General features: G+C 68.1%; 45 protein-coding genes and 1 pseudogene. 29 read left to right on the top strand and 17 right to left on the bottom strand.

The genetic code is table 11. From position 1 onward, the window contains the following. Positions 1-239: hypothetical protein (locus C5E06_RS19525; protein WP_219820250.1), on the bottom strand; the 239-nt coding region annotated here is incomplete at its 3' end. Positions 240-376: 137 nt separating this feature from the next. On the opposite strand from C5E06_RS19525, the gene C5E06_RS18420 reads away from it, so the two are divergent. Continuing rightward, positions 377-967, top strand: coding sequence for an NTP transferase domain-containing protein (locus tag C5E06_RS18420; RefSeq protein ID WP_104307830.1), 591 nt, complete (start codon positions 377-379; stop codon positions 965-967). A gap of 817 nt (positions 968-1784) precedes the next feature. On the opposite strand, the gene C5E06_RS18415 is transcribed toward C5E06_RS18420, so the two are convergent. The 6 genes from C5E06_RS18415 to C5E06_RS18385 all read right to left on the bottom strand — a co-directional run bounded on the left by C5E06_RS18415 (position 1785) and on the right by C5E06_RS18385 (position 7890). Beyond that, complete coding sequence (locus C5E06_RS18415) at positions 1785-2117, bottom strand: L-rhamnose mutarotase (protein WP_104244631.1); 333 nt, start codon at positions 2115-2117, stop codon at positions 1785-1787. A 222-nt stretch (positions 2118-2339) separates the two neighbouring features. Continuing rightward, complete coding sequence (gene rhaS / locus C5E06_RS18405; protein ID WP_104244629.1) at positions 2340-3371, bottom strand: rhamnose ABC transporter substrate-binding protein; 1032 nt, start codon at positions 3369-3371, stop codon at positions 2340-2342. Positions 3372-3469: 98 nt separating this feature from the next. Beyond that, complete coding sequence (locus C5E06_RS18400) at positions 3470-4543, bottom strand: ABC transporter permease (RefSeq protein WP_104244627.1); 1074 nt, start codon at positions 4541-4543, stop codon at positions 3470-3472. Continuing rightward, positions 4540-5592 (bottom strand): ABC transporter permease, encoded by a 1053-nt coding sequence (locus C5E06_RS18395; RefSeq protein WP_104244625.1) that lies wholly within the window; start codon positions 5590-5592, stop codon positions 4540-4542. The genes C5E06_RS18400 and C5E06_RS18395 overlap by 4 nt, the downstream gene beginning before the upstream one ends. Beyond that, positions 5592-7100: a sugar ABC transporter ATP-binding protein gene (locus C5E06_RS18390; protein WP_104307828.1), complete on the bottom strand. Its 1509-nt coding sequence runs from the start codon at positions 7098-7100 to the stop codon at positions 5592-5594. Before C5E06_RS18390 ends, C5E06_RS18395 begins: the two co-directional genes overlap by 1 nt. 145 nt (positions 7101-7245) lie before the next feature. Further along, positions 7246-7890, bottom strand: a complete 645-nt coding sequence (locus C5E06_RS18385) for a TetR/AcrR family transcriptional regulator (protein WP_146081422.1) — start codon at positions 7888-7890, stop codon at positions 7246-7248. Positions 7891-7970: 80 nt separating this feature from the next. On the opposite strand from C5E06_RS18385, the gene C5E06_RS18380 reads away from it, so the two are divergent. From C5E06_RS18380 to C5E06_RS18370, 3 genes are all read left to right on the top strand, one after another. Further along, positions 7971-8804 (top strand): SDR family NAD(P)-dependent oxidoreductase, encoded by an 834-nt coding sequence (locus tag C5E06_RS18380; protein WP_104307826.1) that lies wholly within the window; start codon positions 7971-7973, stop codon positions 8802-8804. Further along, on the top strand, positions 8804-9586 hold the full coding sequence (locus C5E06_RS18375; RefSeq protein ID WP_104307825.1) for an SDR family NAD(P)-dependent oxidoreductase: 783 nt from the start codon (positions 8804-8806) through the stop codon (positions 9584-9586). The genes C5E06_RS18380 and C5E06_RS18375 overlap by 1 nt, the downstream gene beginning before the upstream one ends. A gap of 122 nt (positions 9587-9708) precedes the next feature. Continuing rightward, positions 9709-13341, top strand: coding sequence for a glycosyl hydrolase (locus C5E06_RS18370; RefSeq protein ID WP_104307824.1), 3633 nt, complete (start codon positions 9709-9711; stop codon positions 13339-13341). A gap of 95 nt (positions 13342-13436) precedes the next feature. Here C5E06_RS18370 and C5E06_RS18365 read toward each other — a convergent pair whose 3' ends face one another. Continuing rightward, positions 13437-14060, bottom strand: a complete 624-nt coding sequence (locus C5E06_RS18365) for a TetR/AcrR family transcriptional regulator (RefSeq protein ID WP_181063043.1) — start codon at positions 14058-14060, stop codon at positions 13437-13439. 160 nt (positions 14061-14220) lie between these two features. Here C5E06_RS18365 and C5E06_RS18360 point away from each other — a divergent pair, with 160 nt between their 5' ends. Further along, on the top strand, positions 14221-17727 hold the full coding sequence (locus C5E06_RS18360; protein WP_146081421.1) for a glycosyl hydrolase: 3507 nt from the start codon (positions 14221-14223) through the stop codon (positions 17725-17727). 143 nt (positions 17728-17870) lie between these two features. Here the strand turns inward: C5E06_RS18360 and C5E06_RS18355 are convergent, their stop codons facing one another. Then, a complete protein-coding gene (locus tag C5E06_RS18355; protein ID WP_258067774.1) occupies positions 17871-18869 on the bottom strand; it encodes a LacI family DNA-binding transcriptional regulator in 999 nt (332 codons plus the stop codon). Positions 18870-19032: 163 nt separating this feature from the next. On the opposite strand from C5E06_RS18355, the gene C5E06_RS18350 reads away from it, so the two are divergent. From C5E06_RS18350 to C5E06_RS18295, 12 genes are all read left to right on the top strand, one after another. Continuing rightward, positions 19033-20331, top strand: a complete 1299-nt coding sequence (locus C5E06_RS18350; protein WP_104244607.1) for an ABC transporter substrate-binding protein — start codon at positions 19033-19035, stop codon at positions 20329-20331. Between the two features lie 58 nt (positions 20332-20389). Continuing rightward, entirely contained in the window at positions 20390-21280 is an 891-nt protein-coding gene (locus tag C5E06_RS18345) for a carbohydrate ABC transporter permease (RefSeq protein WP_104244605.1), read from the top strand. Beyond that, positions 21277-22140 (top strand): carbohydrate ABC transporter permease, encoded by an 864-nt coding sequence (locus C5E06_RS18340; protein ID WP_104244603.1) that lies wholly within the window; start codon positions 21277-21279, stop codon positions 22138-22140. Before C5E06_RS18345 ends, C5E06_RS18340 begins: the two co-directional genes overlap by 4 nt. After that, positions 22137-24752 carry an alpha-L-rhamnosidase gene (locus C5E06_RS18335; protein ID WP_258067773.1) on the top strand — a complete coding sequence of 872 codons (2616 nt, stop codon included), beginning with the start codon at positions 22137-22139 and terminating at the stop codon, positions 24750-24752. The genes C5E06_RS18340 and C5E06_RS18335 overlap by 4 nt, the downstream gene beginning before the upstream one ends. A 16-nt stretch (positions 24753-24768) precedes the next feature. Then, positions 24769-25737 (top strand): aldo/keto reductase, encoded by a 969-nt coding sequence (locus C5E06_RS18330; protein WP_104307821.1) that lies wholly within the window; start codon positions 24769-24771, stop codon positions 25735-25737. A gap of 227 nt (positions 25738-25964) precedes the next feature. Beyond that, complete coding sequence (locus C5E06_RS18325) at positions 25965-29615, top strand: family 78 glycoside hydrolase catalytic domain (RefSeq protein WP_146081420.1); 3651 nt, start codon at positions 25965-25967, stop codon at positions 29613-29615. A gap of 247 nt (positions 29616-29862) precedes the next feature. Then, on the top strand, positions 29863-30444 hold the full coding sequence (locus C5E06_RS18320) for a GNAT family N-acetyltransferase (RefSeq protein WP_104307819.1): 582 nt from the start codon (positions 29863-29865) through the stop codon (positions 30442-30444). 38 nt (positions 30445-30482) lie between these two features. After that, a complete protein-coding gene (locus tag C5E06_RS18315) occupies positions 30483-31529 on the top strand; it encodes an NADPH:quinone oxidoreductase family protein (protein WP_258067772.1) in 1047 nt (348 codons plus the stop codon). An 81-nt stretch (positions 31530-31610) separates the two neighbouring features. Next, positions 31611-32738 (top strand): Gfo/Idh/MocA family protein, encoded by a 1128-nt coding sequence (locus C5E06_RS18310; protein WP_181063041.1) that lies wholly within the window; start codon positions 31611-31613, stop codon positions 32736-32738. A 122-nt stretch (positions 32739-32860) separates the two neighbouring features. Next, positions 32861-33685, top strand: a complete 825-nt coding sequence (locus C5E06_RS18305; RefSeq protein WP_104244591.1) for a PRD domain-containing protein — start codon at positions 32861-32863, stop codon at positions 33683-33685. A gap of 106 nt (positions 33686-33791) precedes the next feature. Next, positions 33792-35744 carry a beta-glucoside-specific PTS transporter subunit IIABC gene (locus C5E06_RS18300; RefSeq protein ID WP_104307816.1) on the top strand — a complete coding sequence of 651 codons (1953 nt, stop codon included), beginning with the start codon at positions 33792-33794 and terminating at the stop codon, positions 35742-35744. Then, entirely contained in the window at positions 35741-37288 is a 1548-nt protein-coding gene (locus C5E06_RS18295) for a glycoside hydrolase family 1 protein (RefSeq protein ID WP_104307815.1), read from the top strand. The genes C5E06_RS18300 and C5E06_RS18295 overlap by 4 nt, the downstream gene beginning before the upstream one ends. Before the next feature lie 268 nt (positions 37289-37556). Here C5E06_RS18295 and C5E06_RS18290 read toward each other — a convergent pair whose 3' ends face one another. Next, positions 37557-38195, bottom strand: a complete 639-nt coding sequence (locus C5E06_RS18290) for a recombinase family protein (RefSeq protein ID WP_104307814.1) — start codon at positions 38193-38195, stop codon at positions 37557-37559. 9 nt (positions 38196-38204) lie between these two features. Next, entirely contained in the window at positions 38205-38306 is a 102-nt protein-coding gene (locus C5E06_RS18285) for a helix-turn-helix domain-containing protein (protein ID WP_258063555.1), read from the bottom strand. Between C5E06_RS18285 and C5E06_RS18280 the strand changes: the two genes are divergently transcribed. The 5 genes and pseudogenes from C5E06_RS18280 (at position 38266) to C5E06_RS18260 (ending at position 41489) form a co-directional block, all read left to right on the top strand. After that, a complete protein-coding gene (locus tag C5E06_RS18280; protein WP_308471443.1) occupies positions 38266-38688 on the top strand; it encodes a PadR family transcriptional regulator in 423 nt (140 codons plus the stop codon). The two genes, C5E06_RS18285 and C5E06_RS18280, sit on opposite strands and share 41 nt — an antisense overlap. A 2-nt stretch (positions 38689-38690) precedes the next feature. Beyond that, positions 38691-39218: a hypothetical protein gene (locus C5E06_RS18275; RefSeq protein WP_258067771.1), complete on the top strand. Its 528-nt coding sequence runs from the start codon at positions 38691-38693 to the stop codon at positions 39216-39218. Positions 39219-39488: 270 nt separating this feature from the next. Continuing rightward, positions 39489-39830, top strand: a complete 342-nt coding sequence (locus C5E06_RS18270; RefSeq protein ID WP_146081419.1) for a hypothetical protein — start codon at positions 39489-39491, stop codon at positions 39828-39830. A gap of 216 nt (positions 39831-40046) precedes the next feature. Further along, positions 40047-40206 (top strand): annotated as a pseudogene (locus C5E06_RS18265) (IS110 family transposase); the annotation flags it as partial. A 41-nt stretch (positions 40207-40247) separates the two neighbouring features. Next, complete coding sequence (locus C5E06_RS18260; RefSeq protein ID WP_104244581.1) at positions 40248-41489, top strand: MFS transporter; 1242 nt, start codon at positions 40248-40250, stop codon at positions 41487-41489. Between the two features lie 48 nt (positions 41490-41537). Here C5E06_RS18260 and C5E06_RS18255 read toward each other — a convergent pair whose 3' ends face one another. Next, positions 41538-42467, bottom strand: a complete 930-nt coding sequence (locus C5E06_RS18255; protein WP_258063548.1) for a DMT family transporter — start codon at positions 42465-42467, stop codon at positions 41538-41540. A gap of 83 nt (positions 42468-42550) precedes the next feature. On the opposite strand from C5E06_RS18255, the gene C5E06_RS18250 reads away from it, so the two are divergent. The 3 genes from C5E06_RS18250 to C5E06_RS18240 all read left to right on the top strand — a co-directional run bounded on the left by C5E06_RS18250 (position 42551) and on the right by C5E06_RS18240 (position 44625). Next, the gene (locus C5E06_RS18250; RefSeq protein ID WP_104307812.1) at positions 42551-43297 is read left to right on the top strand and encodes a DUF429 domain-containing protein; all 747 of its coding nucleotides are present in this window, start codon (positions 42551-42553) and stop codon (positions 43295-43297) included. 80 nt (positions 43298-43377) lie between these two features. Next, positions 43378-44142, top strand: coding sequence for a class I SAM-dependent methyltransferase (locus C5E06_RS18245; protein ID WP_104307811.1), 765 nt, complete (start codon positions 43378-43380; stop codon positions 44140-44142). Between the two features lie 45 nt (positions 44143-44187). Continuing rightward, entirely contained in the window at positions 44188-44625 is a 438-nt protein-coding gene (locus C5E06_RS18240) for a VOC family protein (protein ID WP_104301535.1), read from the top strand. Positions 44626-44643: 18 nt separating this feature from the next. Here the strand turns inward: C5E06_RS18240 and C5E06_RS18235 are convergent, their stop codons facing one another. Continuing rightward, positions 44644-45495: an SDR family oxidoreductase gene (locus C5E06_RS18235; protein WP_104307810.1), complete on the bottom strand. Its 852-nt coding sequence runs from the start codon at positions 45493-45495 to the stop codon at positions 44644-44646. Beyond that, a complete protein-coding gene (locus C5E06_RS18230) occupies positions 45492-45863 on the bottom strand; it encodes a helix-turn-helix domain-containing protein (RefSeq protein ID WP_104244573.1) in 372 nt (123 codons plus the stop codon). The genes C5E06_RS18235 and C5E06_RS18230 overlap by 4 nt, the downstream gene beginning before the upstream one ends. Before the next feature lie 179 nt (positions 45864-46042). Between C5E06_RS18230 and C5E06_RS18225 the strand changes: the two genes are divergently transcribed. Further along, the gene (locus tag C5E06_RS18225; RefSeq protein ID WP_104301521.1) at positions 46043-46687 is read left to right on the top strand and encodes an NAD(P)-dependent oxidoreductase; all 645 of its coding nucleotides are present in this window, start codon (positions 46043-46045) and stop codon (positions 46685-46687) included. A gap of 173 nt (positions 46688-46860) precedes the next feature. Here C5E06_RS18225 and C5E06_RS18220 read toward each other — a convergent pair whose 3' ends face one another. The 3 genes from C5E06_RS18220 to C5E06_RS18210 form a co-directional block, all read right to left on the bottom strand. After that, positions 46861-47886 carry an NAD(P)-dependent alcohol dehydrogenase gene (locus C5E06_RS18220; protein ID WP_104307809.1) on the bottom strand — a complete coding sequence of 342 codons (1026 nt, stop codon included), beginning with the start codon at positions 47884-47886 and terminating at the stop codon, positions 46861-46863. Positions 47887-48017: 131 nt separating this feature from the next. Next, positions 48018-48680, bottom strand: a complete 663-nt coding sequence (locus C5E06_RS18215) for a GAP family protein (protein WP_104307808.1) — start codon at positions 48678-48680, stop codon at positions 48018-48020. A gap of 237 nt (positions 48681-48917) precedes the next feature. Then, positions 48918-50249 (bottom strand): aspartate aminotransferase family protein, encoded by a 1332-nt coding sequence (locus C5E06_RS18210; RefSeq protein WP_219820249.1) that lies wholly within the window; start codon positions 50247-50249, stop codon positions 48918-48920. A 235-nt stretch (positions 50250-50484) separates the two neighbouring features. Here C5E06_RS18210 and C5E06_RS18205 point away from each other — a divergent pair, with 235 nt between their 5' ends. From C5E06_RS18205 to C5E06_RS18195, 3 genes are all read left to right on the top strand, one after another. After that, positions 50485-51534 (top strand): phosphotransferase enzyme family protein, encoded by a 1050-nt coding sequence (locus C5E06_RS18205; RefSeq protein ID WP_181063039.1) that lies wholly within the window; start codon positions 50485-50487, stop codon positions 51532-51534. 157 nt (positions 51535-51691) lie between these two features. Beyond that, on the top strand, positions 51692-52945 hold the full coding sequence (locus tag C5E06_RS18200; RefSeq protein ID WP_104301531.1) for an ammonium transporter: 1254 nt from the start codon (positions 51692-51694) through the stop codon (positions 52943-52945). Between the two features lie 136 nt (positions 52946-53081). Then, the gene (locus C5E06_RS18195; protein WP_104244561.1) at positions 53082-53420 is read left to right on the top strand and encodes a P-II family nitrogen regulator; all 339 of its coding nucleotides are present in this window, start codon (positions 53082-53084) and stop codon (positions 53418-53420) included. Positions 53421-53555 lie beyond the last annotated feature (135 nt).

The following is a 53555-nucleotide window of genomic DNA, read 5'->3' as shown; positions in this document are numbered from 1 at the left end:
TGCTGGTGCTGGGGGCGAGGTTCGGAGGTCGGGCTGCGGAGTTCGGAGGTCGGGGCCAGGGGCTTGGCGGGGGTTGTGCGCAGTCCGGGTTCCTGCACCTGGGCTGGCGAATGCCGGTGGCGGAAGCACAGGTCTGCGGCGGGGGCGCGGATGGACCCTGGGCTCGTGCCTGCGGCGTGCAGCTGCGGCGAGACCCACCCAAGCGCATCCACCCCAGCCGCGCGGAAGACGGTGCGCAAATGAACGTGTGCGGAGTCGTCCTCGCGGCCGGCGCCCGTCCGCGACGCAGCGGACGCGCCAACAGACCCACGACCCAAACCCGCGGCGAGACCCACCCAAGCGCATCCGCCCCAGCCGCGCGGAAGACGGTGCGCAAATGAACGTGTGCGGAGTCGTCCTCGCGGCCGGCGCCGGGTCGCGATTCGGCGGGCCGAAGGCCCTGGCATCCCTGCCCGACGGCACACCCTGGGTTGCGCGCGCCGTGGGGACCTTGCTCAAGGCCGGATGCTCTGATGTGCTGGTCGCCCTGGGCGCCGGTCGCTCGGAGGCGGCCGCGCTCGTACCGGCGAGCGCGACGGTTGTGCCCGTGCCGGAGTGGTCTGGAGGGCTCGCCGCCTCGGTCCGCGCCGCGCTGCACGCTGCCGCCATGACCGACGCGGACGCCGTCCTGCTTGTTCCCGTCGACACGCCCGACCTGTCAGTCGCGTCCTGCCGGAGGGTCCTCAGCGCGGGTGGGGTACTCGCCCGGGCGACCTACCGCGGCGAGCCCGGGCATCCGGTGCTCATCGGGCGCACGCACTGGGCCGCCCTCGCATCGACGCTCGACGGTGACCGAGGCGCGGGCCGGTACCTGGCCGAGCAGGGCGCTGTCGTGGTGGAGTGCGGCGACCTGTGGCACGGCCGCGACATCGACGAGCCGGTCGCCCCTCCCGTCGCGGCACGCCCTCCGGGCCAGCCCCTCCGCTGATTAGGTCACTTTCACCCCGTACCGAGCGCCAAAACGGGGCGAAAGTGACCCATCGGCGGTGGATGCGGGGGATGCGACGGCGGAGCGGGATGCAAGCGCCCCATCGACGACGGAGGACCCGGTCGACGAACCCTCCACACCACGACCTCCTCTGAATGGGTCACTTTCACCCCGTATCGGGCGCCAGAACGGGGCGAAAGTGACCCATCCACGGGAGATGCGGCAGCGAAGCGGGGCGAAAGTGACCCATCGACGGGAGATGCGGCAGCGAAGCGGGGCGAGGGCACCCCATCCCGGCGGAGGCGACTGCGGAGCGGGATGCAAGCGCCCCATCGACGACGGAGGACCCGGTCCACAAACCCTCCACGCCACGACCTCCTCCAACTAGGCCATTTTCACGCCGTATCGGGCGCCGAAACGGGGCGAAAGTGACCCATCCATGGGAGACGCGGCGGCGAAGCGGGACGAAAGTGACCCATCGACGGGAGATACGGCAGCGAAGCGGGGCAGGCGCAACCCATCCCGGCGGACGCGACGGCGAAGCGGGGTGCAAGCGCCCCATCGACGGCGGAGGAGCCGGTCGACAAACCCTCCACGCCACACCCTCCGCCAATTAGGTCACTTTCACGCCGTAGCGGGCGGCGGAACGGGGCGAAAGTGACCCATTGGCGGCAGACAGGGCGGCGGAGCGGGGTGAAAGTGACCCATCGGCGATGGATGCAGCGTCGAGTGGGGCGAACGTGACCCATCGCGCGCAACGCGGACGCGACGGCGCCAGCGGCAGCGGCGCCGGCGGCAGCGCCTCGGGGACGGGCCGCTACGCGCCGAGCTGGTCTTCGAGGTTGAAGACCTCGACGAGGGGCGACGCCGCCTGGTCGGCGCGGCCCTCGAGGCCGTCGAAGAACTGCGACATGTCCGCTTCCCAGCGCGCCGCGACCGGCGAGGCTGCGAGGTAGGCGTTCGCGGCCGCCTCGTCGTCGACGTCGTAGCTGCCGAACAGGGTGCCGTCCGGAGCGAGGAACAAGGAGTAGTTGCGGCGGCCGGCCGCGGCGATCTCGGCGAGCATCTCCGGCCACACCTCCGCGTGACGGCGCACGTACTCGTCGATGTGCTGAGGTGCGACCTTCAGCTGGAATCCGATTCTTGGCATGTGGTTCTTCCTATCTGCGTTCGTGTTCCCGGAGTTCGTGACCCCGGACCATGCCGGGCAGGGCCGCGCGGACGCGGACGTGGCCGCGGCCACGACGCGCGCCGGGACTTGGGCCGGGATGCGCGAACGCCGCGCCGGGAGATGGTCCCGGCGCGGCGTCCGCAGTTCAGCTCAGCGGGGCGACTGGCCCCCCGCATCCTGCTTCGAAAAGCTCTTCAGCTCCTAGAAGCTGAAGTCGCCGATGTTGGCCTTGTCGAAGACGAAGGGGTCGCCGAGGAGGACGACGCCGTCGGCGCCGACCGTGTACTCGCCGAGCTTGCCGGCTTCGAAGGTGTCGCCCTCGGCGCCGGTGATGTCACCGGCGATGAGCGCCTGGGCGGCGAACGCCGACAGGTAGCCGAGGTCTTCCGGGTTCCAGAGCGCGAACGAGGTGACGGTGCCGTCCTCGACGAACTCGCGCATCTGGTTCGGCGTGCCGAGACCGGTCACCGCGACCTTGCCCTTGAAGTCAGAGGTCTGGATGTAGCGTGCCGCAGCCGCGATGCCGACCGTCGTGGGCGAGACGATGCCCTTGAGGTTCGGGTGCGTCTGGAGGAGCGCGGCGGTCTTGTCGAACGAGGTCTGGTCGTCGTCGTCGCCGTAGACGGTCTCGACGATGGTGATGTCGGGGTACTCGGTGCCGACGTACGCTTCCATCTTCTCGATCCAGGCGTTCTGGTTCGTGGCGTTGGCCGCGGCGGAGAGGATGGCGATCTCGCCAGATCCGCCGATCTGCTCGGCGATGAGGTCGATCTGCGCCTTCGCGATGCCGTCAGCGTCTGCCTGGTTCACGAACAGGTCGCGGCACTCGGGGTTCGTGTCGGAGTCGAAGGTGACGACCTTCGTGCCGGCTTCGCGTGCCTCGTTGAGGGCGTCGCAGATCGCTTCGGGGTCGTTGGCGGAGATGACGATGCCGCCGACGGCCTGCTGCGTGAGCGTGTTGATGTAGCTGACCTGCGCGTCGGGGGTGGCTTCCGACGGGCCGACCTCGGCGAACGTGCCGCCGAACTCGGTGGCGGCTGCCTGTCCGCCGACGGAGGACGCCTCGAAGTACGGGTTTCCGAGGTTCTTCGGGAGGAAGGTGACGGTGAGGTTGCCGGTGTCTCCGCCGCCTGCGGCGGTGTCGTCGCCGCCGGTGGTGCATCCAGTGAGCACGAGTGCAGCGCTTACTGCGAGTGCGCCTGCTGCGCTCAGCCGCTTCGTTGCGAGCTTCATGGGGGTTCCCTTCGGGTACTGAGCCGCTCGGTGTTCCGGGCGACGGTTGGGGTGTTGCGTGTTGGGTTCGAGGTGGGGCTGCAGTTCTTGGGAGGCGATCAGCCCTTGGGAACTGTCCCGCTGGTCGTGCCGACCAGCGGTTTCTCTGCCCTGGGCCGCTTGCGGCGGATCCTGGGCAGGAGGCTTGCTCCGACGACGGAGGCCACGAGGAGCACTCCGGTGATGATGTTGATGACGTCGGAGGTGACGTTCGCGAGGCGCAGGGCGCTAGCGAGGACGCCGATGAGGAGGACTGCCGCGACGACTCCGTAGAGCTTGCCGCGTCCGCCGAAGACGGACACGCCACCGAGGACGACGGCTGCGATGACCTGCAGTTCGAGGCCGGTCGCGTTGTCGCCTCGCGCTGAGCCGTAGCGCAGCGTGAAGTAGATGCCGGCGAGGGCGGCGAGGCCGCCTGCGAGCACGAAGAGGACGAACTTCGTGCGACCGACGGGCACTCCCGAGAAGTGGGCGGCTTCCTTCGAGAGGCCGATGGCGTAGACGCCGCGGCCGAAGGGCGTGTAGTGGAGCACGATGATGAAGATCGCGAGCAGGATGAGGAACGGGATCATGATGGCCGGGATGGGCGTGCCCACGATCTTGGCCTTCGCGATGTCCGTCCAGAACTCGGGGAACGAGGTGACCGCGGCGGTGCCGAGCACGCCGACCGCGATGCCGCGGAAGAGGGCGAGGGTACCGATCGTGACGGCGAGCGACGGCAGGCCGACCTTCGTGACGAGGAAGCCGTTGAAGGCTCCGCCGACGACGCCGACGATGAGGGCGGCGAGGGCGGCGATTTCGAACGGCACACCAGCCTGGTAGAGGGCACCCGTGGTGACGCTCGAGAGGCCGACCATGGAGCCGACCGACAGGTCGATCTCGCCCGTGATCATGATGAGCGTCATCGGCAGGGCGATGATGAGCACCGCGGCGACGTCCATGAGCAGGTACGTGATGGTGATGGGCTGCGAGAAGCCCTTGACCGCGGACATCGAGACGACGCACACCACGACGAGGAGGGCGACGATCGCCATCTCGCGGGTGAACAGCATCCGACGCCAGGCTGGCTGCGAGTAGTTCTCGATGGTGCGCTGCGTTGCAGCGGACGACGTTGGGGTCGTGAGAGCGGTCATGATTCCTCCCTCGCTTCGACGAGCTTGCGGGATTGGCGGATGGCGAGGACGCGGTCGAGCACGATCGCGGCGAGGATGAGCACACCGACGACGGCGCGCTGCCAGAAGTCCGGGATACCGACGAGCGGGAGTACTCGGTTGATGGTCATGAGGAGCATCGCGCCGATGGCGGCGCCCCACAGGGTTCCGACGCCGCCGGTGATGGCGACGCCTCCGATGACGGCAGCGCCCACCGCATCCAGTTCCCAACCGGCACCGGCCTGCGAGCTGACCGTGCCGTAGCGGGCGGCGTAGAAGACACCGGCGAGGCCGGCGAGTGCGCCCGAGAGCACGAACGCGGTGAGCACGCGGCGCACGTCGGGGAGGCCGTAGAGCTTCGCGGCGTCCGGGTCTGAGCCGATGGCGTAGAACTCGCGGCCCGCTCGCGTGTTCTTCATGACCCAGGCGGCGATGGCGAGCACGATGACGGCGATGATCGTGAGGATCGGGATGGTCAGGATCTGACCCGTGCCGAGTGCGAGGAAGTCGCGGGGCATGTCGCTTGCGTTGATGCGGCTCGAGCCGGCCCACATGACGTTGATGCCGCGGTAGGCGTAGAGCGTGCCCAGCGTGATCACCATGGCCGGCACTCGCACGTAGGCGACGAGTGCGCCGTTGACGAAGCCGAGGATCGCGCCGAACAGCACTGCCGCGACGACGACGACGGGGATCGGGATGCCCGGGTAGTCGATGAACAGGCGGCCCGTGAGGAAGGCGGTGAGGCCGATCACGGAGCCGACCGACAGGTCGACGTTGCGGGTGATGAGCACGATCGCCTGGCCGACTGCGACGAGCAGCAGGATGGACGGCGTGAGGAACAGGTCTCTCCAGCCGTCGGGGCTGAAGAGGAAGTTCGGGTTGGCGATGGTCGCGACGATGAGGACGACCGCGAGGGCGAGGAGGATGCCGAGCTCGCGGGCCTTGCCGAAGTTGCCGAAGCGGATGGCCTTCTTGGGCGGCATGGGCGCGCCGGCGGTGGGGTGCGGCCCCTGGGTGGTGGTCGTGGTCATCAGAGCACCACCGTCACTGCGCCGGTCGCGGCGCGCATGACGCTTTCGCTGGTCGCCTGGCTGCGGTCGATTTCCTGGGCGATGCGGCCTTCGTGCATGACGAGCACGCGGTCTGCCATGCCGAGGACCTCTGGGAGCTCCGAGGAGATCATGAGGATTCCCATTCCGGTGCCCGCGAGCTCGGAGAGCAGGCGGTGCACTTCTGACTTGGTGCCGACGTCGATTCCTCGTGTCGGCTCATCGATGATGAGGAGCTTGGGGTTCGTCGCGAGCCACTTGGCGATGACGACCTTCTGCTGGTTGCCGCCCGAGAGGGTGCCGGCGATCGTGTCGAGCGCCTGCGCCTTCACTTCGAGCTTGGTCGCCCAGGTGCGGGCGTCGTCGTGCTGCTTGCGGCCGCTGATGACGCCGAGCTTCGTGAGCTGGTTCAGGATGACGCTCGTGATGTTCTCGCCGACTCCGGAGTCGACGACGAGGCCCTGCTTGCGGCGGTCTTCTGGGATGAGCGCGAGGCCGGCCTGCATGGCGGCGACGGGCGAGCCCGGCTTGACGACCTTGCCCTCGACGCTGACGCGACCCGACTTGTACTTGTCGACCCCGAACACGGCGCGGGCGACCTCGCTGCGGCCTGCGCCGACGAGGCCGGCGAGGCCGACGATCTCGCCGGAGCGGACGGTGAAGTTGATGTCGTGGAAGACGCCGGGGCTCTCGAGGTCCTCGACGACGAGCACTGGCTCGCCGATGACGGCTTCCTGCTTCGGGAACAGCTCGGTGACCTCGCGGCCGACCATCTGCTGCACGAGCGCATCCACGGTCGTCTCGCTGATGAGGTTCGTCGCGATGTAGCTGCCGTCGCGCATGACGGTGACCTTGTCGCAGAGGGCGAAGACCTCGTCGAAGCGGTGGGAGATGAACATGAGCCCTCGGCCCTCGTCGCGGAGGCTGCGGGCGATGGCGAAGAGCCGGTCGACCTCGACGCCGGAGAGGGCTGCGGTCGGCTCGTCCATGATGAGCACCCGCGCGTTGAGCGAGACTGCCTTGGCGATCTCGATGACCTGCTGGTCGGCGATGGAGAGGCCTTCGGCGGGGCGGTCGGGGTCGATGTTCACGCCGAGTCTGGCGAACAGCGCCTTCGCCTCGTCGCGCATCGCCGAGCGGTTGATGCGGCCGAAGCGGTTCGTGGGCTGGCGGCCCATGAAGATGTTCTCGGTGACCGAGAGGTCGGGGAAGAGCGTCGGCTCCTGGTAGATGACCGCGACGCCCGCGGCCTTCGACTGGGCCGTGGATGTGAAGTTGACGTCTTCGCCGCCGAGCTGGAAGGTGCCGGCGTCGCGCTGGTAGAGGCCAGCGACGATCTTGACGAGCGTGGACTTGCCGGCGCCGTTCTCACCCACGAGTGCGTGGATGGAACCGGACTCGACGGCGATCGTGCCGGATCGGAGTGCGACGACGGATCCGAATGACTTCTGCACATCGCGCAGCTCGAGTACGACTTGCGAACTCGTCACGGTGGCTCCGTTCTCTTCGTTGAGTATTGCGGGGGTGTTGAGGGGTGCTCGGTGGTGAGCGGCGTGAGCCTGCCTGCTGTTTCAAGGACTTTGTGAATCGTTTCAAGCGACTGGATGCGACACTACGCGACGCTCGCAGAAAACGTCAAGCGGGGGATGCAGAGTTGTTATCGGAGGGCGTGTCGCGCTCCTCGGAAGCTGACCCCAACAGCCCCTCCAACCCCTGGAAGGCTCGCGCGACGGCAGTGTGGGCAGCCTCATCTGCGCCCGCCTCGGTCGCCCACCAGGAGAGCGCCTCGGCCATGGCGGCCTGCACGGCGGCACTCGCGGCACGCGCAACAAGGCCGTCCGGATGCAGTCCGGCCCTGCGCGCCAGGAACACGGCGACCTCTTGCCGCCAGCCGAGATAGGCATCCGGGCGCGACGACAGCTCTGGAGGCATCGCGGCGATGGCGCGGAGCCGGAGGCGCGCGGTCGGCTCCTCCTCGACCTCGAGGTCGAAGACCCTGCCGACAGCGACGGCGATCGCCTGGAGGGGCGCCAGCCCCTGGTCGACCGCGTCGAGCTCACGCCTGAGCGCTTCGTGCCCACCCTCGGCACCCAACCAGACGATGTCGCCCTTGGCCGGAAAGTACCGATGCAGGGTGCGCAGGCTGATGCCCGCCTCGGCGGCGAGCTGCGCCATGGTGACATGCTCATACCCCTCGCGGAGGATGATCTCCAGCATCTGCACGCGGAGCTGGCGCGGATCTGCAGACGCGGGTCGCCCGGGCCGACGTGTCTCACTCATGTCCACATTGTTGCTCCTTGCCGGGTTCGGAGTATTGACATACTCTGCCAATACTCGCCTGAACTCAACGTGGAGGTCTCATGCCGCATCCGCTCCCCGACGTCTCGAACGCCCCGATCTCGGACCTCGTCTCGCTCAGAGGACGGCGCGCCGTCGTGACCGGAGGCACCCAGGGCCTGGGGCGGGCCATCTGCGAACGACTCGCCGAAGCCGGTGCAGATCTGCTCATCGTCGACCTCGACGCGACTCGCGCGACAGCCGCAGCTGACGAGATCGCCGCCAAGCACGGCACCCGCGCCATGGGCGCCGCCGCAGACGTGAGCGTCGCCGACTCCATCTCCGCCGCAGCCGCCCGCGCCGCCGCTGAGCTCGGCGGAATCGATATCTGGGTCAACAACGCGGGCATCTTCCCGAACGCCCCCGTCCTCGACATGCCGGTCGAGATGTGGGACCAGGTCTTCGCGGTGAACGCCCGTGGCACCTTCCTCGGCTCCCGCGAGGCGGCGAAGCACATGAGCGGGAACACCTCCGGCGGCGTGATCGTCAACGTCATCTCGACAGCGGGGTTCACGGTCGGATTCCCCGGCATGGCCGCCTACGCAAGTTCGAAGCACGCGGCACGCGGACTCACGAAGTCGCTCGCGCTCGATCTCGCTCCCATGGGGATCCGCGTCCTCGGGGTCGCCCCGAGCTACGTGCCGACCGAGGGCAATATCGCCGCTGCCGCCGCCGGCATGGAAGCCGCGAAGGCCGCCGGCGTGGAACTGCCGGAGCTCGACGTCATGAACCACAGCTTGATCGGCCGCACCGGCACTCCGGATGACATCGCGCGCGTCGTGCTGTTCGCCGCCAGTGATCTGTCGATGATCATGACCGGCAGCACGCTCCTCGCCGACGCCGGGGAGACGATCTGATGTCGGCGCAGCACCAGGGGCGCCTGCACGGCAGGGTCGTCATGATGACGGGCGTCAGCAAGGGGCTCGGCAAGCAGAACGCGATCGAGCTGGCGAAGGCCGGAGCGAAGCTCTCGATCTCAGCACGGAGCGAGACCGCACTGCGCGAGACCGTGGCGCTCTGCGAAGCCGAAGGGGCAGAGGTTCTCGGCGTGGTCTGCGACGTGACCGACGTGGAGCACCTCGAGCGCTATGTCGCGCGAACCGTCGAGCGCTTCGGCCGCATCGACGTGCTGGTCAACAACGCCAACTTCGAAGCTGAGCTCACGCCGTTCCTGGAGCAGGACGTGTCGTCGCTTCGCACCGCGTTCGAGGTCGGCGTGGTCGCCGTGTGGCGCCTCATGCAGCTCTGCCATCCGCACATGTCCAGGACGGAGGGGACAGCTTCCATCATCAATCTGGTCTCCGGCGTGTACGAGACCGGGATGGAGGGCTACGCGTCCTACATTCCCGACAAGGCGGCGATCCGAGGCCTCTCCATGGTGGCTGCCCGAGAGCTCGGGGCGAGTGGCATCCGCGTGAACACGCTCGCGCCGGTTGCACTCACTGACACGATCCTGCACGGCCTCGCGCCCGAGTACTCGGAGTTCGTGAAGCAGCAGATGTCGGTGAACCCGCTTGGCAGGTTCGGCGACCCAGCGACGGACATCGCCCCGGTCCTGATCTTCCTCGCCAGCGACGACAGCCGCTGGATCACCGGCCAGAACTTCAACGCCGACGGCGGAGCCGTCATCCAAGCCTGAGTCCGTCACCCCCGCTTCCTCGAGCAGTCGAGGGAGCGGGGTTCTTCCGGCCTAGTTGTGAATCGTTTCACCTTCCGATCGAACCACTCGAATCCTGCCGAGCGCAGGGAGAGGAACACTCCGTGACCCAACCAAGACGAGGTCGAAGGCGGCGCACCGTCGCCATCGCCACGGCAGCGAGCCTGTCCGTCCTCCTCAGCCCACTGCTCGCCACTCCCGCAACGGCCGACCCGACGCCTCCCACGGCCGCGGTCCCCGTCATCGACACCGCCGCCTTCGCTGACCCGCCCTCAGCCGTTCGCCCGATGTTCCGGTGGTGGATGCCATTGGCCTACACGGAGGACAGCGTGCTGCGCGAGCAGCTCGACCAGATCGCCGCCTCCGGCGCCGGCGGTGTCGAGGTCGCTCCCTTCATCGTCGCCGGCGAAGGCAACCAGAGCAACGCGTTCCTGGCCGAGTACGGCTGGGGCACCCCCGCGTGGGCACACAAGATGGAGGTCATCACCGAGAAGGCCGCCGAGCTGGGCCTCATCGTCGACCAGAACCTCGGGCCGCACTACCCGCCGACCGTGCCGACGCTGAACAGCTTCAACCAGCCGGAGGCAGAGCAGCAGCTCATCTTCGGCTGGTCAGCTCACGCAGCAGGCGAGACCGTCACCGGCGCCCTCCCCTCGCCCCTGACAGCACCACCCTCGGTCGCGACGAAGCTCGCCGAGGGAGCGACCGCAGGCCAGACGGCCCTGACCGTCGCGAGTCTCGGTGGCTTCGCGATCGGCGACGTCGTGACGCTCGGGGCAGAGGGAACGTCCGAAACCGTCACCGTCACTGCCGACGGCGACCGCCTCGGCGCAACCGGAACACTCACCGTGACGCCGATCTCCGGCGATCACGCTGTCGACGCGCCCCTCGTGAACGTCGCAGAGACCACGCGCCTCCGCACCGTGATCGCACAGTGCGAAGCCGAATGCGCCCCCGGCAGCGAAGGGCCCGCCGCACTCGTGCCGGGATCGATCGTCAACGTGACCGACAAGGTCGTCGATGGCCAGCTCGACTACACGTTCCCAGCCGACGGCGCACGCTGGGTGATCATCGACTTCCAGCAGACCGCATCCGGTCTGGTCGGACAGCGCGGAGGCTACACGGCGACACAGCCCAACTACGTGGTGGATCACCTCGGCAGGGGCGGCGTCGACATCCAGGCCGACTTCTGGGACGAGAACATCCTCACCGACGCCGTGAAGGCGAACCTCGACAAGGTCGGAGGCGGCGCCATCTTCGAGGACTCCCTCGAGCTCGGCGAGTCGCAGAAGTGGACCTGGAGCTTCCTCGACCAGTTCGAAGAGCGACGCGGCTACGACGCCACGGAGGTGCTGCCCGCACTCGCAGGTATCGGCATCCAGGGCTCGCATGAGGCAGCATTCGAGATCGGAGAGGTCGGCGAGAAGGCCCGCGAGGACTACCGCGAGACCGTCAGCGACCTGTTCGTCGACGAGTACGTGACCCCCATGCAGTCCTGGGCCCAGACGCATGGCCTCGACTTCCGAGTCCAGGCGTACGGCCTGCCCACCTCCACGTCGCACGCGTCCTCCGCATCAGGCATCCCCGAGGGCGAGTCGCTGAACTTCGGCAGCCCGAACCCGCTCGGCGCCGAGCAGAACTACCGCGTCGTCAGCGGCGGCGCCCACCTCGCCGGCAAGGACACCGTCTCGGTCGAGTGCTGCGCCGTGTTCTTCGGCGGCTACCGCTCCGGCATGGCCGGCCCGAACATCGGTGGTCAGTTCTCCGACAGCGGCGAGGGCTCGGTGCTCGGCGGCAAGTACTCGCAGGGTCTCCTCGACAGCGTCTACAAGAGCTACGCGGGTGGTGTGAATCAGCTGGTCTGGCACGGCTTCGCCTACCCGGATGCACCTGCAGGTGTGGGCACAGCGGGCCGCGATGGCGGCACCTGGCCCGGCTACCAGCCGTGGGATATCTTCGGCGCGCTCAACGTGAACGATGTCTTCGGACCCCGCCAGGCCAACTGGGAGGACATGACGGGAGTCAACGACGCCCTCGCCCGCACGCAGTACGTGCTGCGTGAAGGCCAGGCGAAGCTCGACCTCGGCGTTTACTACGAGGACCTGGGCCTCAAGGGCTCGTCGGTGAGCGGACAGCAGGCAGAGCAGCACATGCTCGGCACCGACTCCGCGACCTCATCGGCCGGGTACACCTACGACTACTTCGCGCCCCAGTTCCTCGCGGAAGAAGGACTGGCACCGGATGCGGACGGCGGCCTGTTCGGCGACCGTTCCGGCTACAAGGCGGTTGTCCTCAACGAGCAGCGCACGATCTCCCTCGACGGGGCACGCTCACTGCGTGACCTCGCGAAGCAGGGGCTCCGCGTGTATGTCGTCGGCCAGGCGCCGAGCGAGCTGACGGGCGCTGAGCCGGGAGCTGAGGAGCTGGCGACGGTCGTCTCGGAGCTCCTCGCGCAGCCGAGCGTCACGCAGCTCGGCACCGAGGCGGAGTTGCCCTCTGCCCTCAGCGGCGACTCGATCGCGCCCGCCGTGTCCCCGAGCGACCAGGGCTCAGCACTCGGCTTCGTCCGTCGCGCGGCGGAAGGCGTCACGTACGACTTCGTGTACAACCGGTCCGGTGAGGCTGTCCAGCAGTCGCTGACCCTCGCGGGCACCGGCCGCCCCTACCAGCTCGACCCCTGGTCTGGAGAGGTGACGCCGGTCGGCGAGTTCACGCAGGATGGTGACAGCGTCACGGTCTCCGTCGACGTCGCCGCTCACGACACGGCGATCTTCGCCCTCGTCGACGACGACGGATCCGCCGTGCACGCGGTGTCCAGCGATGCTGATGTGCTGGCACCGGCAGCCGACGGCAGCATCTCGGTGCGCGCGACCGGCGATGGCACGTTCGGGACGGAGTTCAGCGACGGCTCGTCGACGACGACCGACGTGACCGGCCTGGCGGCTCCGCAGGGCCTGAGCACCTGGTCGCTCGCCGCCCAGACGTGGGGCCCGGCGCCCGATGCGACGGGAATGACCGCATCCAAGACCGAGAAGGTCGACCAGCCAGCCATCGACATCACGGCAGACGCCGACGGGAAGCTGCCGTCGTGGCGAGAGGTGACCGGCGAGGTCGACCTGAGCAACGCATCCGGGCTCGGCACGTACTCGACGACGGTCACGCTTCCGGAGGCCTGGGCGGAATCGGATGGCGCCTACCTCAGCCTCGGTGACGTGCTCGATACGGCCCAGGTCTGGGTGAACGGCGTGCAGGTCGTCGTGAACCAGGCCGACCGAGCACGCATCGACCTCGGCCACCACCTGGAGCCGGGCGAGAACCGCATCGAGGTTCGGGTTGCCACGACGATGTTCAATGCCGTCAAAGCGACCGGCGACTCGAACTACCAGACCGCGGAGCAGCAGCGGACCGGCCTCATGGGCCCGGTCACGTTGACGCCGTACCGCGACACGGTCGCGTTCGAGGCACCGACGGCGACGGCCACCCCGCAGCCGACCGGCGAGCCGCAGCCGACGTCGACTGACGGCACCGGGACCACGGCGCCGACCTCGGCACCGGGCAACGGTGGCAACGGTTCGAGCAACGGCGACTCGGATGCTGGTGGCCAGGACGGCGACCTCGCCACGACGGGCGTCGACGGCAGCCTCGCGGGCCTCCTCGCGCTCCTCGGGGTCGTGCTCGCCGGCACCGGAGCCGCGTTCCTCATCAGGAAGCGCCGCGGACGCGTGACGAGCGAGTAGTTCGGCTCAGAATGCGGCCCCTGCTTCCACGATCGTGTGGATGCAGGGGCCGCTTTCGTTGCACGAGCCCGACGATTCTTGGCGCGGTTCCTGCCTTACAGCGGCTCGCTCACGTACGACTGCAGCTGCACGCGGAACGCTGCCGCCGCATCCACTTCGGGCGCCAGGAGCCACTGCTGCGTCAGCCCGGCCCTGAGACCGGCGATCTGGACGGCCGCGAGCTCGACGGGAACGCCAGCGCGAGCGTAGAGCCCCTTCTCCTGCAGATCCGTGAGCGCGTCGAACGCCGTCGACCGCAGGAACTCGTACCACCGCGCGATCGAGGCGTGTGCTGGATGCGTCGGGGCCAACGCCTCCGCGGACACGATGCTGAACATCAGGACCCCGTCCGGCTTCGCAACGTCGCGTTCCGCGAGCGCCAGGAGTCCGCGCAGGTAGGAGAGCCCGGTGGAGAAGTCGAGGCCGACCTCCGCGGCGGCGCGCTGGCCACGACGCTCGAGGAGCGTCTCGAGCAGCACCGCCTTGTCGGGGAAGTGGTGGAGCACTCCTGTGTGGGACATGCCAGCCTCGACGGCGATCTCGCGGATCGACGCCGCGTTGAAACCCTTGACCGTGAAGACCCGCGTGGCCGCATCCAGAATCTGGTCGCGCCTCGGATGCGGAGTGACGTCCCTCTGCGAGAACCGCGGGACGGGATCGGCGGCTGCTCCTGGGGACATGGCGACCATTCTCCCTTGCCGAGATTGTCTAACACGTGTTAGGTTCGCGACTGAATCGATTCAACTCCCCGAATTCGGTCCCACTCGCGCCCTCGGACCCCACGAGCTGGCGCGGCAGTTCACACCCCGTCGTTGGCAAAGATGCCAGAGAGGTCACAAGATGAACGATCCACGAAGACGAGGGCGACGAGCCGTTGCGCTCGGCGCAGCGCTCACCGTCGCCTGCACGCTCGCCGTAGCCGGCCCAGCCGTCGGCGACGAGCACGCCACCACGACCAGCGCCATCGACCCCACCGAGTTCGCAGAACCAGGCGTCGACTTCCGACCAGGCGTGCGCTGGTGGTGGCCCGGCAACGCGGCCAGCCAGGAGGACCTGCTCGCGCAGGTCGACTACCTGCACGAGAACGGCTTCGGCGCCGTCGAGATCGTGGCCTTCTCGAAGGGGTTCCTGACCGAGGAGGGCATCGCGGGCAACGGCGGCAACGGCGGCTCGATCTACGACGCCGCCCCCGGCTACGACACGGAGGCCGTGCTCGGCTACGAGTCACCCGAGTACTTCGCGAAGCTCGACGCGGTCATCGCCCGCGCCAACGAGCTCGGCATCACCGTCGACCTCAACATCGGCAGCGGCTACCTTGCGAGCGACGACTCCATCAACCTCGAGGACAGCCAGAACACGATGGCGCTGGGCCGGGCCACCGTCCGGGTGAATGCGGCTGGCGCGCTCACCCTCGTGTCCGGCGACGTCCCGGTGCCGACCGGCACGGGCAAGCTCTCGCTCGGCATCCCCAAGGCAGAGGTCAGCCCGTTCTTCGCCTCGGAGAAGTTCGGCTTCGACTTCGGCGAGTGGAAACCGGAGAACGCGCACCTGAACTCCGTCATGCTCGCCCCGATCACGGGCCAGGGCGCCGACCTGACGACGGCCAACCAGACCCTCACCTCCGACTTCAGCTCGGTCAAGACCTACGAGCAGCAGTCGGTGCTCGACCTCGATGCAGCGCAGCTGTCCTACCCGAGCGACGGCCAGACGACCTTCGGTGTCGACACCTCGACCCTCGCGGCGGGCGACTACGAGATCGTCGCGCTCTACAGCGCCACGACGGGCGCGTACGGCTTCAACTCGATCATCGAGAACACGACGACCGACAAGCGCAACTACGTCGTCGACCACCTCAACCCGGTCGCGATCACGAAGCTCGTCAACGGATGGCTCGGCGAAGCCGCGCTGAACGACATCGTCGAGTCGCGCGACATCCGCGCCGCCTTCAACGACAGCTACGAGTTCTACACCGACCGCCACTACAACGACCTCATCCAGGCCGCGGCGGAGTCGCAGGAGCTGCTCGGCTACGACATCACGCCCTACCTCCCCTCCCTCTACTCCGTCTACCAGGACTCGTTCCTCATCGACGGAACCCCCACGGTCAAGCCGGAGTACGCAGCACTCGGACTGCAGACACCGGAGGTCAGTCGCTTCGGCGGCGGCAGCGGAGTGCCGCTGCTCGCCAGCAACCTCAGCGAAGAGGAATCGCAGCGCATCGTGCACGACTACGGCGTGCTCCTCAACGACTCGTTCCTGCAGGGCCTCGAGGCGTTCTCGAGCACCCTCGGCGAGTACGGCATCGACTACCGCCAGCAGGCCTACAACCCGCCCATCGACACCCTGAAGTCATCGCAGTACGTCGACATCCCCGAGACCGAGGGCCTCGACGAATACCAGCTGAAGCGCGTCGCATCCGGAGCGCACCTCTACGGCAAGAACCTCGTCACCTCGGAGGTCTTCACGCTGGGCTCGGTACCGTTCCAGATCACGCCGGAGTTCATGAAGCAGGGCTACGACCTCATGGCCACGAGCGGTGTGAACAACTTCTTCTACCACGGGCTGAGCGCCACCTACAGCGGCAACGACGACCCCGCCTTCACGTCCGACGACAACCTCTTCGCCGAGGAGGGCTGGCGCGCCTGGCCCACGATCGGCGTCGAGATGGCCGACACGGCCGGCATCGCCGACTACTACGCGTCGATGAACGACTACGCGTCGCGCGCCAACTACGTCATGCAGTCGGGTACGAACAGCAGCGACGTGGCGATCTACATGCCGCTCTTCGGGGCGCTGGCGAGCGGCGGCGGCTTCGGCGGCGGCTCCACGCCGCTCGCGTCCGTCACCACGGCCCAGGCCAACGGCTGGGCGTGGGATGCCATCAACGACGACACCATCCAGACGGGTCTGAGCTGGGACGGCTCGCGGCTCGTCGCGAACGGCGGCAACGCATCCTTCGACGCCATGCTCGTCGAGAGCGGCACCGTGCCCCTCGAGACGATGCAGGCGCTGCAGAAGCTCAAGGATGCGGGCGCCCCGATCGTCTTCGTCGATTCAGCTCCTGCCGCGCAGCCCGGCTACGCGGGCGGCGAGTACGCGGCACTGGATGCGCAGGTGTCCGACATCGCCGCTGCCATGGGCGGTGCCGTCGAGGCAGCCGCCGTCCCCGCGACGCTCGCGGCCTCGGTCGACGCGCCCATCTCCTACGAGGAGAACGCGGACCTCCGCTTCGGGCGCCGCACACTCCCGACCGGAGGCGAGCTCGCGTACGTGCGCAACACCTCCGCGGAGGCGGCAACGGGTGTCAGCCTGACGGTCGCCGACGGCCTCGACTCCTGCTGGTGGCTCGACCCCGAGACGGGCGAGATCTTCGACGCGGAGGTCGACGGCAACGTCGTCTCGGCGACGCTCGACGCGAGCGGAGCGGTTGTCCTGCTCTGCGAGCCAGCCGGCACCGGCATCGCAGATTCCGCCGTCTCCGACGGGACCCCCTCGTCGATCGACACGACCGAGCGCGGTGTCGGCCACCAGCTCGGTGCCTTCTCACTCGAGGTCTCGGCCGACAACATCGGCACGAACGCCCCAGGTGAGGCGAGCACGTCCGAGTACACGGGCGAGGTCCTCGGCGACTGGAGCGCCGACGGGTTCCTGGGCAACGAGCTGCGGTACGTCACCGACTCGGGAACGTACCGAACCACGGTCGAGATCCCGGATGCGGCCGACCTCCTCGAGGGCGGTGCGGTGCTGAACCTCGGCACCGTGAACAACGCGGCGACGGTTCGCGTGAATCCCGGCACCGAGCACGAGCTCGTGACGCAGTTGTACGCCGCACCGTACGAGGTCGACATCGCGCCGGCGCTCGTGAACGGCTCCAATGTCATCGAGATCGACGTGCAGCCCGTGCAGAGCAACCGCCGCGAGGGCCTCAAGGAGCTGTACAACAGCGACCCGGTCGCCAACGTGAAGTACCAGGCGTACAACAGCGTGCACGGCGGGTCCGGCCTCATCCCGGCCGGCCTCGTCGGCCCGGTCACGCTGAACAGCGCCGTCGAGAGCATCGCGGAGCCGAACCCGACGGGCACGACTGATCCCACACCGCAGCCGACCTCGACGGACGGTACCGGGACCACGGCGCCGACCACGAGCCCCGGGAACGGCGGCGGTGACGGCGGCGGGAACGGGTCCGGGAACGGCGGATCCGACGCCGGCGGCCAGGACGGCGACCTCGCAACGACGGGCGTCGACGGCAGCCTCGCCGGCTTCCTCGCCCTCCTCGGGGCTGTGCTCGCTGGCACCGGAGCGGCGTTCCTCATCAAGAAGCGCCGCGGACGCGTGACGAGCGAGTAAGCGCTCTCGGTCCGAACGAGATCGCCCGGACGGTCGTCACAGCCCCAGCTGACGACCCTCCGGGCGATCCCGTTGACACGAGAGGCACGACGATTGAGGTCGCCTCGAAGGCAATGCGAGCCTGTCGACGGATACTGCAGCCCTCAGCCGCGGCCGCCGATCGTGCTCGCGCGCTCGTGCAGACTGGGCGGCAGGACGATCGTGCGATGCTCGTGCCGATCGCCGAGAGCGATCTCCTCCATGAGCAGCTCCGCGCCCACCCTCCCCATCTCGAGGCCAGGCTGCCCGACACTCGTGATGCGGACCGGGCTGTCGGTCGACATGCGGTTGTTATCGAAGCCGACGACTGCCAGATCCTCCGGCACCGAGACGCCTGCCGCCAGAAGCGGTTGCATGGCCCCGAATGCCAGGGCATCGGACGCGCAGACGAGCGCATCCGGCCGCTCGTGTGGCGGGCGCTCGGCCAGCATCACGCCGAGGCTATGCCCTCCACGAACGGTGATGCGTGGCGTCTCGATGGTCTCGATCTCGACACCTCGACTCTCCTCGCAGGCCCGGAGCACACCTCTTCGACGTGCCGCGACTGCGGAGAGCGAGAACGGACCACCCGCGAAGACGAGCCTGCGACGCCCGAGCGCGATGACGTGCTTCGCCGCCAGGTAACCGCCAAGCTCTTCGTCGGCCACGACCCCACAGGCGTCGCCGCTTCCCGGCCAGTTGACCTGCACGACCGGCATGCCCCTGCCCCGCGCCTGCTGCGCGGCTTCGAGCGGAGCGTCGAGTGGAGCCAACAGGATGCCGGCCACCTGTGTCTCCTCGAAGAGCTCGATGTGCCCTGTCTGCTTGGCGAGGTCGACGTCACTGTTGGCCAGAAGGAGTCGCTTGTGCTTCGTGTCGAAGGCCTCCTCCGCCCCTCGGGCGATGTCGAGGAACAGCGAGTTCGCGAGATCGACGATGACGAAACCGACCGTGTCAGCCCGCCCCATGGCGAGCGACCTCGCCGTCCGATTCCGGACGAAGCCAAGCTCCTCGATGGCGCGCTCGACTCGTTCGCGCGTTCCTGCCGCGACGAGGTTCGGGGTGTTGAGCACGTTGGAGACGGTCCCCAATGACACCCCGGCGAGACGCGCGACGTCAGTCATCACTGGCCGCGGTCGATCCCTGGTCTCATTGGTCGTCGGTGACATGGATCAGAACTCTATACGACAAGAAAGTTATCCGTTCGCTTGCGAATCGTGCAGGTTCGTGGTTGTCTTTGAAGCGCTTCAAGCACGCGAGGTCGACTCGCCCAATCAAGGAGGATTCATGAAGCGAACCCCTCGGGTCGCGCCAACGCGCTTGACCCTGACCGCGCTCGCGGGAGTCTCAGTACTCGCGCTCACGGCCTGCTCTGGTGGAGGTGGCGCATCCGTCAGTGACGATGAGTTCTCCGTCTTCATCAACGTGGAGAACACCGAGGTTCCAGCCGTCCTCGAAACCCTAGCCGGGGACACCTGCTCAGCCGAGGCCGGCGCGCAGCCGCTGAGCGTCGAGACCGTCCCCCAGACGAACCTCGACCAGCAGCTCCAGCTCAAGGCGGGACAGGGGGACCTCCCCGTGCTGTTCTCAGCAGGCAACGCACCTGCCCTGACGCAGACACTCGCGGAGTCGGGCAACATCGCCGACTTCGAAGCGCTGCTGACGGAATCCGGACAGCTCGACAAGATCGAGCCGGCAGCCGTCTCCACGATCGAGAACCTCTACGGCAGCTTCGCCGTGCTCCCATTCGAGTACAACGTCGAGGGCATCTGGTACAACAAGACGATCTTCGACGAGCAGGGCATCGCCGAGCCACAGACGTGGGACGAGCTCACCGCGGCCTCGGAGAAGCTCGACGCTGCCGGCATTCAGCCGTTCTCCGCGAGTGGAGAGCAGGGGTGGCCGATCACGCGCCTGATCTCGAGCTACCTGTTCCGCACCCTCGGCCCCGACGCGATGCAGAAGGTCGCCGACGGCGAGGCCAAGCTCACCGACCCCGAGTACGTCGAAGCCGCGCAGGCGATCGCCGACCTCGGCGCGGCCGGCTACTTCGGTCAGGGCGTCGGATCGATCGACATGGCGACGTCCGAGAACCAGTTCCTCAACGGCAGCGCCGCGATGTTCTACATGGGCAGCTGGTTCCTCAGTGGCCTCAACGACCCAGAGGCGAACCGGATCGGCGTCGAGAACGTCGGGTTCATGCCCTTCCCCGGCGTCGAAGGCGGCGCAGGCGACCGCTCCCAGCTGGCGGCGAACGTGGGCCTCCCACTCACGATGAACGCGAACGCCACGGGAGAGAACTCCAAAGCATGGCTCAGCTGCATCGTCGAGAACTACGGCAGCACCGCGCTCGCACAGGAGAACCGCGTCTCCGGCTTCGCGCTCTCCGAAGAGGTCGCCGACGTACCGCCGCTGACACAGCTGGTCCAGGACCAGATCGCTGAGACCGAGACCACCGTGCTCTGGTTCGAGGCGCTCTTCTCCCCTGAGGCGACGACCACGAGCCAGCGCAATGCCGCCCAGCTCGTCACGGGCAGCATCACCGCCGAGGACTTCATGGCGCAGGTCCAGGCAGACCTGGGCTAAGTCCCCGCGAGGTGCGGGAGCGTCCGCTCCCGCACCTCCACCGGATTCGGAGATACACATGAAAAACGTGCTCGGCGACAAGCGCACGATCGCCATCCTGCTCGGCCCCGCACTCCTCGTCTACTCAGTCGTGATGCTCGTGCCGGTGCTCGTCTCACTCGGGTACACCCTCTTCGAGGGGAACGCGATCGTCGGCTTCACCTTCGTGGGCTTCGACAACTTCGTACGACTGTTCGGCGACTCCGAAGTCCACGCCGCCCTCCTCTTCACCCTGAAGTACGCGGTCGTCGTGACCATCGGCCAGGTGCTCTTCGGGTACGGCCTGGCACTGCTCTACGCCTTCGCGCTGAAGCGGGCCTCGGGCCTCATCCGGACACTCGTCTTCTTCCCGGTCGTCATGCCGACCGTCGCCGTGGCCTTGCTCTTCCAGCAGCTCTTCTCCGTCGCCCCCACGCAGGGTGTCGTGAACTCCTTCATCACCTCATTCGGTGGCGTCCCGCTCGACTGGTTCGGCGACGGCGGCAGCGCCTTCGTCGTGATCGCGATCATGGACATCTGGCGCTCGATGGGCTTCTACGGCGTGCTCCTCTACTCAGGGCTCATCGACATCCCCGAAGACGTCATGGAATCCGCCAGACTCGACGGAGCCAGCGGGTGGAAGCTCATCCGCCACATCGTGCTTCCGCTCTCGCTGCCCGTCCTCATCTCCTCGCTGATCTTCTCGATCAACGGAACGCTCAAGGTGTTCGACAGCGTTCTCGCACTCACGAACGGCGGGCCCGGCAGCACCACGAGCCCCCTGACGATCGCGATGTTCGACCAGTCCTTCACCTACGGCCAGTACGGCTACGGCTCGACGATCGCGATGCTCCTGACGATGGTGTGCCTCGCCGTGACGTTCGTCGTCTTCCGCGGGGCCGCCCGCAACCGACAGAAGGCCGCATCATGACCACGACCAACAGCTTCTCGCCGGCCCGTGTCCGCCGGCTGCTCGGCCGGATCCCGGTCTGGATCGGCGTCGCCTTCCTCCTCGTCATCGTCGGCTACCCGCTGCTCTGGCTCCTCCTCGGCTCCTTCAAGACGCAGCGCGAGTTCCTCGAAGAACCCACCTGGGCGATGCCGGAGCAATGGAACTTCGACAACTACAGCGTCGCGTGGGAGACGGCCGGCCTCGGCCAGACGTTCCTGAACAGCGCCGTCGCCGTCCTGCCCTCGCTCTTCCTGATGCTCCTCCTCGGTACGGCCGCGGCGTTCGCGCTGGAGATCATGGTGTGGAAGGGGCGCAGCAACGTGCTGCTCATCTTCCTCGCCGGCATCATGGTGCCGACCCAGATGATCCTGCTCCCGCTCTTCAGCGCCTATTTCCAGATCGGCCTCACCGGCACCCTCTGGACGCTGATCATCACCTACACCGCGACCGGGCTCCCGCTGACGGTGTTCCTGATGGCGACCTACTTCCAATCCATCCCCAGAGAGATCTTCGAAGCGGCGACCATCGACGGAGCATCCGTCATCAGGCAGTTCTTCTCCATCGGACTCCCGATGATGAAGAACGGCCTGTTCACCGTCGGGCTCGTGCAGTTCTTCTTCTTCTGGAACGACCTGCTCATCGCGCTCACCTTCGCGAACTCCGGCAGCATCCGCACGCTGCAGCTCGGTCTCCTCAACTTCAACGGGAACTTCGGCACGACGCAGTACGGTCCGCTCTTCGCGGCCGTCAGCATCAACGTGTTCGCGCTCCTGATCGTCTACCTCATCCTCAATCAGCGCATCCAGAAGGGCCTCACGGCCGGAGCGGTCAAGGGATGAGCATCAACACTCCGAACAGGAACACCGTGCACGTCACTCCCCCCACGATCGAGCACCTCCGCGAGAACATCGGCATCGGCACCCCCACCCCTCGACTCAGCTGGAAGATCAGCGCCGCTCCCGGGTGGACACAAGATGCCTGGGAGCTCGAAGTGGATCGCGGCGGGCAGCTCAGCCGGTCAGGTGGTCGTGACCACGAGCAGGTTCTCGTGTCGTGGCCGTTCGAGCCGCTTCGCTCGCGTGAGTCAGCAGCCATCCGTGTCCGCGTGCTCGGCGGCGGCGCGTGGTCCGCCTGGAGCGACGCCACAACGGTCGAGGTCGGCCTCCTCGAGGAGGCCGACTGGCAGGCGAGGCCCGTCGGCGCAGCCTGGGAGGAGGAGGCCGGGACCGACCGGAGGCCATCCCTCGTCCGCCGCGAGTTCCACCTCGCGAAGCCCGTCCGAAGCGCCCGCCTGTACGTCACCGCGCACGGTCTCTACGAAGCGGAGATCAACGGGCAGCGCGTGGGCGACCACGAGCTGTCTCCAGGCTGGACGAAGTACGACGACCGCCTCATCTACTGGACCTTCGACGTCACCCAGCACGTCCAGCAAGGCGCGAATGTCATCGGCGCCTGGCTCGGGGACGGCTGGTACCGCGGCCGGCTCGGCTTCAACGGCGGCTACCACGACCTCTACGGCACCGACCAGTCCCTCATCGCTCAGCTCGAGATCGAGCACACCGACGGGTCCCGCCACGTCGTCGCGACCGACGCCGATTGGGTAGCGGCGCCCAGCCCGATGACCAGCGCCGGCCTCTACGACGGCGAGAAGCACGACACCCGCGAGGAACAGGACGGGTGGAGCGCACCCGGCGCCTCCGATGACGGATGGACCCCCGTCGCAGTCCGCTCTCGCGACGCCGCCACTCTCGTCGCGCCGTCGCTCCCGCCGGTGCGATGCACGCAGGAGATCGAGCCTGTCTCGGTCACTCGAACCGCAGAGGACTCCCACCTCGTCGACTTCGGGCAGAACCTCGTCGGTCGACTCCGCGTCGAAGTCGACGGGCCGGCCGGACACCGCATCGAGCTGCGTCACGCCGAGGTGCTCGAGCACGGCGAGCTGGGCGTCCGCCCGCTCCGCCTCGCTGACGCCCACGACATCATCACCCTGGATGGCCGCGGCCCACGCCTCTGGGAGCCGAAGTTCACCTTCCACGGCTTCCGCTACGCGGTCATCATCGGCCTTGCGGACCTGCCCGTCGGAGGTGTGATCGCGCGCGTGCTGCACAACGACATGGAGCGCACGGGAACGCTCACCACCTCATCCGATGACCTGAACCGGCTGCACGAGAACGTCGTCTGGGGCATGCGCGGCAACTTCCTGTCGATCCCCATGGATTGCCCGCAACGCGACGAGCGGCTCGGCTGGACGGGCGACATCCAGGTCTTCGCGCCCACCGCGTCCTTCCTCTACGACTGCGCCGGATTCCTCGAGAGCTGGCTCGCGGACCTCGCCCTCGAGCAGCTGCCCGACGGCACCGTGCCGTGGTTCGTGCCCGTCGTCCCGGGCGGGCCCACCTGGACCCCCATCGAGACCGGCGCGGTGTGGGGCGACGCCTCTGTGCTCACTCCCCTGGTGCTGCACGAGCGATTCGGCGACCGCGGCATCCTCGCGCGTCAGTTCGAAAGCGGGCGAGCTTGGGTCGACCGGATGATCCTCCAGTCGGGCGACTCGCGACTCTGGAAGTCGGCACATCAGCTCGGCGACTGGCTGGACCCTGCTGCTCCGCCTCATGACCCGGCAGACGGGCAGACCGACAAGTACCTTGTCGCCTCTGCGTACTTCGCGTACACGACGAGGCGTCTCGCCGACATCGCCATCACCCTCGGCCGAACCTCGGAAGCGAGCAGGTACGCGACGATCGCGTCCCAGGCGCGCGACGCATTCCGCACCGAGTACGTCGTGGATGGCGGCATGCTCACGAGTGACGCGCAGACCGCATATGCACTCGCCATCCGCTTCGATCTCCTCTCGGCCTCGGAGAAGCAGGTTGCCGGTGCACGGCTGGCCCAGCTCGTGCGAGAGGCGGGCCACCGCATCGCGACGGGTTTCGCCGGAACCCCCGTCATCAGCGACGCCCTCACCGCAACCGGGCACCTCGACGAGGCGTACGCACTGCTCCTCGAGGACTCGTGCCCGTCCTGGCTCTACACCGTGCGCATGGGCGGCACCACGATCTGGGAACGATGGGACTCGATGCTCCCCGACGGCAGCATCAACCCGGGTGAGATGACCAGCTTCAACCACTACGCCCTCGGATCCGTGGCCGACTGGATGCACCGCACCATCGGGGGGCTGGCTCCCGCGCAGCCTGGCTATCGGCGGGTCGTCTGGGCGCCACAGCCCGGCGGCGACCTCACGAGCGCGACGATCGCCTTCGATTCCAGGTACGGGAGGATCACTGGCTCGTGGACGCGAACCCACGAGGGCGTCAGCTACGAGCTGCAGCTTCCGACCGGCGTCACGGGGCAGGTGCGACTTCCCGGGACAGAGGAGCCGTTCGAGCTCGTATCGGGCGCGAAGTTCGAGCACCGCGTCGCGGCCCCCGCACTCGAGACGCGGGTGCGATAGGGAGAGCTGGCACACCGTGTCCGGCACGATCTCCGTCGCACGCGACCCCAGAGCGCAGCTCGTGCTCGGGACGCTCGGTTTCGGCACGAAGCAGAACCGGGATGCTTCGTTCGCCCTCCTCGACGCGTTCGTCGAGGAGGGCGGGCGGACCATCGACACGGCGCACGTGTATGGCAATTGGGAGCCTGCTGCCCCGCCGAGTGCGAGCGAACGCATGGTCGGCGCGTGGCTGTCGTCCAGGGGCATGCGCACAGTTGTCAACGCCACGACCAAGATCGGCCACCCCTCACTGGATGACCCCGAGGTGACGCGCCTCGACCCCGAGTCGCTGCGCCTCGACATCGAGGAGGCACGCGACAACCTCGGGCTCGAGACTATCCCGTTGGTGTACCTGCACCGGGACAGCACCGCGATACCCGTCGAAGAGCTCCTGGCGCCGTTGGAGGAGTTCACCCGAGCAGGTCTCATCAGTGCGTACGGCGCCTCGAACTGGACGACCACGCGTCTTCGGGAGAGCCGTGTGGTCGCGGCGGCTCGCGGGTGGACCGGATTCGTGGTCAATCAGCCCAGCTGGGGACTCGCGCGCCCACTCGAGACGGCACTCCCGACCGGAATGGTGGCGATGGACGGGACGATGCATCGCTTCCACGAGCAGTCGGGCCTTCCCGCCAGCCCCTACTCGTCGCAGTCGAAGGGGTATTTCTCGCGCTGGAGGCGCGGTCCAGCTGACGCGACGGTTCGGCTCTTCCACGACAACCACAACAGGGCGACCGCGCTGCTGCTCGACGAGCTCGCGCCTCTCTACGGCGTACCCGCGACCGAGTTGTCGGTCGCCGTTCTCCTCGCCTCTGCGTTTCCAGTCTCTCCGGTCATCGGCGCTGGCACCGTCGAGCAGCTGCGATCCAGCTTCCGCGCCGCCTCGGTGGGCGTGTCTGCGGCCCACCTCGAGGCCGTTCGCGCGCTTTGCAGATTGCCCGTTGTGTAACGGCATGGCGACTGATAATTTCGTGTCACCCGGATGTTGAAGCGTTTCAACACATCGCTGCGTTCACCGACGAACGCTCCATCCGCGTGCCTCCACTCCCGATGAAGCACCTCAACGAAGAGAACGGAAGATCGCACTTGATATCGAAGACCCCCCACGGCAGAGGCCGATCATTCAAGGCCGCGACAGCCCTGACGCTCGGCACCTGCCTCCTCGCAGGATCCTTCGTGAGCGCGCAGCTCGCCATCGCCGCTCCGACCGACACCACTCCCGTCGCTCTTCAAGTCGACCGCCAGGAGTCCCCCATCCTGGTCGACTCCACACCGAGCTTCAGCTGGCAGATGGATGCGGCGCATCGCGGCGCCGCACAGACCGCCTACCGCCTCGTGGTCGCGACCTCGGCCGAGAAGGCCGCCAACGGCGAGGGTGACGTCTGGGATTCCGGCGTCGTCGAATCCAACGCCAGTTCAGCGGTTGCCTACGCTGGCCCCGCGCTGTCGCCGAAGACCAGCTACTTCTGGGCCGTGCAGGTGACGGATGAGCGCGGGGAGACGCTGCCCACCGCCACGTCGTCCTTCCGAACCGGCCTCAAGGCGACCGACGGGAGCACAGGTTGGAACGGCGCCCAGTGGATCACCCAGCCAGGCGCCGAGCCCTCGCTCGCTGACGATCGCTCGCTCGCAACGACGTTCGATATCTCGACGAGATTCCAGATCCTGCAGGGGTCCGCCGGCCTCACGTTCAACGGGGTCGACGACGACTTCATCCTGCTCAACGTGGCTGAGGTCGACGGTCAGTACCGGCTGAAGCTGCACGAGGGCAACGCACAGGGCATCCGAGACTTCACCCGCGACAACGGCGCGGCCGAGAATCCGGAAAGCCCCCGTGGCTTCGACCCCGTGAATGTCGACGTCGCACTCGACGGCTTCGACCCCGCCGCCGAGCACACGCTCACGGCGAGCCTCGTCGGAGGCGGAGGGGTCTTCCCCTCCGGGTCGACGTGGAAGATCAGCCTCGACGGTGCAGTGCTCGCCGAGTTCGAGCTGCCGGGCAACCGGCAGATGGTGCGAGCGGGTCTTGTCGGCCTGTACAACGACAACGGGACGAGCGCCAAGTACACCGATGTCTCCCTGACGGTGCCCGATGCGGCCGAGAAGCTCGACGAGACCCAAGCGAAGCTCACCGCAGATCCCAGCGCATCCGCCTTCGCTGAAGCCGACGGTGCAAAGATCGCCGACGGCTGGATCACGGTTGCGGACAGTCTCGCTCAGGAGTCCGACACAAGTGCGTCGGATGGCCTCTTCCGCGAGGAGTTCACCACCAGCGGGAAGACAGTCGAGTCGGCCCACCTCTACGCGAGCGCCCTCGGCATCTACGAATTCGAGCTCAACGGCGAGAAGGTCGGTGACTCCTACCTCGCGCCTGGCACCTCCGACTTCTTCAAGACAGCGCTCTACAACGCCTACGACGTGACCGATCAGATCGCGGCCGGCGACAACGCGATCGGCGCACAGGTCAGCGATGGCTGGTACTCGGGGTCCTTCGGCGCGCTGCAGAAGCCCTACGGAGCGCAACCGGCGCTCATGGCGAACCTCGAGATCACCTACACCGACGGCAGCACCGAGTCGGTCGCGACGGGACCCGATTGGTCGTACTTCGGCGAGGGCCCCATCACCGACAGCAACCTCATGGACGGCGAGAACTACGACGCTCGGCTCGAGCCAGCAGTCGCCGGATGGTCGCAGGGCGGCTTCGATGAATCAGGCTGGGCAACACCCGCAACCACCTCGCTGCCCGCAGGACTCAAGGTCGTCGGCGACAGCGCATCCGCGATCAAGAAGGTCGAGGAGCTCTCGCCCGTCTCCCGCACGGTCGATGCAAACGGCAACCTCGTCTTCGACTTCGGCAAGAACATCGTCGGCAACGTCGCGATCAACGTGTCTGGGCCCGCCGGTTCGACCGTCGAGCTCAACTACGGCGAGATGCTGAACGACAACAGCGCAACAGCCGACGGCCCCGCGGGCACGATCTACAACGAGAACTTCCGCTCGGCGAAGGCCAACGACTTCTACACGATCGGCGACTCGGGCTCCGGCTCGTTCGAGCCGACGTTCACCATGCACGGCTTCCGCTACCTCGAGGTCTCCGGCTTCGACGGATTCGACGCGAACTCTGTCGGCACAGGCGACGTCACGGCGCACGTGCTGAGCTCAGCCACCGAGCTGACGATGGACCTCGAGACGTCGAGCGACGGTCTCAACGCCCTGCACGAGAACACGATCAACGGCCTGCGCGGCAACTTCAACTCGATCCCGACCGATACTCCGGCGCGGGACGAGCGGATGGGCTGGCTCGGCGACATCCAGGTGTTCACGTCGACCGCGTCCATGACCGCGGATGTGCGCAACTTCCTGCAGAAGTACACGGAACTCGACCTCGCGGATGCGCAGTTCGCGGACGGTCAGTACCCACGCTTCGCGCCCTATCACTCCGGCTGGGAGTTCGTGCACGGCACGTCCGACCCGTGGACAGACGCCAGCATCATCGTGCCCTACGAGCTGTGGAGGGCGTACGGCGACACCGAGATCCTCGAGGTCAACTACGAGCAGATGAGTGCCTATGCGACGGCGCTCAACGAGGGCCCGCGCGGGTTCGTGCTCGGCGACTGGCTGTCGTTCGCGAAGACCGACACCGAGTTCGTGATGCAGGCGTACAAGGTGCACACGATCGCGCTCATGGCCGAGGCAGCAGAGGCGCTCGGCAAGACCGAGGACGCGCAGAAGTTCCGCGGCTGGCACCAGGCGTGGAAGAACACCTTCGTCGCCACCTACTTCCCGAGCGGTGGCTCTCAGATCGAAGGCGTCGACCTCGAGACGCAGGCCGCCTACGCCATCGTGCTCGACTTCGGCCTCTACCCGGATGGCAGCCAGGCTGGGCTCGCCGAGCGCCTCGCACAGCTGAGTCTCGCGGGCGAGAACGGCGAGCCCGCGCTCACGACGGGCTTCCTCGGCACCCCCGCCATCCTGCCGGCGCTCTCCGGCAGCGGCCAGCTCGACGCCGCCTACGACCTCGTGCTCAGCAACGCCTACCCGAGCTGGCTGTACACGGTCGACCAGGGCGCCACGACCTACTGGGAGCGCTGGAACTCGTACACGCTCGAGGACGGCTTCGGCGACGTGAGCATGAACTCGTACAACCACTACGCCTACGGCGCGGTCAGCGAGTGGATCTACAACACGGTCGCTGGCATCAACCAGGACCCGGCGAACCCCGGTTATCAGCATTCCGTGCTCAAGCCGCAGCCGGATGCCGACGGCCGCGTCACGTGGTCGAACGCCGCGTTCACCACGAACTACGGCACGCTCGTCTCCGACTGGACGACCGAGAACGGCGCGTTCGAGTACCACGTCGAGGTTCCCGCGAACTCGTCCGCGACGGTCTACGTGCCAGTTGGCGACGAGAGCATGACCGTGCTTGAGGGCGGACTCGCCGCGGCCGATGCCGAGGGCGTCACGCTTGTGGGCATCGAGAACGGGACGGCTCAGCTCGAAGTCATCTCCGGCAGCTTCGACTTCACGGTCGGTGTCGCCCCGGAGCCGACAACTGAGCCCACGCCCCAGCCGACCTCCACCGACGGCACCGGGACCACGGCGCCGACGTCGAGCCCCGGGAACGGTGCCGGTGACGGCGGCGACAACGGGTCCGGCAACGGTTCGGGCAACGGCGGATCCGACGCCGGCGGCCAGGACGGCGACCTCGCAACGACGGGCGTCGACGGCAGCCTCGCCGGCTTCCTCGCCCTCCTCGGGGCTATGCTCGCCGGCACCGGGGCGGCGTTCCTCATCAAGAAGCGCCGCGGACGCGTGACGAGCGAGTAGCCGCAAGGGGACTCAGGAAAACGCCCGGGCGGATGGGCTGGCACTCACCAGTTCATCCGCCCGGGCTCTTTCTGCACCTTCAACTGCTCTGCCTACCCAAGAGCGACCTGGAGCGCGACCGCGCCTTCGCCACAGGTCTCGACCGCGCACTTGGCGAACTCCCCCGACGCCAATAGCGTGGCCCGCGACACGAGGTGTTCGCGCTCACCCGAGCACCAAGCCAGCTCGCCCCGCGCAAGGAGTCCCGATGAAGGTCACCACCACGACCCTGGAGATGCTCGAGCAGCCCCGAGACGAGCCTCGGGCGTTTCCCGACGACGTCCGCCTCGACCGTGCGGGTTCGATCTCGCCGGAGTACGCACGGTTCCTCTACGGACTCGTCGGCGGGCCATGGTTCTGGACGGAGCGGCTCGACTGGACGAGGCGCCAGTGGGTGGATGAGCTCGCGGAGCCAGGGACCGAGTTCTGGATCCTCTACGGCGACGGCAATCCGCTCGGGTACGTCCACCTTCAGCCGAAGCCGTCCGACAAGGGAACCGAGGTGGAGATCCGGTACTTCGGCCTCGCCGAGGCGGCCCAGGGTCGCGGACTCGGGGGACGATTGCTCGAGCACGGCGTCCTCGCCGCGTGGACGCTGCCGGAGCGCGCCCAGCTCGCACCCGTCTCACGGCTCTGGGTGCACACCTGCACCCTCGACGGCCCGCTGGCCCTGGCGAACTACCAAGCACGTGGATTCGTGATCACCGGAACCGAGGAGACCTTCGAGGACCTCCCAGATCGACCGCTCGGGTCCTGGGTTTCCACGGGTGGGCGGGCCGCGCAGCCATGATCGCCGAACACAGGGGAGCAGCGGCTAGCGTGAAACGCATGCCGGATGCTCTGCCAGACCAGCCCACGCACGACGCGCCACGCGCCCCTGTGCCCGACCGAACCACTGGGATGCGAGCGGTCGTGAACTCGACGGATGGCGGCCCACGGAGCTTGCAGCTCCGCGAGGTGCCGGTCCCGCACCGAGCTCCCGGTCACGTGCTCGTCGAGGTGCGGGCGGCTGGCGTCGCGTTCCCCGACGTGCTGCAGTCGCGCAGCGAGTACCAGCACCGCATCCCGAATCCGTTTGTGCTCGGCAGCGAGTTCGCGGGAGTTGTCGCCGAGGCCGGCGAAGATTCCGGGTTCGCAGAGGGCGACCGGGTCTTCGGCGTCGCCAGCCATGGCGCCTTCGCCGAGTACGTCGTCGCACCGGCCGACCGGGTGCTGCCGCTGCCCGACTCGATCAGCTTCGTGGATGCCGCGGCCCTGCCCATCAACCTCCTGAGCGCCGACTTCGCCCTCCGCGACCGCGGGCAGGTGCGGGCAGGGGAGACCGTCCTCATCCAGGGGGCCGCTGGCGGGCTCGGCGTCGCGCTCATCCAGCAGGCGAAGCTCATCGGCGCCACCGTCATCGCCGTCGTCTCGACCGAGGAGAAGGCTGCGCTCGCACGCTCGGTCGGCGCAGACCACACGGCCTTCGCCGCAGACTTCCTCACCGAGGTCCGCCAGCTCACCGACCACCGCGGCGTCGACGTCGTCCTCGACCCCGTCGGCGGCGACCGCTTCACCGACTCCCTACGGTGCCTCGCGAAGCGCGGGCGCCTCGTCGTGCTCGGCTTCACCGGCGGCAGCATCCCGACCGTCAAGACCAACCGGCTGCTGCTTGGCAACATCTCCGTCGTCGGCGCGGCTTGGGAAGGGCTCATGCCCGAGTGCCTCGTGTCACTCCCCGAGCAGTGGGCGCGGCTCTCGCCCGCCGTCGAGCGCGGCGAGCTGCGCGCCTCGATCACCGCCGTCGTCCCCCTCCGCGAAGCAGCCGAGGCCGTCGCGAGCCTCGAGGAGCGCCGCGCCCGCGGCAAGGTCGTGATCGACCTCGGCCTGGAGTAGGCGGACGCCGCGAGCTGCACCGCGGCTCACGAGACGACGCGCCCCTCGACTCACTCCCTCGCCCGATGCCAGACTCGGATGATGACCGACCCCACCACCCCCGCGTTCGTCGCCGAACTCCCCGCCCCCATCGCTCGCCTCGCGGAGGGTGTCGAGCTGCTCGATCCGGCGGATGCTCCCCCGCTGCGCTGGGGAATCCTCGGCGCCGGCCACATCGCGCGCAGATTCGCGCACGAGGTGCCGCGTCACACCCGGTCGGCAATTGCGGCGGTCGGGGCGCGCGAGCTGTCGCGCGCCGAAGCCTTCGCCCAGGAGCTCGACGTCGAGCGTGCGTACGGTTCCTACGGCGAGCTCATCGCGGATCCGAGCGTCGACGCGATCTACCTGGCAACCATCAACTCGACACACCACGAGCTCGCGCTCGCGTGCATCCGCGCAGGCAAGCCGGTGCTCGTCGAGAAGCCGTTCACGCTCAATGCCCGCGAGGCCCGCGAGGTCTTCGCAGCTGCCGAACAGCGTGGAGTGCTCGTCGTCGACGGCATGTGGACGCGGTTCCTCCCCCAGTTCACGGTGACGAGGCAGATCGCCGCCAACGGAATGCTCGGTCGCCTCGTCACCGCCCACGCGAACTTCGCCGGGATCATGGATGCCCCCGTCCCGCGCATCGTGGACGTCGAACAAGGCGGTGGCGCGCTGCTCGACATCGGCGTCTACTCGGTCGCCGCGGTCCACGACCTCATGGGCTCGCCCGTCGAGGTCGCCGCGGCAGGCAACCTGATTCCCGGGTACGCCGTCGACGGGTCCGCATCCGTCATAATGCGCACCGCGAGCGCCGTCGGCACGGCTCGGTGCAGTTTCGAGGGACGAGCCGCGTCGAGCGCGGAGTTCGTGTTCGAGCACGGCATCGTCGAACTGCCCGGGGAGTTCTTCATTCCGGGAATGCTCCGCGTGAGCGAGTTCGACCGAGACGGGTCCGGGGAGGCCACGGACGAGTCGACCGATGGCGTCGGCGGCGCCACCGTCAGCGAGTGGGACGCGACGGTGCCAGGCGGCTTCCAGTTCGAGGCCGCCGAGTTCGCGCGTCTCCTCGCAGGCGGGGCCACGCAGTCTCCCGTGATGCCCTGGCAGGCATCCATCGAGATCTTGGAAGTGCTCGACCAGGCCCGGGCCGCGGTTGGCGTTGTCTACCCGGGCGAGACGACCCCGTAGCCCTCCCGCTTGCCATGTCTCGAGGATGTGGTTACAGTGACAGCGGCTTGTCACTGCTTCCGCAGGCAACACCGCAGCTGTTTCGACGACGATTTCAGCAAGCGTGTTCCTAGGAGAGCAAGATGATCATTCGGCGGGTACTCAACAACAACGTTGTTGACGCGTTGGACGACTCCCTGCAGGAGGTCATCGTCTTCGGCAAGGGACTCGGGTTCCGCTCGAAGCCGGGCGAGCGCGTCGACCAGTCGCTCGTCGAGAAGGTCTTCCGGCTCGAGGACGACGCGGCCAGCCGGCATTTCGCCTCCATCGTCGACTCGATCCCGGCCGAGATCCTCACCGCCACCGCCGACCTCGTCGCCCGCGCGCGCGCCGAGTTGAGCGCGAAGATCAGCGACAGCCTCTACGCGAGCCTCGCGGACCACTTCGTGTTCGCCGTGCAGCGTGCCCGCGACGGCGGCGACTTCACCGTGCCGCTCGCCGTCGAGGTGCGCCGCTACTACCCGAGCGAGTACGCCTTCGCGAAGAGCGCCGTCACCGAGCTCAACTCGCGCCTCGACGTCGACCTCCCCGAGGAGGAGGCGACGAGCATCGCCCTCCACGTCATCAACGCCCAGGTCGGCGGCGCCGCCGACAGCGCGGCCCGCCTCATGGAGCTGACCCACTCGATCCTCGACATCGTGCGCCTCCACTTCGGCCTGCACTACGACGACGCCAACTCGTCGTATCTCCGCTTCGTCACCCACGTGCGCTTCTTCGCGCAGCGTGTGCTCCTCGGCGAGACCGTGCAACGCGACGACGCCGAGCTGCTGCGCATCCTCACCGAGCAGAAGCCGGCAGCGTTCTCGAGCGTCGACAAGGTGGATGCGTTCGTGAAGCGCAGCCACGGGCACGCGATGAGCGCCTCCGAGAAGGTCTACCTCGGTCTGCACATCGCGAACTTCCTCTGACACGGCACCGCCGCATCCACCCCACAGTTTTCAACACCCCAAGAATCCACCGCAGCGTGAGGGCAACCGCGTGAAGCCGGGATTCTCCCCGACCAGGAGACACCCCATGAAGTATGAGAAAGACGCCGCAGCGATCATCGCCGCAGTCGGCGGCGAAGAGAACATCTCCTCGCTCTACCACTGCGTCACCCGCCTGCGCTTCGGCCTGAAGGACAACACGAAGGCAGACCAGGCCGCGCTCACCGCGATCGGGCCCGTCGTCGGCGTCAACGACGCCGGCTCGCAGTACCAGGTCATCATCGGCAACGACGTGCCGCTGGTGCACAAAGCGATCGTTGCTGACCTGCCGCGCCTCGCGAGCTCCGAGGAAGGCGCAGCGGATGCATCCGCCGGCACCAAGGGCGGCAAGCAGAAGCTGCACACCCGCTTCTTCGACTTCATCTCCGGCGTGTTCGCCCCCATCCTCCCGGCCATCGCCGGCGCGGGCCTGCTCAAGGGTGTGCTCGCCCTCATCAACGCGTTCGGCTGGGTCGACCCGAGCTCGCAGACGTTCCTCATCTTCTCGGCCATCGCCGACGCGGTCTTCTTCTTCCTGCCGATCGTCGTCGCCGTCTCGGCAGCGCGGAAGCTCAACGCGAACCCCTACGTCGCGGCATCCCTCGGCGCGGTGCTCGTCTACCCGGCGCTCACGACCATGCTCAGCGCCGGCGAGCCGGTCGCGCTCCTCGGGGTCACGGTCACGTCGGTCTCCTACGCGTACTCCGTCATCCCGGTGCTCCTGGGCGTCTACCTCATGTCGTGGGCTGAGCGCCTCTTCACGAAGATCATCCCGTCGTTCCTGAAGCTGACCTTCGTGCCAATGCTCACGCTCGTCACGGTTGTCCCGATCACGCTCGTCGCCCTCGGCCCGCTCGGCACCTTCGTCGGCAACGGCGTCGCGGGCGGCATCAACTGGGCGCTCGACAACGGCGGCGCACCCGCCGGCTTCGTGATCGGCGCGCTGCTCCCGCTCATCATCATGACCGGGATGCACTACGCGCTCGTCCCGTTCATCCTGCAGAACCTCGCCACCCTCGGCTACGACAAGTTCCTGCCCCTCACCTACGTGCAGACCTTCGCGACCGCCGGTGCAGTCTTCGGCGTCTTCCTCCGCGCCAAGAACGCGCAGATCAAGGCACTCTCCCTCTCGACGACCTTCACGGCCCTCATGGGCGTCACCGAGCCAGCCCTCTACGGACTCGCACTCCCGCTGCGCCGCCCCCTCATCGCCTCCATGGCGGGAGCCGGCGTCGGCGGCGCCATCTCGCTCGGCTTCGGCGTGCAGGCCTACGTGCTCGCCGGCAACGGCGGCCTCCCCGGCCTGCCGGGCCTCGTCGGAGCCACCTTCGGGTGGGCGATCCTCGGCATCGTCCTCGCGTTCATCGTCTCGACCGTCGTCTCCGCCATCCTCGGCATCGACGAGTCAATCCTCGCCAAGGCCTCCCAGACCGTCGCGGCGCACGAGAAGCCGGCGGCCGCAGCCACCGCAGCCAGCGCCGCCTCGACGAGGGATGCACCCCTCGCGCCCTCGAGCGGCGAGCTCATCGCCTCCCCCATGGCAGGCGAGCTCATCCCCCTCGACGACGTGCCAGACAAGACGTTCTCGCAGCGTCTCGTCGGCGACGGCGCCGCCATCCGCCCGACCAGCGGTCACGTCACGTCGCCCGTCACGGGAGAAGTCGTCACCGTCTTCCCGACCAAGCACGCCGTCGCCATCCGCAGCGACCAGGGCACCGAAGTGCTCATCCACATCGGCATCGACACGGTCTCCCTGCAGGGCCGCGGCTTCGAGGCGCACGTCGCGGAAGGCGACCGCGTCACCATCGGCGACCCGCTCATCGACGTCGACCTCGACGCTGTCAGCGCCACCAACGACACCGTGACGGTCATCGTCATCACCAACCTCGGCCTGCGCTCGATCGTGCCGGGTACTCCCGGCACGCGCGGGAACGGCGACGCGCTCATGCACGTCCTCTCCACCATCGACGCCGAGGCCAGCCACAAGGAGGCAACCGCATGACCCGCACCACGGAGCAGCGCACCGCAACCGACCCGAGCCCGCACGGAGCCTCCGGCGCCTTCCCCGAGGGATTCCTCTGGGGAACTGCGTTCGCCGCGAACCAGGTCGAGGGTGGCTTCGACCAAGACGGCAAGGGCCTCTCGCAGGCCGACGTCATCCCCTTCCGCAAGACCGGCGACTACGTCGACATCACCTCGCTCATGAAGGCGACGGATGCGCAGATCGCCGAAGCCATCGCCACCCCGGGCGCTGCCGGCTACCCCAAGCGCTCGGCAAGCGACTTCTACAACCGCTGGGAGGGCGACGTCGAGCTCTTCGCGGAGCTCGGCCTGAAGTCGCTGCGCATGTCGATCGCCTGGTCGCGCATCTTCCCCAACGGCGACGACGCCCAGCCCAACGAGGAAGGCCTCCTCTTCTACGAGCGTCTCTTCACGCGCCTCCGCGAGCGCGGCATCGAACCGGTCGTCACGATGTCGCACTACGAGATGCCCCTGCACCTCGTCACCGAGTACGGCGGATGGTCGAACCGCGCCGTCGTCGGCCTCTTCGAGACGTACGCGAGGACCATCCTCACGCGGTACCGGGGACTCGTGCGCTACTGGCTCACGTTCAACGAGATCAACACGACCCTCATCGAGCCGTACACGGGCGGCGGCATCATCGAGCGCGAACCCGAGGACGGCGTCGACCCACGCCAGGTCGGCTACCAGGCGCTGCACCACCAGTTCGTCGCGAGCGCCCTCGCCACGAAGGCCGCCCGCGAGATCGCCCCGGATGCGCAGGTCGGCTGCATGCTCGCCCGCATGGCCCACTACCCGGCCACCTCGGCGCCCGCCGACATCGTGCGGGCCCAGTGGGACAACAACATGAACCTGTTCCACACCGACGTGCAGGTGCGCGGCCGGTACTCGGGAACCGTGCGGCGCTTCTGGCGCGACACGGGCATCCACGTCGCCATGGAGCCGGGCGACGAGGCGCTCCTCGCCGCCAACACGGTCGACTTCATCTCGTTCAGCTACTACATGAGCCTCGTCTCCTCCGTGAGCCCCGAGCAGTACGGCGCAACGGGCGGCAACCTGTTCTCGACGATCAAGAACCCCCACCTGCAGACCACCGAATGGGGCTGGCACCTCGACCCCGAGGGCCTGCGGTTTGTGCTCAACGACCTGTGGGACCGCTACCAGGTGCCGCTGTTCATCGTCGAGAACGGCCTCGGGGCGACGGATGTGCTCGAAGGGTCCGGCGACGACCGGGCCGTGCACGACGAGTACCGGATCGACTACTTCCGCCAGCACCTGCAACAGGTTCGGGAGGCCATCGAGGACGGCGTAGACCTGCTCGGCTACACGTCGTGGGGCGGACTCGACATCGTGAGCGCCTCCACGTCGCAGATGACGAAGCGGTACGGGGTCATCTACGTCGACCTCGACGACGAGGGCGCCGGCAGCGGCGACCGCGTGCGGAAGGACAGCTTCCACTGGTACCGGGAGCTCATCGCCTCGAACGGCGCCACGCTCGAGGCGCTGCCCGCAACCGGCGCGTAGGCAACACTGGCCAGTGACCACGGCCGTTCGTCCCGAGAGGGCCGCCATGCGTGCATGGCGGCCCTCTCCTGCCGCGCGGCGTCGGCCAGCCGGGCGATACGCTCGAAGCCACGCCTTCTCCCCCAATGCGCAGATTCTGTCACGCGAGAGGCCCCCGTCAAGAGCGTTCCGCGTCGCATGCGATGCGGCAAGCCGCGCCCTGGACCGCGGCCTCTCCCAGTGAGGGGCAGCAGGTATTGGGAGGACGGGCATGAAGCGGGCAGGCCGCTTACGCGGAGAGCTGCGTGCCGTCGAGCTTGGCGTCTTCGGCGGCGCGATCGAGCGCACGCGAAACGGACGAGCTGCCGACGCCGAGCACGGTCGCGATGCGCTGGATGCTGTGCCCTTGGGCGCGCATGTTCAGCGCCTGCTCTGTGCGCTCGGGCGTCATCACGGACGGGCGGCCACCGACGCGGCCCTGGGCTCGCGCGTGCGCGAGCCCAGGCTGTGTGTTCTCCCGGATCGTGTCCACGCGGAGCTGCGCGAAAACGGCGAGGATGCCGAACAATGCGCGCCCCATCGGCGTGGTCGTGTCGATGTTGGGCTCAGTGAGACTCTTGATGTTGATGCCGCGATCGTGCAGCTCACTGATGGCCTGAATGGCCATCGTCTCGCTATCCGCGATGCGGTCGAGACGGCGCACGACGAGGGTGTCACCCTCGCGCAGATAGTCGAGGCAGGCGAGCCCCTGCGGCCGCTTGGCGGTGCCCGTTCCGGCGCCGGGTCGAGTGGCCTCCAGACACTGCGGGGCCCAGCGTCGCAGAGTCCGCACCGCAACGCCGGAGTGCTCCGCAAAACGCGTCCACGGCACGCCGTCCTGGTGTTGGCGCACAAGCTCGGCTTTCTGCCGGTCGCTGAGGTGCGCCATGATCCCTTGTCAGGCCCGCTCGACGTGCTCGGCCAAGTGCCGATAGATCGTGGGCCGGGACACCCCGAACGTGTCGGTAATTTCCTGCACGGTGTGGCCGCATTCGAGAATCAGCTTGCCAGGCTCTCGCTATTCATGCTTCACTACTAGCGTGTCTCGTATACAAGCTCGACAGGATGCGCAACTGACGCGCGCAGTGCTCCCGTTGGTAGTTCTGCAACTTATCCAGCAGGAGGAGTCCTACGGGTATGAGTTGGTCGAGCGCTTGACGGCGCTCGACCTCGAAGTCAGTACGGGGTTGGTATATCCCGTCCTGAACCGGCTCGAACGGGACTCTCTCGTCACGACGTTCTCCAGGTCGTCGCCGAGTGGCCCACCTCGTAAGTACTTCGCGCTGACGGATGCAGGCGCAATTGCACTCGCGGTCGCCCGACATCAGTGGGAGCAAACTGCTACGGCCGTGTCCGAAGCCATCGAACTCGAAAGGGAATGAGCATGTCACAATTCACTCAAGCCAAACATTCGACATCCATGCGCGCATCCATGTATTTGCTTCGTCTGGACTGGCACCTCGAGGGAGTCGTCTCTGCCTCCGAGCGTAGGCGCATCCTGAGAACGCTGCGCGACGAAATTGACACGGATGGGCGGCCGGCGCAAGCGGTAATTGCCGACCTGGGTGCCCCGCGAACACTTGCAGCACGCTATGGCGAGGGAGGATGGATGCGGCCGCTCTGGTCAATCGGCACGTTGACTGCCGCGGCAGCGCTCGGCACGTACTGGGTCGTGTTCCTCTCGTTCGCCGGGGGCATGCTGGCAGTGGTGGATAGCGTTGCACCGATGAAGGCGGAGGCAACCTTCTTCTTCGTGCCCGTCAACGCGTTCTCGAATGATCAGGGCTTCGGCATTGGGTGGTCGGGGGGATGGGAATGGCTCGTCGTGCCCATCGTCATCATCGCCATCTTCCTGCTCGTCGGCGCAAGGGTCTGGCGCCTATTCCGTCGCGACAGAACGACCACCGAGTAGATCGAAGGATCAATCGGTGATGGCGGGGACAACCACCACTCCCCAAGGTCGATGACAGAGATCGGCGTCACTGCGCCGCCACGAGGCGAATTGACTCACGCATGAGACAGGACATACATCGCCGTGATCACGGCGACTTCTACGGCTGTGATTCACAGACGTTGACGGCGTCCGGCTCAACCTCTCCCCCACAAACGATCGTTTGCGGGGGAGCAGCTGCCGGGCCACGCTTGTGGGAACGAGCCGAGCGCGACGCCGAGGAGCAAGCTGATGACCGTCCGTCTAGACAGCCCGAAGCGGATGACCACGATCTCGTACCGCCTGCACGACGCGGCCGATTTCGAGAACTCCAAGGGTGGCTATCTCGTGAGGCCAACGTACTGCGAGGTGAAGTGGTTCTCCGGTGCAATCGGCAAGATCGAGGTGACGGGAAACGTCGTCTCTCGCAAGACGGGACTCGTCGGCAACCGGCTCATCAGCGAGACGTTCATCATCCACGCGGCCAGCGAGGGGGAAGACGTGAACCCGAGCCAGGCCTTCGACGGCCCCGGCGTAGTCGTGGAGATCTTTCAAGCCGCAGTCTCGCTCGGCGAACGCGGTTCCATTGACTGACAGCAGGACGGCGGTCACTGACCGGTTCCGGCAGCGGCTCGGGCATCCAGGCTCTGGCGCTGGAGGTCAGCAGCTGACATCACTCGCCCCATAGACCCGAGCCGTCTGGTCGAAGCGGGAGCGGCCCATGGCCTGCGATCTTGGTCCAGTCACCGTCATAAACGATCAGTTTCGAGCGATTGCTGAAATCCACAAGACCGCATCCGCACCACTTTCAGAGACCCAGTTTCAGGGTCGTACTACAACCGGCAACGAGGGCAAGGCAAACGCCACAACCAAGCACTCGTGAACTCTCGCGAGACGACGCTGCGACGTTCTCTGCGCAATACTCCGAGACGGCACCATCTACCAGCCACCTATGGCTCCTGCCGCTTGACAAGACCATAGGGACAACCCCTCATCTGAAACGGACCCCAATTGCCCGCTTCCCCCCAGCGCCGCCGCTTCGCGCTGTTCGTGCTCTTCTTCCTGCCGGGCATCACGATCGCATCCTGGGTGACCCGCACCCCCGACGTCCGGGATGCGCTCGGCGCGTCGACCGCGGAGATGGGGCTGATCCTCTTCGGCCTGTCGGTCGGGTCGATGGTCGGCATCCTCAGCTCGGGCCGGCTCGTCAGCAGGTTCGGCGCGCGCCCGGTCATCGCCGTCGGCATGACCCTCGTCGCGGCGAGCGCGCTGACGATCGGGGCGGGTGCGGCGCTGGCCTCCGGCATCGTCGTGGCCCTCGGGCTCGCCCTCTTCGGCCTCGGCATGGGCGGCGCAGAGGTGGCGCTCAACATCGAGGGGGCTGACGTGGAGCGGCAGCTCGGCAAATCGACGCTGCCCGCCATGCACGGCTTCTTCAGCCTCGGCACCACCATCGGCGCAGTCGGCGGCATCGTCGCGACCGCCACGTCCTTCCCCATCCTGGCGCACCTCAGCATCGCCGCCGTGGTCGTCGCAGTGGGGCTCGTCGCCTCCATCCGCCTCCTTCCCCCGGCTACCGGCAGGGCGGCGCTCGAGGTGAGCACCGTCAAGGCAGATGCGCCAGCCAGCAGCCCGCTCTGGCGCGACAGGACGCTGCTGCTGATCGGCGTCATCGTGCTCGCGCTCGCCATGGCCGAGGGCAGCGCCAACGACTGGCTCCCTCTCGTCATGGTCGACGGGCACGGTTTCGACGCGGCCTGGGGCTCCGGCATCTTCGCGGTCTTCGCCCTGTCGATGACCGTCGGACGGTTCGTAGGCGGCTCGTTCGTCGACCGCTTCGGCCGGCCCGCGGTGCTGTGCGCGAGCGCGCTGATCGGCGCGGCAGGGCTCGCGCTCATCATCTTCGTCGACAACCAGGCGGTCGCTGCCTGCGCCGCGATCCTGTGGGGCCTCGGCACGGCACTCGGCTTCCCCGTGGCCCTCTCGGCCGCTGGCGCCTCGGGCGACCGGCCCGATGCGCGCGTCGCGTTCGCCGCGACGCTCGGGTACATCGCGTTCCTCGTCGGTCCACCCGCGCTCGGCTTCCTCGGCGAGGACTTCGGGCTCAGGTCCGCGCTCATCGCCGTGCTGGCCCTCGTCGCCGTGGCCGCCGTCGCGAGCTGGCTGGTCGGCCGCGGGGCACCGCGGCAGGAGGGCTCCGACGTCGCAGTCGCACCGCGATCGAGCTCCGAGAACTCGACCTCGCAGCGCTGAAGACGCCCGCGCTCGTCAGCTACCCGGTTCGTTGCGACACAGGCGGATTCAAGCCGCCCGCCGGAACGCCTGCGCGTTCGCGACGACCACGCCGACGATGACGATCGCCCCGCCCACAAGCTGCCCGATCGTGAACGGCTGTCCTGCCAGCAGGGTGAACGCGACCGTGAACACGGTGATCAGGTTCAGGAACACCCCTGCTCGGGCCGCCGGGATGACGGCGAGCGCGCGGTTCCAGAGCAGGTAGGACAGCACCGACGGGAACACCGCGATGAGCAGCAGCGACGTGAGCGCTTCCGCTGAGACCGGGAGCTGCGGGCCGCCCGTCGCGAGGGTGACCGGCGCGACGAGGAGCACGGTGATGACCGCCTGGATCGACGTCGAGGTGATCGGGGGCAGCGGCGGCGATCGGCGGCCGATGATCGTGTAGGCCGTCCAGATGCCGACGGCGCCGAACATGAGCAGCTGTCCGATCCCGAACCCCGCCTCCAGGAACGCACCGACGTCGCCGCCGCTCACAACGACGAACACGCCGACGAGGGCGATCACGACACCCCAGACGCCGGTGCTGGTGAGGCGCTGGTTCAGGAAGACCGCGGCGGCAACCGCGATCACCGCCGGGTTGAACGCGTTGATGAGGGATGCGCTGAAGGCATCGCTGTACTGCAGGGCGGCGTAGAGCGTCAGGTTGTAGCCGACGAGCCCCGTGCAGCTGAGGGCGAGCAGCCACGGCCAAGCACCGAGCACCTCCCGCCACTTCGGACGCTCAACGAAGTGCGCGATCGCGAGCAGCGGCACGGCGGCGAGCGTCCAACGCCACAGCACGAGGCTGAGCGGGTCCAAGGTCTTGAGCACTGCCTCGCCGACGATGTAGTTGCTCGCCCAGAACAGGGTCGCCCCGAGCAGCGACAGCACTGCGATCACCAGCGAGCGACGAGCGGATGCGTCCTGCGCCGCACCCAACGAGCCCACACTCACGAGCACCCTCCCTGACCCGGGCAGCGGAACGCGGCTCGACCACGTCAGCCTAGCCAGGCGGCTCGCCCGCTAGCGTTGGCGGCATGAGAACCGTTGGCGTTGACCTGGCCGCCGAGCCCACCCGGACGGCGCTCGCCGCCATCGAGTGGGGAGCGGATACGGCCCGCGTGGCCGAGCTGCGGCTCGGCATCCACGACGCGGACATCGTCGACCTGTCGGTGGATGCGACGAGCATCGGCATCGACTGCGCGTTCGGCTGGCCCATCGAGTTCGTCGAGTTCGTGACGGCGCACGCAGGACGGGCGACGGGGGCGCGCACGCACTCCGGCATCGACCTGCGTCGGCGTCTCGCCTACCGAAACACGGACCGGGTCGTGCGCGAGCGCACGGGGCGGTGGCCGCTGAGCGTATCCACGGACCGGCTCGGCATGACGGCCATCCACTGCGCCGAGCTGCTCGAGGCGTTCGAATCGACCGGCGAGGAGGTCGACCGCTCCGGCGGCGGACGCTTCGCCGAGGTCTACCCCGCCGCAGCCCTGCGCGCCTGGGGGCTGCTCACTCCCGGGTACAAGACCAAGCCGGAGGCGCGCGTCCTGGCGGCGGCGGCACTGCTGGATGCGCTCCCCTGGCTCGAGACGACCGACGAGCAGCGCCTGCTCCTCGGCCGCTCCGACGACGCCCTCGATGCCCTCGCCGCATCCCTCAACGCGCGCGCCCACGCGCTCGGCAAGACGCTGCCCGTCGCACCAGACCTGCTCGACGCAGCGAAGGTGGAAGGCTGGGTCGCCCTGCCGACCTGCTCCATCGCCGAGCTGGCGCCCCACGCCTAACGCCTGACGCCTGACGCCTGACGCCTGACGCCAGCCGGAACCGCCGCCGAGCGCTCAGCCACCGCGCCTAGCATCAGCGCATGACTCGAGCTGCGCGCAACTGGTTCACCGAGGGCGGGCGGGCCTACGCCGACTTCCGCCCGAGCTACCCCTCGACGCTGGCCGCTGAGCTGGCCGAGCTCACGCCGAGCACGGCCCTCGCCCTCGACGTGGGCTGCGGGAACGGCCAGTTCACGACCACCCTCGGCGACGTCTTCGAGGAGGTCGTCGGCCTCGACCCGAGCGAGGAGCAGATCGCCAACGCCGCGCCGCATCCGCGCGTCGAGTACGTGCAGGCGCCCGCCGAATCGCTGCCGAGCAGCATCCACGACGGCTCCGCCAGCCTGGTCAGCGTCGCCCAGGCCGCGCACTGGTTCGACCTGCCCAAGTTCTACGACGAGGTCACCCGAGTGAGCGCCGACGGCGGCATCCTCGCACTCCTCTGCTACGGCATCCTCCACATCGACGATCCGGCAATCGACGAACGCGCCCAGCGCTTCTACGCCGACGACCTCGACGCCTACTGGCCGCCGACACGGCGCCTCGTCGAACGCGAGTACCGCGACCTCCCCTTCCCGTTCGAGGAGCTCGAGTTCCGTGCTCCCAGCATCGAGAAGAACCTCACGCTGGATGCGCTGCTCGGCTACTTCTCGACCTGGTCGGCCGTCCGCGCCGCCCGCGAGGCCGGCCAGGAGCATCTCCTCGAAGCCGTCGGCCGTGACCTCGCCGAACTCTGGGGCGACCCCTCGACCGAGCGGCTGACGACCTGGCCCATCGGCGGTCGGGTCGGGCGAGTGAACCGGTAGCGCAGGCCCCGCATCCGCTCGGCAAAGCTGAGTAGCATGCCGACCATGCCCATCAGACTCGAGAATGTCGGCATCGCCGTCCGTGACCTCGAAGCGACCATCGCCTTCTTCACCGACCTCGGCCTGACCGTGCTCGGTCGCGATGAGGTGAGCGGCGAGTGGGCGTCCACGGCCGTCGGCCTCGACGGGAACCACGCGAAGATCGCCGTGCTGCAGACACCGGACGGACACGGACAACTCGAGCTCTTCGAGTACCTCAACCCAGAGGCCATCGAGACCGAGCCGACGCTGCCCAACGAGATCGGCATGCACCGCGTGGCGTTCTCCGTCGACGACCTCGACGCCTCGCTCGCGATCGCCGCCAGGCACGGCTGCCACCCGCTTCGTGGCGTCGCGAACTACCAGGACGTGTACAGGCTCACCTACCTGCGGGGGCCGAGCGGCATCATCGTGATGCTCGCTCAGGACCTCACGAAGAGCTGAGCAGAAGCCGAAGCGCGGCTACCGGCCGGCCAGGTACTCGGCGAACGAGACGGGGGCCCTGCCCGTGACCCGTTCGACGTCGACCGAGACCCTCGACAGCTCACCGCTCGCGATCGCCGTGTACGTGCTCACCCAGGCATCGTTCTGCCAAGGCGGCGCGCCCCACTTCGCCCGCGACTCGTACGCCTCCTCGAGCGTCTCGTCGTGGAACGTGACGGCGGTGCCGCTGGCGAGCGCGATCGCGTCCGCGATCTCGGCCGCGCTGAGGGCCTCAGGTCCCGTCAGGTCGTACGTCGCACCCTGGTGCGCATCCGGCGCGAGCAGCACGCTCGATGCGACCGCGGCGACGTCGGCGCGGCTCACGATCGACACACGTCCGTCTCCCGCGGGGCCGCGCAGCACGCCGTCGTCGCCAACGAACATGGGCATGACGTCCATGTAGAAATTGTCGCGCAGGAACGTCCACGCCATCCCCGACGCCTTGAGGTGCTCCTCCGTCGCGAAGTGGTCTCGCGCCAGCGTGAAGGTCGAGTCCGGCGATGCCCCGAAGAACGACGTGTAGACGACGTGCTCGACCCCGGCGTCCGCCGCCGCGTCGATGAACGCGCGATGCTCGTCGAGCCGCGTCTCGCTCTCGGACGCCGACACCATGAAGAGCGTGCGCACGCCGCGCAGGGCGGCCGTCGATGCGGCACGATCCGCGTAGCTGAAGGGCGCGACGACGCAGCCGGGCAGCTGGGGCGCCTTCGCCGGCGTGCGCGCGAGGAGGAGCTGCGGTGCTCCCACATCCGCGAGCTGCCTGGCGACGCGTCCGCCGACAGCGCCCGTGCTGCCGGTCACCGCGATGCGATCGACGCGTGATTCGCTCATGCCGCCCTGCTCTCGTCGTACCGGAGCTGGGCATCCCCGACGTCGGACATGTGCTCGGCAGCCCAGTCGGTGAGGATGCGGAGCGGACCGAGCAGGCTGCGGCCGACCTCCGTCAGCTCGTAGTCGACACGGGGCGGCACCTGCGGGAAGACGGTGCGCGTGACGAGGCCATCGCGTTCGAGGCCGCGGAGCGTCTGGGTGAGCATCTTCTGCGAGACGCCATCGACGGCCGCCTGGATCTCCGAGAATCGCTTCGGCCCGTCGTGCAGCGTGCCGACGACCAGCACCGTCCAGCGATCGCCGATCCGATCCAGCAGTCGCCGCGACGGGCAGTCACGGACGTACGGGTCCCACAGCGGCTCGGACATGGTCCACCCTTCCTCGAAGTATCCACAGGTTACCCAGTCACCAGCGGAGACTCAAGAGGTGCGCAAAGGGCACTTCGCGGTAACCGACTCCCCGCAAAGTGCCTTCTTCCCCTCCCCGCAGTCGGTCTCCTACGGTGACCTTCGGCGGCTGAAACGGCCGCCGCGACGAAAGGACCATCATGGCCAAGATCACCATCCTCGGCGGGACCGGATACGCCGGCAGCCACCTCGTCCGGGCGGCAGCCGCCGCTGGCCACGAGGTCACCTCGTTCAGCCGTTCGCGTCCCGCGGAGCCGATCGAGGGCGTCTCATACGTCAACGGCAGCGTGCTCGAGGACGGCACGCTGGAGCACGCGATCGACGGCGCCGAGGTCGTCGTCTCCGCGCTGGCACCCCGCGGCGAACTCGAGGGACGCACCCGGGGACTCCTCGCGAAGGCCGCCGAGCTCGCGGCTTCCAAGGGGGTGCGCTTCGGTGTCATCGGCGGCGCCGGCTCGCTGTTCGTCGCTGAAGGCGGCCCGAGGCTCTTCGACACGGAGGGCTTCCCGGATGCGGTGAAGCCCGAGGCCTCCGAGATGGCGGGCGTGCTCGACGACCTGCGCGCATCCGCCCCCGAACTCGACTGGTTCTACGTGAGCCCTGCTGCCGCGTTCGGGGCCTGGGCGCCGGGCGAGGCGACCGGCGAGTACCGCATCGGCGGCGACGTGCTCCTCACCGACGCGAACGGCGACTCGAACATCTCCGGTGCCGACTTCGCGACGGCGATCGTCGCCGAGATCGACACCCCCACCCACCGCCGCGCCCGCTTCGGCGTCGCGTACTGACTGACGGTACCCCCAGCCTCACCCTGCTTGCAGCACTCCTCATCCAGTCGCAGACCTGGGGGTTGCGCATGCTCGTTGCTCAGCAAGCATGCGCAAACCCCAGGTCTCCGGGAGGTGCGACAGCCAGGCAGGCAGACTGACCGGCGGGCGGGCGGGTGACCGTCAGACGAGGGCTACGGGACGATGACGGCGCGACCGCGGATCTCGCCAGCGTGCAGCTTCTCGTAGGCGGTGGTTGCCTCGTCGAGGGAGAACTGCTCGACGTGGATGTTGATGGCCCCGCGCTTCGCGAGCTCGACGACCTCCATGAGCTCCGTCCTGGAGCCCCAGTTGATGGCGCGGCCGGTGACGTCGAGCGGCACCGTCGTCTGACCGATCGGCACCGCGCCGCTCGCGACGCCGACGACCACGACGGATCCGGCGGCCGCGACCATCTTTGCGGACAGGTCAGCCGTCGGCTGGATGCCGACGAAGTCGAAGACCACCGTCGCGCCCAGACCGCGGGTGAGGTCCTTGACTGCGGGGACGGCATCCGGGTTGGACAGGAACGTGTGGTCCGCGCCGACGGTGCGGGCCAGCTCGAGCTGCGGCTCGCCGACATCGAGCACGACGACCGTCGCCGCGGAGAGCGCCTTGAGCAGCTGGATGGCGACGTGGCCGAGACCGCCGGACCCGATGACCACCGCAGTCGAGCCGGGGACGAGCTTCGGGAGCGCCGACTTCACGGCGCGGTACGGGGTGAGGCCGGCGTCGGTGAGCGACACGTTCTTGACCGGGTCGAGGTCGCCGATCGGCACCAGGTGCCTGGCATCGTCGACGATCATGTACTCGGCCATGCCGCCGTCGCTGAAGATGCCAGGTGCGCGCATCCCCTTCTCGCAGTTCTGCTCGGCTCCGCTTGCGCAGTGGTAGCACCGGCCGCATCCCCACGGCCCGTAGACGATGACCGATTCGCCGATCTCGACGTCGTGGACGCCGCTGCCGATCGCCTCGACGACACCCGCGACCTCGTGGCCGAGCGTGAGCGGGAGCGGCTTGAAGTAGTAGTCCTCGGCCGAGGCGCCCATGATGAACTCGTCCGAGTGGCAGGCTCCAGCGGCCGTCACCTTGAGCAGGATCTCGCCGGCGGCAGGCGTAGGGGTCTCGATCTCGACGAGTTCTGGGCGCGAGCCGATCGCGCGGTACTGCAGTGCTTTCATGGCGCTGCCTCTCTCCGGGCGGAGGGACAGCCCGGCGTCATCGGGCGACGCGAAGCGCCGCGAACCCGGAAGTGGGGTTCCGTCCGATGCTACGCCTCGCTATGTGCCGAGTCAGCGACCGCGCGTGAGTTTCAGACGAAGAACAGCGCGACCGCGAAGCAGCCAGCCGCGAGCGCGAAGTGCAGCGTCGCCATCTTGCGGCTCGCCTTCACCTCCCCGGTCGTGAGACGCGCGTAGACCTCACGGAAGCGCTCCCGGGGGCGATCCTTGAACAGGACTCCGAGCACAAGCGCGATCACGGTCGGCACCGCGTAGATCACCGTGTAGGCCGCGAGCGCCGCAACCGCCGTCGGGGCGGGGACCTCGGCGTCGATGAGGCGCTCCACGGCAAAGAACATCGGGAACGCGTTCGGCAGATCCGCGACCGTCGCGACGACCCCGAGCGGGAACGCGGTGGCCGGATTCACCCAGCGCAGCAGCGGGTAGCCGCGGCGCTCGCGAGTTCGGAAGCGCCGCACCCCGAAGACGACGAACAGGATCCCGAAGCCGAGGAAGATGATGCGGCGCATCCACGTGGCGAGGTCGTCGACGAGCGTCCCGGCGAAGCTCGCCCCGAAGTACACGAGCATCGTCAGCCCGAAGAAGGCGACCGCTGCGCCCGCCGCGTAGACCCAGCCCGTCGGGACGGGTCGCTGAACGGTGAGCAGGATGAGGATGACAACCGCGATCGTCGACAGGTTGAGCGAGTCGATGACGGCGAGGCCGATGAGCGCGGCGACCAGACCGCCGCTCACCCCTCGCTCCCCCGCATGCCGTGGACTCTACCGGGCGGGCCGTCCGCTGACTCGCCTCGCCGGCCGCGATGCCCGCCGCGCCTGACCAACTTCAGTGCTCATTCGGCTGAAAACGCTCCTCAAAGCCGGCCAGGCCCCGGATGAGCACTGAAGTTGGTCAGGCGGCCCGGGGGAGGGCAGATCGGGGGCAGGCAGCGGCGACCGCAGTCCGAGATCGCGCGATCGCGCGCCCTCGCCTCAGCGCACCGGAACGTCCGCGAGCGCCGCGGCGAGCGCATCCGTGAACCGGTCGATGTCGTGCTCCTGGAACGACAGGGGCGGCCGAACCTTGAGCACGTTGTTGCTGGGACCTGCCGTCGAGGTGAGCACGCGGTGCTCGCGCAGCGCGTTGACGAGCGCGAGCGCTGTCACCCCGTCGGCTTCCTTGCTGGATGCGTCGGCGACGATCTCGACGCCCGTGAACTGCCCCGCGCCGCGGACGTCGCCGATGCGCGCATCCCCAACCGAGCGGATCGCGGCGCGCAGCTGGTCGCCGACGCTCGCCGCACGCTCCGGCAGCCCTTCGTCGCGCAGCACATCGAGCACCGCCTGCGCGGCGGAGATCGCGACCGGGTTCCCGCCGAACGTGTTGAAGTACGGGATGTTCGTGGCGAACGGCTCGAGCACCTCAGGGCGCGCGGCCATGCCGGAGACGGGGATGCCGTTGCCCATGGGCTTCCCCATGGTGACGATGTCGGGCACGATGTCGTGCCTCGCGAAGCCCCACATGCGCGGCCCGAGGCGACCGAAGCCCGGCTGCACCTCATCGGCGATCCACACGCCGCCGGCCTCGTGCACGGCGTCGAACGCCGGCTTGAGGAAGCCGCTCGGGTCGGCGGCGACGCCATCGGACGAGAAGACGGAGTCGGCGAGGAAGGCCGAGAACTTCACCCCGTGCCTGGCGAGGTCGGCGATGGCCGCGCGGATGTCGGCGGCGAGCTTCTCGCCGACGAGCTCGGGGGCGGTTCGGTAGGTGTCCGGCCCCGGCACGGTGCGCACCTCGGGCCCGAGCGTCTGCCCGCTGCCGAGCGCCGGGGAGACGCCCGAGGTCAGTCCAGAGGTGCCGTGGTACGCCTCGCTCGTGACGATGACGCCGCTGCCGCCGGTGTACGCGGCGGCGACGCGCAGGGCGAGGTCGTTCGCCTCCGACCCCGTGCACTGGTACATGACCTGGCCGATCTCCGCCGGCATCGTCGAGAGCAGGTCCTCCGTGTAGTCGAGGATCGCCTCGTGCAGGTAGCGGGTGTGGGTGTTGAGGGTGCCAGCCTGCGCCGCCATCGCCGCCACGACCCGCGGATGCGCGTGGCCGAGGCTCGCGACGTTGTTGTACATGTCGAGGTACTCGACGCCGTCGTTGTCGTAGAGGTACGTGCCGCTGCCCCGAACGAGGTGGACGGGGTTCGAGTAGAAGAGCCGGTAGGAGGGTCCGAGGAGCCGTGTTCGCCGCTCGACCATGGCCTCGGTCTCGGCCGCCGCTGAGGACTCCCCCACCCGGTAGCTGTTGCCGTCCATGATCGTCGATCTGCTCACGTGACGTGTCCTCTCCCGCGGGCGCACTTCGCCCGGTCGGCGCTTCGATCCTGTCCGGCCCAGTCGAGCGCACTGTTTCCTCCCGGTAAATCGTGTGTAACGAGTGCCCGTACATCGCTCATCTTCAGCGAATCAGCACCTAGACATGGATCACCCCGCACTCAGCCGGCACACACCAGAGCCGCCGCGAGCCGTGCATCCGCTGCACGAATCGCCCCAGCCCGAGGAGACGACCATGATCGAGGCAACGCTCAAGCAACCCGTCTCGGGGCTGCGCGTCTTCGACGCCCTCGTCAAGGGGGAATCGGCTCCCGCCTGGCTGCACGACGGGATGCTCGCAGCGTTCGGGCTCCCGCCCGAGGCCGCGACGAAGCTCATCTCCGTCTCCGAGAACGCGTCGTACCTCGTCGAGCTGGCAGGCCAGCCGATCGGGGTCGTTCGCCTGCAGCAGCCCGGCTACCAGGAGGGTGAGGGCCAGCTCCGCTCGGAGATGCTGTGGGTCGAGGCGATCCGCGACTCGGGATGCGCGGAGGTCCCGTCTCCCATCCCGGGCGCCGACGGACAGGTGACGCAGAGCATCCCGTCGCCCGACGGGATGGCCCTCAAGGCGGTGTACTTCGAGCATGTTCGCGGCTCGATCCTGCAGGACGTCGAGGACGCGACGCCGTGGTTCACGGAGCTCGGGCAGATCACGGCCCGCCTCCACGACCACGCGCGCAGCTGGCGGCGACCGGCGGGGTTCGACCGGTTCACGTGGGGTCTCCCCGACCTCCTCGGCTCGACCGCGAGGTGGGGCGACTGGCGCCGCGCCTCGCTGACGCCGGCACAGCTCGATCAGCTGGAGCGCGCCGAGATGTCGGCCCTCAGCCTCGTGCAGGCCGCGCCAGCTGGCTGGCAGGACTGGGGGCTCGTGCACTCCGACCTGCGCCCCACGAACGTGATCCGGGACGGCGAGCGGCTGATCGTCATTGACTTCGACGACTCCGGCTTCAGCTGGTTCCTCTACGACTTCGCGTCCGCGCTCACCTTCCAGGAGCACAAGCCCGAGGCACGCGTCATGGCCCGCAACTGGATCGATGGGTATCGATCCGAGGGACGACTGACGGATGCGCAGCTCGAGCTCGGCTGCGCCCTCTCCATGGTGCGCACGCTCACGATGCTCGGCTGGAGCACGACCCACCGCGATGAGGCGCTCCCGCCGGACCTGCAGGGCGGTGGCGTCATCGACGCCGCACTGTTCACCGCCGACCGGTTCCTGGCCTCCCCGACCTGGCTCATCGACTGACCCTCGCGGCTGTGGTCCACTGACCGCCGCCGCGCACCCGAGGCCCAAAGCCCCATCACGAGCGTGGCGCGCCCGCGAGCCGCCCGCTCCCCAGACTGCTCCACCCGTGCATCCCGCACGCCATCTCCCTCCATGACCCCAACACAAGGAGCCATGTATGCCCGCTGCCGATCTCGCCTGGATGCTCGCCGCATTCGGACTCGTCCTCCTGATGTTCCCCGGAATCTCGTTCTTCTACGGAGGAATGCTCAACAGCAAGAACATGCTCAACATGGCCATGATGGTCTTCGGCTCGATGGCCGTGGTCGCCGTCATCTACGTGCTGTTCGTGCACGGGATGGTGCTCGGAAACTCGGTGGGGGGCGCCGGAATCATCGGTGACCCGCTCGCGTTCGTCGGCATGGAGTCGTTCATGACGGACTCGTCCGAGGGCGACATCATCGCCGTCGACGCCTACTGGGGTGCCTTCTACATCCTGTTCGCCGCGATCAGCATCGCGATCGTCGCATCCGGTGCGGCTGGGCGCATGAAGTACTGGGCGTGGCTGGTCTTCGCCGCACTGTGGACGATCCTCGTCTACGCGCCCCTCGCCCACTGGGTCTTCGCGTTCACGAGCGACGACGGCGAGACGGTCGGCGGGTGGATGCGCAACGTCCTCGGCCTGCACGACTACGCGGGTGGCACGGCGGTGCACATGAACGCCGGAGCTTCGGCTGTGGCCCTCGCCCTCGTGCTCGGCCGCCGCAAGAACACGGAGCTCCGCCCGCACAACATGCCGCTCGTCCTTCTCGGCGCCGGCCTCCTCTTCTTCGGCTGGATCGGCTTCAACGGCGGAACGGCCGCAGGCGCGAACTTCCTCGCCGGCTACGTGGTGCTCACGACGACCCTGTCCGCGCTGACCGGCGCGTTGGGCTACCTGCTCATCGAGCGCATCCGCGACAAGCACGCCACGACGCTCGGCATGGCGACGGGCATGATCTCGGGCCTTGTCGGCATCACCCCGGCAGCGGACGCCGTCACCCCGCTCGGCGCGCTGGCCCTCGGCTTCATCACGGGCGCCGTGGTGGCGCTCTGCATCAGCTGGAAGAACCGTGCCAAGGTCGACGACGCGCTCGACGCGTTCTCGGTGCACGGCATCGGCGGCATCGTCGGGGCCCTGTTCGTGGTGTTCCTCGGCGCGGCCGCGGCACCGGCTGGCATCGCGGGCCTCTTCTTCGGCGGAGACCCGAGCCTCCTGTGGCGTGAGCTCGTCGCCATCGTCGTCACGTGCGTCTACGCGTTCGTCGTCACGTACCTGATCGCGTGGGTCATGAACAAGATCGTGCCGATCCGCGTGCCCGACGAGGTGGAGTCTGTCGGTCTCGACCGCGGCATCCACGCCGAGAGCGCCTACGAGTTCGAGGCACGTTGACCATGATGGAGACAGGCCGCATCGGTGTGCTCGGCAGGTCCGAGTTCACCCCGCGCGATCAGAACACGCAGTCGACGCGCGACCCCCACGACCAGAACGCACAGACAACGCCAGCACAGAAGAGGAGCGCACGCCGATGAAGCTCGTGACCGCAGTGATCCAGCCGACGAAGGTCGACGATGTGAAGGATGCTCTGGAGGCCGCAGGCTTCACGGGCCTCACGATTACCGAGGTGGAGGGGCACGGCCACCAGAAAGGCCTCACCGAGTTCTACCGGGGGCAGGCCGTGAAGGTCTCGTTCCGCGCCAAGACGCGTGTCGAGGTGCTCGTCGCCGACGAGACGCTCGAGAAGGCTCTGGACGTCGTGGTCGAGGCGGCCCGCACCGGCAACGTCGGCGACGGGAAGGTGTGGGTGACGGATGTCAGCCACGTCGTCCGCGTGCGCACGGGCGAGTCGGGCCCCGCGGCCGTGTAGTCCGCGCACCGTGTAGCTCACGCCATCGCGGCGCCCCAGATCGTTGTGGCCCGTTGCTGTTCCCGGCACTGGGAGCAGCAACGGGCCACAACGATCTGGGGCGCCGCGATGGCGTGAGCTACACGGTGCGCGGAC

This window comes from Pseudoclavibacter sp. RFBI5 (assembly GCF_002931395.1).
Classification (GTDB): Bacteria; Actinomycetota; Actinomycetes; order Actinomycetales; family Microbacteriaceae; genus Pseudoclavibacter.
This window is presented reverse-complemented; position numbering and strand designations above follow the sequence as displayed.

What these genes read in the sequence shown, in the direction of transcription:
- C5E06_RS18335 (WP_258067773.1), top strand. Translation starts at nt 22,137, where the DNA reads ATGAGCATCAACACTCCGAACAGGAACACCGTGCACGTCACTCCCCCC.
- C5E06_RS18420 (WP_104307830.1), top strand. Translation starts at nt 377, where the DNA reads ATGAACGTGTGCGGAGTCGTCCTCGCGGCCGGCGCCGGGTCGCGATTC.
- C5E06_RS18350 (WP_104244607.1), top strand. Translation starts at nt 19,033, where the DNA reads ATGAAGCGAACCCCTCGGGTCGCGCCAACGCGCTTGACCCTGACCGCG.
- C5E06_RS18315 (WP_258067772.1), top strand. Translation starts at nt 30,483, where the DNA reads ATGCCGGATGCTCTGCCAGACCAGCCCACGCACGACGCGCCACGCGCC.
- C5E06_RS18230 (WP_104244573.1), bottom strand. Translation starts at nt 45,863, where the DNA reads ATGTCCGAGCCGCTGTGGGACCCGTACGTCCGTGACTGCCCGTCGCGG.
- C5E06_RS18340 (WP_104244603.1), top strand. Translation starts at nt 21,277, where the DNA reads ATGACCACGACCAACAGCTTCTCGCCGGCCCGTGTCCGCCGGCTGCTC.
- C5E06_RS18320 (WP_104307819.1), top strand. Translation starts at nt 29,863, where the DNA reads ATGAAGGTCACCACCACGACCCTGGAGATGCTCGAGCAGCCCCGAGAC.
- C5E06_RS18195 (WP_104244561.1), top strand. Translation starts at nt 53,082, where the DNA reads ATGAAGCTCGTGACCGCAGTGATCCAGCCGACGAAGGTCGACGATGTG.
- C5E06_RS18245 (WP_104307811.1), top strand. Translation starts at nt 43,378, where the DNA reads ATGACTCGAGCTGCGCGCAACTGGTTCACCGAGGGCGGGCGGGCCTAC.
- C5E06_RS18310 (WP_181063041.1), top strand. Translation starts at nt 31,611, where the DNA reads ATGACCGACCCCACCACCCCCGCGTTCGTCGCCGAACTCCCCGCCCCC.
- C5E06_RS18290 (WP_104307814.1), bottom strand. Translation starts at nt 38,195, where the DNA reads ATGGCGCACCTCAGCGACCGGCAGAAAGCCGAGCTTGTGCGCCAACAC.
- C5E06_RS18240 (WP_104301535.1), top strand. Translation starts at nt 44,188, where the DNA reads ATGCCCATCAGACTCGAGAATGTCGGCATCGCCGTCCGTGACCTCGAA.
- C5E06_RS18200 (WP_104301531.1), top strand. Translation starts at nt 51,692, where the DNA reads ATGCCCGCTGCCGATCTCGCCTGGATGCTCGCCGCATTCGGACTCGTC.
- C5E06_RS18375 (WP_104307825.1), top strand. Translation starts at nt 8,804, where the DNA reads ATGTCGGCGCAGCACCAGGGGCGCCTGCACGGCAGGGTCGTCATGATG.
- C5E06_RS18360 (WP_146081421.1), top strand. Translation starts at nt 14,221, where the DNA reads ATGAACGATCCACGAAGACGAGGGCGACGAGCCGTTGCGCTCGGCGCA.
- C5E06_RS18275 (WP_258067771.1), top strand. Translation starts at nt 38,691, where the DNA reads ATGTCACAATTCACTCAAGCCAAACATTCGACATCCATGCGCGCATCC.
- C5E06_RS18305 (WP_104244591.1), top strand. Translation starts at nt 32,861, where the DNA reads ATGATCATTCGGCGGGTACTCAACAACAACGTTGTTGACGCGTTGGAC.
- C5E06_RS18205 (WP_181063039.1), top strand. Translation starts at nt 50,485, where the DNA reads ATGATCGAGGCAACGCTCAAGCAACCCGTCTCGGGGCTGCGCGTCTTC.
- C5E06_RS18300 (WP_104307816.1), top strand. Translation starts at nt 33,792, where the DNA reads ATGAAGTATGAGAAAGACGCCGCAGCGATCATCGCCGCAGTCGGCGGC.
- C5E06_RS18235 (WP_104307810.1), bottom strand. Translation starts at nt 45,495, where the DNA reads ATGAGCGAATCACGCGTCGATCGCATCGCGGTGACCGGCAGCACGGGC.
- C5E06_RS18225 (WP_104301521.1), top strand. Translation starts at nt 46,043, where the DNA reads ATGGCCAAGATCACCATCCTCGGCGGGACCGGATACGCCGGCAGCCAC.
- C5E06_RS18220 (WP_104307809.1), bottom strand. Translation starts at nt 47,886, where the DNA reads ATGAAAGCACTGCAGTACCGCGCGATCGGCTCGCGCCCAGAACTCGTC.
- C5E06_RS18355 (WP_258067774.1), bottom strand. Translation starts at nt 18,869, where the DNA reads ATGACTGACGTCGCGCGTCTCGCCGGGGTGTCATTGGGGACCGTCTCC.
- C5E06_RS18385 (WP_146081422.1), bottom strand. Translation starts at nt 7,890, where the DNA reads ATGAGTGAGACACGTCGGCCCGGGCGACCCGCGTCTGCAGATCCGCGC.
- C5E06_RS18365 (WP_181063043.1), bottom strand. Translation starts at nt 14,060, where the DNA reads ATGTCCCCAGGAGCAGCCGCCGATCCCGTCCCGCGGTTCTCGCAGAGG.
- C5E06_RS18295 (WP_104307815.1), top strand. Translation starts at nt 35,741, where the DNA reads ATGACCCGCACCACGGAGCAGCGCACCGCAACCGACCCGAGCCCGCAC.
- C5E06_RS18400 (WP_104244627.1), bottom strand. Translation starts at nt 4,543, where the DNA reads ATGACCGCTCTCACGACCCCAACGTCGTCCGCTGCAACGCAGCGCACC.
- rhaS (WP_104244629.1), bottom strand. Translation starts at nt 3,371, where the DNA reads ATGAAGCTCGCAACGAAGCGGCTGAGCGCAGCAGGCGCACTCGCAGTA.
- C5E06_RS18380 (WP_104307826.1), top strand. Translation starts at nt 7,971, where the DNA reads ATGCCGCATCCGCTCCCCGACGTCTCGAACGCCCCGATCTCGGACCTC.
- C5E06_RS18415 (WP_104244631.1), bottom strand. Translation starts at nt 2,117, where the DNA reads ATGCCAAGAATCGGATTCCAGCTGAAGGTCGCACCTCAGCACATCGAC.
- C5E06_RS18395 (WP_104244625.1), bottom strand. Translation starts at nt 5,592, where the DNA reads ATGACCACGACCACCACCCAGGGGCCGCACCCCACCGCCGGCGCGCCC.
- C5E06_RS18345 (WP_104244605.1), top strand. Translation starts at nt 20,390, where the DNA reads ATGAAAAACGTGCTCGGCGACAAGCGCACGATCGCCATCCTGCTCGGC.
- C5E06_RS18270 (WP_146081419.1), top strand. Translation starts at nt 39,489, where the DNA reads ATGACCGTCCGTCTAGACAGCCCGAAGCGGATGACCACGATCTCGTAC.
- C5E06_RS18250 (WP_104307812.1), top strand. Translation starts at nt 42,551, where the DNA reads ATGAGAACCGTTGGCGTTGACCTGGCCGCCGAGCCCACCCGGACGGCG.